Annotated in this window: 50 protein-coding genes and 1 pseudogene; 19 read left to right on the top strand and 32 right to left on the bottom strand. The window is 66.6% G+C overall.

What is annotated here, in order from left to right; translation table 11 throughout:
* Positions 1-937: rod shape-determining protein MreC (gene mreC / locus AC1DR7_RS09275; RefSeq protein WP_478076457.1), on the bottom strand; the 937-nt coding region annotated here is incomplete at its 3' end.
* 129 nt (positions 938-1,066) lie between these two features.
* Positions 1,067-2,113: a rod shape-determining protein gene (locus tag AC1DR7_RS09280; RefSeq protein ID WP_038686189.1), complete on the bottom strand. Its 1,047-nt coding sequence runs from the start codon at positions 2,111-2,113 to the stop codon at positions 1,067-1,069.
* Positions 2,114-2,398: 285 nt separating this feature from the next.
* Here AC1DR7_RS09280 and AC1DR7_RS09285 point away from each other — a divergent pair, with 285 nt between their 5' ends.
* On the top strand, positions 2,399-3,337 hold the full coding sequence (locus AC1DR7_RS09285) for a carbohydrate kinase family protein (RefSeq protein WP_256777462.1): 939 nt from the start codon (positions 2,399-2,401) through the stop codon (positions 3,335-3,337).
* Positions 3,338-3,747: 410 nt separating this feature from the next.
* Here AC1DR7_RS09285 and AC1DR7_RS09290 read toward each other — a convergent pair whose 3' ends face one another.
* The 5 genes from AC1DR7_RS09290 to ubiE form a co-directional block, all read right to left on the bottom strand.
* Positions 3,748-4,386: an HAD family hydrolase gene (locus AC1DR7_RS09290; RefSeq protein WP_478051247.1), complete on the bottom strand. Its 639-nt coding sequence runs from the start codon at positions 4,384-4,386 to the stop codon at positions 3,748-3,750.
* The gene (locus tag AC1DR7_RS09295; RefSeq protein WP_457320668.1) at positions 4,383-5,114 is read right to left on the bottom strand and encodes a hypothetical protein; all 732 of its coding nucleotides are present in this window, start codon (positions 5,112-5,114) and stop codon (positions 4,383-4,385) included. The genes AC1DR7_RS09290 and AC1DR7_RS09295 overlap by 4 nt, the downstream gene beginning before the upstream one ends.
* 516 nt (positions 5,115-5,630) lie before the next feature.
* Positions 5,631-7,559 (bottom strand): M1 family metallopeptidase, encoded by a 1,929-nt coding sequence (locus AC1DR7_RS09300; RefSeq protein ID WP_478051249.1) that lies wholly within the window; start codon positions 7,557-7,559, stop codon positions 5,631-5,633.
* 83 nt (positions 7,560-7,642) lie between these two features.
* Complete coding sequence (locus AC1DR7_RS09305; protein ID WP_457319063.1) at positions 7,643-8,506, bottom strand: GGDEF domain-containing protein; 864 nt, start codon at positions 8,504-8,506, stop codon at positions 7,643-7,645.
* A 68-nt stretch (positions 8,507-8,574) separates the two neighbouring features.
* Positions 8,575-9,336 carry a bifunctional demethylmenaquinone methyltransferase/2-methoxy-6-polyprenyl-1,4-benzoquinol methylase UbiE gene (gene ubiE / locus AC1DR7_RS09310; protein WP_038686180.1) on the bottom strand — a complete coding sequence of 254 codons (762 nt, stop codon included), beginning with the start codon at positions 9,334-9,336 and terminating at the stop codon, positions 8,575-8,577.
* Between the two features lie 109 nt (positions 9,337-9,445).
* On the opposite strand from ubiE, the gene AC1DR7_RS09315 reads away from it, so the two are divergent.
* The 4 genes from AC1DR7_RS09315 to AC1DR7_RS09330 all read left to right on the top strand — a co-directional run bounded on the left by AC1DR7_RS09315 (position 9,446) and on the right by AC1DR7_RS09330 (position 11,320).
* The gene (locus AC1DR7_RS09315) at positions 9,446-9,898 is read left to right on the top strand and encodes a nucleoside deaminase (protein WP_256777457.1); all 453 of its coding nucleotides are present in this window, start codon (positions 9,446-9,448) and stop codon (positions 9,896-9,898) included.
* A 214-nt stretch (positions 9,899-10,112) separates the two neighbouring features.
* Positions 10,113-10,403: a hypothetical protein gene (locus tag AC1DR7_RS09320; protein WP_457319064.1), complete on the top strand. Its 291-nt coding sequence runs from the start codon at positions 10,113-10,115 to the stop codon at positions 10,401-10,403.
* Between the two features lie 62 nt (positions 10,404-10,465).
* Positions 10,466-10,801 (top strand): hypothetical protein, encoded by a 336-nt coding sequence (locus AC1DR7_RS09325; RefSeq protein WP_256777455.1) that lies wholly within the window; start codon positions 10,466-10,468, stop codon positions 10,799-10,801.
* Between the two features lie 99 nt (positions 10,802-10,900).
* Positions 10,901-11,320: a low affinity iron permease family protein gene (locus AC1DR7_RS09330; protein ID WP_478051246.1), complete on the top strand. Its 420-nt coding sequence runs from the start codon at positions 10,901-10,903 to the stop codon at positions 11,318-11,320.
* A 506-nt stretch (positions 11,321-11,826) separates the two neighbouring features.
* Here the strand turns inward: AC1DR7_RS09330 and AC1DR7_RS09335 are convergent.
* The 3 genes from AC1DR7_RS09335 to smeD are packed head-to-tail and all read right to left on the bottom strand — an operon-like array spanning position 11,827 to position 17,596.
* Positions 11,827-13,209: an efflux transporter outer membrane subunit gene (locus AC1DR7_RS09335; RefSeq protein ID WP_457319066.1), complete on the bottom strand. Its 1,383-nt coding sequence runs from the start codon at positions 13,207-13,209 to the stop codon at positions 11,827-11,829.
* Positions 13,202-16,402 (bottom strand): multidrug efflux RND transporter permease subunit SmeE, encoded by a 3,201-nt coding sequence (gene smeE, locus AC1DR7_RS09340; protein WP_457319067.1) that lies wholly within the window; start codon positions 16,400-16,402, stop codon positions 13,202-13,204. The genes AC1DR7_RS09335 and smeE overlap by 8 nt, the downstream gene beginning before the upstream one ends.
* A 12-nt stretch (positions 16,403-16,414) precedes the next feature.
* Positions 16,415-17,596 (bottom strand): multidrug efflux RND transporter periplasmic adaptor subunit SmeD, encoded by a 1,182-nt coding sequence (gene smeD, locus AC1DR7_RS09345; RefSeq protein WP_457319068.1) that lies wholly within the window; start codon positions 17,594-17,596, stop codon positions 16,415-16,417.
* Positions 17,597-17,815: 219 nt separating this feature from the next.
* Between smeD and AC1DR7_RS09350 the strand changes: the two genes are divergently transcribed.
* Positions 17,816-18,496, top strand: a complete 681-nt coding sequence (locus AC1DR7_RS09350; protein WP_478076458.1) for a TetR family transcriptional regulator — start codon at positions 17,816-17,818, stop codon at positions 18,494-18,496.
* Between the two features lie 905 nt (positions 18,497-19,401).
* On the opposite strand, the gene hslU is transcribed toward AC1DR7_RS09350, so the two are convergent.
* The 8 genes from hslU to AC1DR7_RS09390 all read right to left on the bottom strand — a co-directional run bounded on the left by hslU (position 19,402) and on the right by AC1DR7_RS09390 (position 27,035).
* Positions 19,402-20,775, bottom strand: coding sequence for an ATP-dependent protease ATPase subunit HslU (gene hslU, locus AC1DR7_RS09355; protein WP_457320489.1), 1,374 nt, complete (start codon positions 20,773-20,775; stop codon positions 19,402-19,404).
* A gap of 167 nt (positions 20,776-20,942) precedes the next feature.
* Positions 20,943-21,494 carry an ATP-dependent protease subunit HslV gene (gene hslV, locus AC1DR7_RS09360; protein WP_019183676.1) on the bottom strand — a complete coding sequence of 184 codons (552 nt, stop codon included), beginning with the start codon at positions 21,492-21,494 and terminating at the stop codon, positions 20,943-20,945.
* A 91-nt stretch (positions 21,495-21,585) separates the two neighbouring features.
* On the bottom strand, positions 21,586-22,476 hold the full coding sequence (xerC, locus tag AC1DR7_RS09365; protein WP_457320487.1) for a tyrosine recombinase XerC: 891 nt from the start codon (positions 22,474-22,476) through the stop codon (positions 21,586-21,588).
* A gap of 22 nt (positions 22,477-22,498) precedes the next feature.
* Positions 22,499-23,176 carry a DUF484 family protein gene (locus tag AC1DR7_RS09370; RefSeq protein ID WP_457320485.1) on the bottom strand — a complete coding sequence of 226 codons (678 nt, stop codon included), beginning with the start codon at positions 23,174-23,176 and terminating at the stop codon, positions 22,499-22,501.
* A complete protein-coding gene (gene dapF, locus AC1DR7_RS09375) occupies positions 23,173-24,024 on the bottom strand; it encodes a diaminopimelate epimerase (protein WP_478052768.1) in 852 nt (283 codons plus the stop codon). The genes AC1DR7_RS09370 and dapF overlap by 4 nt, the downstream gene beginning before the upstream one ends.
* Positions 24,017-24,253, bottom strand: a complete 237-nt coding sequence (gene lptM / locus AC1DR7_RS09380; RefSeq protein ID WP_256776941.1) for an LPS translocon maturation chaperone LptM — start codon at positions 24,251-24,253, stop codon at positions 24,017-24,019. Before lptM ends, dapF begins: the two co-directional genes overlap by 8 nt.
* 132 nt (positions 24,254-24,385) lie before the next feature.
* Complete coding sequence (locus tag AC1DR7_RS09385; protein ID WP_457320597.1) at positions 24,386-24,811, bottom strand: YbaN family protein; 426 nt, start codon at positions 24,809-24,811, stop codon at positions 24,386-24,388.
* A 106-nt stretch (positions 24,812-24,917) separates the two neighbouring features.
* Positions 24,918-27,035: a S9 family peptidase gene (locus tag AC1DR7_RS09390; protein ID WP_478076459.1), complete on the bottom strand. Its 2,118-nt coding sequence runs from the start codon at positions 27,033-27,035 to the stop codon at positions 24,918-24,920.
* 111 nt (positions 27,036-27,146) lie between these two features.
* On the opposite strand from AC1DR7_RS09390, the gene AC1DR7_RS09395 reads away from it, so the two are divergent.
* Positions 27,147-28,334: a pyridoxal phosphate-dependent aminotransferase gene (locus AC1DR7_RS09395; protein WP_478051163.1), complete on the top strand. Its 1,188-nt coding sequence runs from the start codon at positions 27,147-27,149 to the stop codon at positions 28,332-28,334.
* 723 nt (positions 28,335-29,057) lie between these two features.
* Here AC1DR7_RS09395 and AC1DR7_RS09400 read toward each other — a convergent pair.
* Together AC1DR7_RS09400 and AC1DR7_RS09405 are read right to left on the bottom strand one after the other, a co-directional pair.
* Positions 29,058-31,151 (bottom strand): prolyl oligopeptidase family serine peptidase, encoded by a 2,094-nt coding sequence (locus AC1DR7_RS09400; RefSeq protein WP_457318771.1) that lies wholly within the window; start codon positions 31,149-31,151, stop codon positions 29,058-29,060.
* A gap of 34 nt (positions 31,152-31,185) precedes the next feature.
* Positions 31,186-31,542 (bottom strand): hypothetical protein, encoded by a 357-nt coding sequence (locus AC1DR7_RS09405; RefSeq protein WP_457318772.1) that lies wholly within the window; start codon positions 31,540-31,542, stop codon positions 31,186-31,188.
* 161 nt (positions 31,543-31,703) lie between these two features.
* Here AC1DR7_RS09405 and AC1DR7_RS09410 point away from each other — a divergent pair, with 161 nt between their 5' ends.
* A complete protein-coding gene (locus AC1DR7_RS09410) occupies positions 31,704-32,309 on the top strand; it encodes a lipocalin family protein (RefSeq protein WP_256776935.1) in 606 nt (201 codons plus the stop codon).
* Between the two features lie 9 nt (positions 32,310-32,318).
* On the opposite strand, the gene AC1DR7_RS09415 is transcribed toward AC1DR7_RS09410, so the two are convergent.
* From AC1DR7_RS09415 to AC1DR7_RS09435, 5 genes are all read right to left on the bottom strand, one after another.
* Positions 32,319-32,621, bottom strand: a complete 303-nt coding sequence (locus tag AC1DR7_RS09415; protein ID WP_256776934.1) for a HigA family addiction module antitoxin — start codon at positions 32,619-32,621, stop codon at positions 32,319-32,321.
* A gap of 10 nt (positions 32,622-32,631) precedes the next feature.
* A complete protein-coding gene (locus tag AC1DR7_RS09420) occupies positions 32,632-32,910 on the bottom strand; it encodes a type II toxin-antitoxin system RelE/ParE family toxin (protein WP_457318774.1) in 279 nt (92 codons plus the stop codon).
* An 80-nt stretch (positions 32,911-32,990) separates the two neighbouring features.
* Entirely contained in the window at positions 32,991-33,680 is a 690-nt protein-coding gene (locus AC1DR7_RS09425) for a methionine ABC transporter permease (protein WP_256776933.1), read from the bottom strand.
* Positions 33,677-34,684 carry an ATP-binding cassette domain-containing protein gene (locus tag AC1DR7_RS09430; protein ID WP_256776932.1) on the bottom strand — a complete coding sequence of 336 codons (1,008 nt, stop codon included), beginning with the start codon at positions 34,682-34,684 and terminating at the stop codon, positions 33,677-33,679. The genes AC1DR7_RS09425 and AC1DR7_RS09430 overlap by 4 nt, the downstream gene beginning before the upstream one ends.
* Positions 34,685-34,824: 140 nt before the next feature.
* The gene (locus tag AC1DR7_RS09435; protein WP_457318776.1) at positions 34,825-35,721 is read right to left on the bottom strand and encodes a DMT family transporter; all 897 of its coding nucleotides are present in this window, start codon (positions 35,719-35,721) and stop codon (positions 34,825-34,827) included.
* A gap of 78 nt (positions 35,722-35,799) precedes the next feature.
* On the opposite strand from AC1DR7_RS09435, the gene AC1DR7_RS09440 reads away from it, so the two are divergent.
* Positions 35,800-36,282 (top strand): YajQ family cyclic di-GMP-binding protein, encoded by a 483-nt coding sequence (locus AC1DR7_RS09440; RefSeq protein ID WP_256776930.1) that lies wholly within the window; start codon positions 35,800-35,802, stop codon positions 36,280-36,282.
* A gap of 55 nt (positions 36,283-36,337) precedes the next feature.
* Here the strand turns inward: AC1DR7_RS09440 and AC1DR7_RS09445 are convergent, their stop codons facing one another.
* The 3 genes from AC1DR7_RS09445 to AC1DR7_RS09455 all read right to left on the bottom strand — a co-directional run bounded on the left by AC1DR7_RS09445 (position 36,338) and on the right by AC1DR7_RS09455 (position 40,133).
* Positions 36,338-37,438: a helix-turn-helix domain-containing protein gene (locus AC1DR7_RS09445; RefSeq protein ID WP_478051164.1), complete on the bottom strand. Its 1,101-nt coding sequence runs from the start codon at positions 37,436-37,438 to the stop codon at positions 36,338-36,340.
* A gap of 87 nt (positions 37,439-37,525) precedes the next feature.
* A complete protein-coding gene (locus AC1DR7_RS09450) occupies positions 37,526-38,653 on the bottom strand; it encodes an NAD(P)-dependent alcohol dehydrogenase (RefSeq protein ID WP_457318780.1) in 1,128 nt (375 codons plus the stop codon).
* A 13-nt stretch (positions 38,654-38,666) separates the two neighbouring features.
* Positions 38,667-40,133 (bottom strand): benzaldehyde dehydrogenase, encoded by a 1,467-nt coding sequence (locus tag AC1DR7_RS09455; RefSeq protein ID WP_457318781.1) that lies wholly within the window; start codon positions 40,131-40,133, stop codon positions 38,667-38,669.
* A 254-nt stretch (positions 40,134-40,387) separates the two neighbouring features.
* Here AC1DR7_RS09455 and AC1DR7_RS09460 point away from each other — a divergent pair, with 254 nt between their 5' ends.
* On the top strand, positions 40,388-40,981 hold the full coding sequence (locus AC1DR7_RS09460; RefSeq protein WP_478051166.1) for a DUF1415 domain-containing protein: 594 nt from the start codon (positions 40,388-40,390) through the stop codon (positions 40,979-40,981).
* Positions 40,972-41,772, top strand: coding sequence for an SDR family oxidoreductase (locus AC1DR7_RS09465; protein WP_478052769.1), 801 nt, complete (start codon positions 40,972-40,974; stop codon positions 41,770-41,772). The genes AC1DR7_RS09460 and AC1DR7_RS09465 overlap by 10 nt, the downstream gene beginning before the upstream one ends.
* A gap of 235 nt (positions 41,773-42,007) precedes the next feature.
* Here AC1DR7_RS09465 and AC1DR7_RS09470 read toward each other — a convergent pair whose 3' ends face one another.
* The gene (locus AC1DR7_RS09470; protein WP_457319551.1) at positions 42,008-44,044 is read right to left on the bottom strand and encodes a M3 family metallopeptidase; all 2,037 of its coding nucleotides are present in this window, start codon (positions 44,042-44,044) and stop codon (positions 42,008-42,010) included.
* Positions 44,045-44,217: 173 nt separating this feature from the next.
* On the opposite strand from AC1DR7_RS09470, the gene AC1DR7_RS09475 reads away from it, so the two are divergent.
* Positions 44,218-44,613 (top strand): hypothetical protein, encoded by a 396-nt coding sequence (locus AC1DR7_RS09475; protein WP_457319552.1) that lies wholly within the window; start codon positions 44,218-44,220, stop codon positions 44,611-44,613.
* Positions 44,614-44,682: 69 nt separating this feature from the next.
* Here the strand turns inward: AC1DR7_RS09475 and AC1DR7_RS09480 are convergent, their stop codons facing one another.
* A complete protein-coding gene (locus tag AC1DR7_RS09480; RefSeq protein ID WP_478051828.1) occupies positions 44,683-45,795 on the bottom strand; it encodes a PLP-dependent cysteine synthase family protein in 1,113 nt (370 codons plus the stop codon).
* Positions 45,796-45,907: 112 nt separating this feature from the next.
* Here AC1DR7_RS09480 and gloA point away from each other — a divergent pair, with 112 nt between their 5' ends.
* The 5 genes from gloA to AC1DR7_RS09505 all read left to right on the top strand — a co-directional run bounded on the left by gloA (position 45,908) and on the right by AC1DR7_RS09505 (position 50,834).
* Positions 45,908-46,435 carry a lactoylglutathione lyase gene (gene gloA, locus AC1DR7_RS09485; protein WP_457319554.1) on the top strand — a complete coding sequence of 176 codons (528 nt, stop codon included), beginning with the start codon at positions 45,908-45,910 and terminating at the stop codon, positions 46,433-46,435.
* A gap of 171 nt (positions 46,436-46,606) precedes the next feature.
* On the top strand, positions 46,607-47,035 hold the full coding sequence (locus tag AC1DR7_RS09490) for a VOC family protein (protein WP_457319555.1): 429 nt from the start codon (positions 46,607-46,609) through the stop codon (positions 47,033-47,035).
* Positions 47,036-47,159: 124 nt separating this feature from the next.
* Complete coding sequence (locus AC1DR7_RS09495; RefSeq protein ID WP_457319556.1) at positions 47,160-48,005, top strand: extracellular medium-chain-length polyhydroxyalkanoate depolymerase; 846 nt, start codon at positions 47,160-47,162, stop codon at positions 48,003-48,005.
* Between the two features lie 77 nt (positions 48,006-48,082).
* A complete protein-coding gene (locus AC1DR7_RS09500) occupies positions 48,083-49,381 on the top strand; it encodes a putative DNA modification/repair radical SAM protein (protein ID WP_478051829.1) in 1,299 nt (432 codons plus the stop codon).
* 1 nt (position 49,382) lies between these two features.
* On the top strand, positions 49,383-50,834 hold the full coding sequence (locus AC1DR7_RS09505; RefSeq protein ID WP_478051830.1) for a UdgX family uracil-DNA binding protein: 1,452 nt from the start codon (positions 49,383-49,385) through the stop codon (positions 50,832-50,834).
* A gap of 209 nt (positions 50,835-51,043) precedes the next feature.
* Here AC1DR7_RS09505 and AC1DR7_RS09510 read toward each other — a convergent pair whose 3' ends face one another.
* Both AC1DR7_RS09510 and AC1DR7_RS09515 read right to left on the bottom strand, forming a co-directional pair.
* Positions 51,044-51,475, bottom strand: a complete 432-nt coding sequence (locus AC1DR7_RS09510) for a CBS domain-containing protein (RefSeq protein ID WP_312237140.1) — start codon at positions 51,473-51,475, stop codon at positions 51,044-51,046.
* A gap of 863 nt (positions 51,476-52,338) precedes the next feature.
* Positions 52,339-52,626 (bottom strand): annotated as a pseudogene (locus tag AC1DR7_RS09515) (IS3 family transposase); the annotation flags it as partial.
* 317 nt (positions 52,627-52,943) lie between these two features.
* On the opposite strand from AC1DR7_RS09515, the gene AC1DR7_RS09520 reads away from it, so the two are divergent.
* Positions 52,944-54,200, top strand: a complete 1,257-nt coding sequence (locus AC1DR7_RS09520) for a pyridoxal phosphate-dependent decarboxylase family protein (RefSeq protein WP_478051831.1) — start codon at positions 52,944-52,946, stop codon at positions 54,198-54,200.
* 130 nt (positions 54,201-54,330) lie between these two features.
* On the top strand, positions 54,331-54,762 hold a 432-nt coding region (locus AC1DR7_RS09525; protein WP_478076460.1), incomplete at its 3' end, for a condensation domain-containing protein.

A 54,762-nucleotide genomic window follows, 5' to 3' on the forward strand; every position in this document is an offset into this window, starting at 1 on the left:
ACGCGGGGCCGGCGGTGGCGTCGGTCGGCGCCTGCTGCAGCGGCGTGGTGGCAGGGCCACCGGCTTCGCCTTGAAGCCGCAGGTTCGGCGGAATCCGGATCGCCGCGCCCGGGCGCAGCAGCAACACATCGCGGCCGCGATCCAGCTGCGCGGCTGGCTTCAATTCCCCCACCAGGAACGCGTGGGTGTCATCGGGCCGCAGCGCGGTGATCTTGCCTACCGGGAAGCCGGCCGGGAAACGCCCGCCCAGGCCGGAGGTGACGATCTCATCGCCCACTTCCACCCCCGCGCTGAGCGGAATGTCGCGCAGTTCCAGGGTGTCCCCACGCCCGTACACGATCAGCCGCACGCCGTTGCGCGCCACGGTCACCGGCACCGCGTGGTCCGGGTCGGTCAGCAGCAGCACGGTGGCATTGCTGCCGGTGGTGGCGATCACCTGGCCCATGAGGCCACCGGCATCGATCACCGCCTGGCCCAGGTGCACGCCGTCGCGGCTGCCGGCGGCCAGCACCAGGCGTTGCCGCACCGGGTCCAGGTCGATATCCAGGATCGGGGCCAGTTGCACGTCCAGGCCGCTGCGCTCGGCCACGTTGAGCAGTTCGCGCAGCTGCGCGTTGTCCAGCGCGGCGGTCTGCAGGCGGGTCAGGCGCGCGTTGGCGATCAGCAGCTTGTTGCGCAGCTCGCGGTTTTCATCAACCAGCTGGCCATGGCTGGCCGCGTTGTCCTTGACCTGGGTGCCCAGGCGGCCCGGCAAGCCGGCCAGCGCCCACACCGGCTGCACCAGCACGTTGGCCTGGGTGCGCAGACGCGACAGCCAGCCGGCCTGGTCGTCGAGCACGATCAGGGTGATGGCCAGGGCCAGGTAGGCGAGCAGCCGCAGTGGACTGGCGGCATCGCCCTGACGGGAGGCTACGGGGGGACCGGCGTAGGGCGGCACGACTGGCTTCGACTGGAGGACGACAGGAAGGGGATGCGACAACGCCCCGGCGCTGCGATGCCCGGCGTGGCAGGCACGCAGCGGGCATCACGCCGCAGGGGCGCGTCCATGGAACAAAGCGGGTGCCGCTTACTCCGGCGCAAAGAACTCGTTGCCGTGCATGTCCACCAGCTCCAGCGCACGACCGCCACCACGGGCCACGCAGGTCAGCGGATCGTCGGCCACCTGCACGTGCAGGCCGGTCTCTTCGGAGATCAGGCGGTCCAGGTCGCGCAGCAGCGCGCCACCACCGGTGAGCACGATGCCGCGCTCGGCAACGTCGGCACACAGTTCCGGCGGGGTCTGTTCGAGCGCCAGCTTGACCGCGCTGACGATGCCCGACAGCGGCTCGTGCAGGGCTTCCAGCACCTCGTTGGAGTTGATCTTGATCATCTTCGGCACGCCCTCGGCGAGGTTGCGGCCGGAGATTTCCATCTCGATCACTTCCGCCTGCGGGTAGGCGCAGCCGAGCTCGACCTTGATCCGCTCGGCGGTGGCTTCACCGATCAGCATGCCGTGGTTGCGGCGCACGTAGTTGGTGATCGACTCGTCGAAGCGGTCGCCGCCGATGCGCACCGAGGCCGAATAGACGATGCCGTTGAGCGAGATGACCGCCACTTCGGTGGTGCCGCCGCCGATGTCGATGACCATCGAACCGCGCGCCTCGGTCACCGGCATGCCGGCGCCGATCGCGGCGGCCATGGGCTCTTCGATCAGGAACACATCACGCGCACCGGCCTCCTCGGCCGATTCCTTGATGGCGCGGCGCTCGACCTGGGTCGAGCCGGCCGGCACGCAGACCAGCACGCGCGGGCTCGGGCGCAGGAAGCGCGACTTGTGCACCTTCTTGATGAAGTGCTTGAGCATCGCCTCGGTGTAGGTGAAGTCGGCGATGACGCCGTCCTTCATCGGGCGGATGGTGGTGATGTGGCCCGGGGTACGGCCCAGCATCTGCTTGGCTTCGGCGCCCACGGCAGCCACGGAACGGGTGCCACCAATGGCACGGTCCTGGCGCACGGCGACCACGGACGGCTCATTCAGCACGATCCCCTGCCCACGCACATAGATGAGGGTGTTGGCCGTGCCCAGGTCGATGGACAGGTCATTGGAGAACATGCCGCGCAGTTTCTTGAACATCTGGGTGTTGATCCTGAGGGGTGTCGCGCCCAACGCGGGATGGCGAAAAAATGGGCAGAATTCGAGGCCGACAAGCCTAGCAATCCCCCTGTGTGCGAGCAAGGACAAATCTGGTGCAAAGCCAGCCTTCACGGCCATTCAGCCGAAAATTTCCGACGCCGGACAGTCCCGGTTCTGGCCCAAAGCCGCCTCACCCGTTAACCTTTGCGCCGCAGGGCGCCGCAGGGCGCCGTTTCGTTGCCCGCCTGGCGGGCCTCAAACTCCTTTCCGCATAGGCCTTAATCGATGTCCGCTTTGATCTGTGGTTCTCTTGCCTTCGACACCATCATGGTGTTCCCGGACCAGTTCAAGAATCACATCCTGCCGGACAAGGTGCACATCCTGAACGTGTCGTTCCTGGTGCCGCGCATGCGTCGTGAATTCGGGGGTTGCGCAGGCAACATCGCCTACAACCTGCACCTGCTGGGCGGCGATCCGATCCCGATGGGCACGGTGGGCTCGGACTTCGGCCCGTACCGGGAGTACTTCCAGGGGTTGGGCATCGACCTGGCCCGGGTCAAGGTGATCGACGAGCTGTTCACCCCGCAGGCGTTCATCACCACCGACCACGACAACAACCAGATCACCGCCTTCCACCCGGGCGCGATGATGCGGTCCTACGAGAACCACGTGAAAGACGTGCCGGGCGTGACCCTGGGCCTGGTCGGCCCGGACGGGCGCGAAGGCATGATCCAGAATTCCGAGGAATTCTTCGCCGCCGGCATCCCGTTCATCTTCGACCCCGGCCAGGCCATGCCGCTGTTCAACGGCCCGGAGCTGCGCACCTTCATCGAGCAGGCCGACTACGTGGTGGTCAACGACTACGAGTCCAACCTGCTGCAGGAGCGCACCGGCTGGGACGAAAAGGCGATCGTGAGCCGGGTCAAGGCCTATATCACCACCCGAGGCCCGAAGGGCGCGGTCATCCACACCCCCGAAAAGACCTACGACATCCCGCCGGCGCACGAGCGCCGCGTGGTCGACCCGACCGGCTGTGGCGACGCGTTCCGCGCCGGCCTGATCTACGGCATCGAAAAGGGCTACGACTGGCTGACCATCGGCCGCATGGGCAACCTGATGGGCGCGCTGAAGGTCGAGCATCCGGGCACGCAGAACCAGCGTTTCACCTTTGATGAGTTCAACGAGCAGTTCAAGCAGCAATTCGGTTACGCCCTGAACGTTTGATCGCGGTGCGATCAAACGCTGTCCACGATTCGCCAGGGCGAATCGCGGGCCCCTCATCCCCGCGCCGTTGGCGCGCCCCCTTGAACATCAAGGGGGCTCTTGACCAGACGGTAGATCGGGACGTGTCTGGGTAGAGTCGGGCCATGCCCGGCTGCTTGCGGTTCCGTTGCCACGACGCCGTGAATCGCTCGCCGTCCCCGGCGGTAGGGTCGGCTCCGGATCGACCGCCGACCGCCGACCGTGCTGGCCACTGCTGGAACGCATGACGTTGGATCACGGCGGCTTCTGCCGTTACCGCGGCGCAGATCACTGCGTTGGTCGCGCCGATCGGTGATGACGGCGGTCGATCGGGATCCGACCCGACCGGTATCGCCGACCCGGCACAGCGCCTGCTCCGCCGGGGCCAGCGATCAGGCCGAGGGCCCCTGCCCTGCCCACTCCGCCAGCACGTCGCCACAATCGGCGCGATGCCAACATGCCAGGCCCGGCCACGGGTTGTCCGGCGCATTCACCAGCAGCGTGCGGGTGCCGGCGGCGCGGCCGCATTCCAGGTCGAAACGGTGGTCGCCGACCATCACCACCCGCTGCGGGTCGATCTGCCAGCGTTGCACGAAGTACTGCAGCCCCGCCGGCGACGGCTTGGGCGTGGCCTCGTCGCGGCCGACGATGTCATCGGCGCCGAACACGTCCGCCAGCCCGATCGCCTGCAGCGTCACCTGCGCCAGTTCGCGCGCGTTGCGGGTGAGGATGCCCAGTCGGCAGCCGGCGGCGTGCAGCGCGCGGACCAACGCCACCGCGCCGGGTGCTGCGCGTGCGCCCTCGGCCAGGTCGCGCTCATGGGCAAGCAGCCAGGCGTGTTTGGCATCGGCTTGGTCGGCCGGCAGCGCGGCCAGGTGGGCGAGGATGTCTTCCTCCAGCGGAATCGCCAGCGCACGCTTGATCTGTTCGAAATCGTGCACCGCCACGGTCAGCGTGCCGTCCATGTCGAACACCCAGTGATGCATCGCCGACAGCGGCAGCGCTGCCGGCGTCAGCGCTGCGCCGGTCATTCCCACCACTTCGGCATGCGGTGGGTGTCCACGCCACCGGTCTCGAACGCCGCCGTGCGGGTGCCGCCGGCCTTGACCGGGAATTCAATGCTGATCACCTTGGCCTTGCGCGCCAGCTTCCACAGCGCCTTCTGGTCGGTGATGAACATCGCGATGGCCTCGTCGGTCTTCGGCCGCCAGGCCGCCATCGCGATCGGCTTGCCGCCGTCCACGCTGACCTGCACCTTGCACTGCGGGCAGCGGAAATCACCGGCCTGCAGCACCAGGTAGGCGTGGCGCTTCCACTCCGGATGGTCGCGGAACACCAGTTGCACCGGCTTGGGGCCGCTACCGTCCACGTCCACGCGCGCCTTGCTGAAGATCTGCGCCGAGAACTGCGTTCCCTTGGTGCCGACAGGAATCTGGTTGTACTGCCACAGCCCCTGCATGCGGCGCAGGTCGCGGGCGGCGTCGCCCTTGGCCTGGACCTCGGCGAAGCCCGGCTCGATCCGCGCGGCCACGTCGGTGTCCTTGTACTGATCCAGCAGCGCGCCGCCGTGGATGCGTGCGCGCTCCCAATCCTGCGCGGCCACGGCCATATCGTATTCCTTGGCCACGCCTTCGGCCTTGGCTTCCTGCTGCGCCTTGGCGGCAGCGGCGGCGGCTTCCTGCGCCTTGCGTTCTTCCTCCGGGTTGCTGCAGGCAGCCAGCGCGAAGGCACAGGCGGCGGCCAGGATGAGTCGTTTCATTGCGTACTCCGTGATTGGCAAGGCGCCCGATGGCGTCACCCAACTACTGTATCGCCTGAGGCAGCGAAGAGCAGCCGGGCATGGCCCGGCTCTACCGAATCGCGGGATGCGGCGAAGAGCAGCCGGGCATGGCCCGGCTCTACCGAATCGCGGGATGCGGCGAAGAGCAGCCGGGCATGGCCCGGCTCTACCGAATCGCATGATGCGGCGAAGAGCAGCCGGGCATGGCCCGGCTCTACCGAATCGCGGGATGCGGCGAAGAGCAGCCGGGCATGGCCCGGCTCTACCGGTGCGCTACGCATGCCCGACCGGCATTGCGCCCGGCTTCGCGTGGTACCGGCCCGGTAGTGCCGAGCCATGCTCGGCAGCGGCACTCGCGCGGTACCGGAGCGGTAGTGCCATGCTCGGCAGCGGCACCACGCGGACAATAAAAAAACGGCGGGTTTCCCCGCCGTTTCCAGGCATTGCGTCGCACCGTAGCCGCTGGCCGGGGATGCCCCCGGCCAGCGACGGGCATTATTTCGCGCTTGCCTTGTCCAGCATGTCCTGCACCGAGGCGGTGGTGATCGGGTGGTAACCCGGCTTGGCCTTCTCGAAGGCTGCCTTGGCGAACGCCAGGCCTTCGGGCGTCTTCACCAGTTCGGCGTAGATCGGCAGGATCAGCTTGCGGCGACCGACGCGTTCGATGAAGGCCGCGGCCGGCTCATTCGCTTCGGTGTAACCGCTGCGGATGGCCAGCGGATACCAGCGCATCGCGATTTCGCCATTGGCGGTACCGGTGAAGTGGTAGGCCTTGTCCAGCGCCGCCAGCTTGTCCACCGGCAGGGTCTTGCCCAGGCCGTCGATGAAGTGCACCCATTCCTGGGTGACCCACTCGCCGGTAATCTGCGCGCTGGGCAGCGTGCCACTGCCCTGCCACGCAATGCGCGCGGTATCGACGATGGAGAAGTTGCGCGAGCGGGCCTTGGTGGCGAACGCCGGGATGCCTGGCTCGTCCAGCCACGCCTTCAGCTCGGCGTCGGTGACCGCGCCGGGCTTCTTGTCGAGCAGGTTCTTCTTGAGGTACACCACGAACTGGTCGGTGTTGGCGCTCTGGAAGGCATGGTCATCGAACCAGCCACGCAGGAACGGATCGAACGTTGCACGGCCGAAACGCTGCTCCAGGAACTGCAGGAACCACGCGCCCTTGACGTAGGCAACCTGGCTCAGCGCATCGTCCGGATCACGCTCGGTCAGCGGCGGCAGCGCCAGGGCCTGGTCGGCCGGGCTCATGTCCTTCACTTCGGCGAGCAGATCGTTCTGGTCGATCTCACGCTCCATCTCGGCCATCTCCTGGCCGTACAGCGCCTCGGTGATGCGGCTCTGTACGTAGGTGGTGAAGCCCTCGTTGAGCCAGATGTCCTTCCAGCTGGCGTTCGTCACCAGGTTGCCCGACCAGCTGTGCGCCAGTTCATGGGCGACCAGCGAGACCAGCGACTTGTCACCGACGATCACCGTCGGGGTGGCGAAGGTCAGGCGCGGGTTTTCCATGCCGCCGAACGGGAACGACGGCGGCAGCACCAGCATGTCGTAGCGGCCCCAGCGGTATTCGCCGTAGAGCTTCTCGGCGGCACCGATCATTTTCTCGGTGTCTTCGAACTCCTTGGCGGCCTTGCCGACCATGGTCGGCTCGGCCCACACGCCGGAACGGCCGGAGATCGGCTCGAACACCAGGTCGCCGGCGGCGATGGCCAGCAGGTAGGACGGGATCGGCTGCGGCATCTTGAAGGTGTAATCACCGTCACGCGCGGCCTTGGGATCGTTGTCGGCGCTCATCAGCACCATCACGTCCGGGCGCGAGACCACGTGCGCGCTGTAGGTGAAACGCACGCTCGGGGTGTCCTGCAGCGGCACCCACGAACGGGCGTGGATGGCCTGGGACTGGCTGAACATGAAGGGCAGCTTCTTGCCCTCGGTCATGGACGGCTCCAGCCACTGCAGGCCCGACGCGGTCGGCGCGGTGTGATACGTGATCACGACCTTGGACGGCTGATCCGGGGCCTCGATGCTCAGCTTGCTGCCGAACACCTTGTCGGCCGGGGCCAGCACGAAGGGCAGCGGCGCGGCCTTGCCGTCGGCGGCGATCGCCTCGACCTTCTCCACGGTGAGTTCGCGGGTGTCCAGCACCAACTGCTTGGCCGCCTTGTCCTTCCACTCCAGGGTGTAGGTGGCGGTGCCGCCGATCTGCTTGCTGTCGAAATCCAGCTTCAGGTCCAGCGCCAGGTCCTTGACCACGACCTTGTCCGGCTCGGCGTAGGAACTTTCGTCATGACTGCGGCTGTCGGCTTTCATGGCAGTGCTCGCCGGGGCGGTGGCAGTGGGCGCGGCGGTAGGTGCCGCAGGTTCTTTGGAACAGCCGGCGGCCAACGCCACGGCCAAGGGAATGAACAGGAACGGAGATCGCATGGACATCGGGACCGATCAGGGTGAAACGACCAGTTTACCCCTGTAAGCGCCACCCGGCAGCGCAGCTGCGACGCGTTGCGTATTCAGTCGCCATCGCAGCACAGACGGGCACCGCCTGCGTACTTGGCCCGGTACATCGCCGCGTCGGCGCGCCGGTACAGTTCGCGCAGGTCTTCGCCGGCGCGGTAGCCGGCCCCACCCGCACTGGCCTTGAGCGGAATCTCCTCGCCGACGATGCCATCCATCGCCTGCAGCCAGCGTCGCAGGCGTTCGCAGGCCACCTCGTGGCTGGCGTGCACCGCCAGCACGAACTCATCGCCGCCCCAGCGCCCGATCCAGTCGCCGGGCTGCAGCCACTGCCGCGCCGATTCCACCAGCCGCACCAGCACCTGGTCGCCGACCAGATGGCCGTGGGCATCGTTGATCGGCTTGAGGTTGTCCAGGTCCACCACGAACAGGCTCAGTGGCTGCCGACGTGACTGCGCCTGCCGTGCCGACTCGGCCAGCGCCTGCTCACAGCCACGACGGTTGAGCGCCTGGGTCAGCGGATCCAGCAGCACGCTGCGGCGCAGGTCGCGCAGGCCGGCATCGACCCCATGCAGGTTGCGGTTGATGCTGCGCAGCAGCCGGCCGATCTCGTCGTGGCCCAGGTCGGGCAGATGCGGCAGGCGCTGTTCGTCGTAGTAGGCCTCCAACGCGTCGGCGGCCTGGCGCAGCGGCGCCATCAACCGGTACAGCGCCATCATCGCCATCCCCGTGCCGACCACGGTGGCGGCCAGCACCACCCCGACCACCGTCCACATCGTGTCGCGCTGGTAGTGGCCGGTAAAGGCGAGCCACAGCAGCAACACCAGCAGCGGCACATGCAGGCCGACAAACACCACGCTCATCAGCTTGGCGCTGAACGAGCGTGGGAAGACGCGGGCCAGGCCGCGGTACAGACGCATGGCAGGCCCTCTGTGACAGCCTGCCCGCAGTGTGACCTAGCGTACCCAGCCGGAACCGGAACTGGATCTCAAACCTTGTAGCCGGAGTGAATCGAAACGATGCCGCCGGTCAGGTTCTTGTAATGGCAGCGCGCGAAGCCCGCCTCACCCATCATGGTCTTGAGCTGCTCCTGCGGCGGGTGCTTGCGGATGCTCTCGGCCAGGTACTGGTAGCTGTCGCCGTCACGGGCGAACAGCTGGCCCAGCTTGGGCAGGATCTTGAACGAATGGAAATCGTAGATCGGCTTGAACCAGTCCGCAGTGACCTCGGAGAACTCCAGCACGCGTGCCTGGCCCCCCACCTTGAGCACGCGGTACATCTCGCGCAGGCCGGCGTCCTTGTCGGTGACGTTGCGCAGGCCGAAGGCGATGGTGACCAGGTCGAAGCTGGCGTCCGGGAACGGCAGCGCCTCGGCGTTGCACTGGACGTACTCCAGGCCCTTCACCAGGCCCCGGTTCATCAGCCGGTCGCGGCCGACAGAGAGCATGCCGGCGTTGATATCGCCCAGCACCACCTCGCCCTCGTCACCCACCCGCTCCTTGATCAGCGCGGCGATGTCGCCGGTGCCGCCAGCCAGGTCGAGCACGCGGTCGCCCGGCTTCACCTGCGCGGTGGCCACGTAGTAGCGCTTCCACGCCCGGTGGATACCCAGGCTCATCAGATCGTTCATCAGGTCGTAGCTGCGCGCGACCGAGGTGAACACTTCGCCCACCAGCTTCTGCTTGTCCTTTGCAGCGACGTCGCGGAAGCCGAAGTGGGTGGTGCCAGTCTTGTAGGGGGATTCGCTCATGGGTGGATTATCGCACCGCTGGCAGCGCTGCGGCACCSGGGGGCTGCGACCCGGTGCCGCAGCGGCGGCGGGCCACTATCATGGCGGTCCAGATACGTATGGAATGCCCATGATCACCACCCCCGACTACGCCGCCCTGCTTGAAACCGCCATCGCCGAAGCCCGCCAGGGCCTGGCCGAGGGCGGCATCCCGATCGGCGCGGCCCTGTACCACACCGATGGCCGCCTGCTCGGCTGCGGCCACAACCGCCGCGTACAGGAAGGCGACCCGTCGGTGCACGGGGAGACCGACGCGTTCCGCAAGGCCGGCCGCCAGCGCCGCTACCAGGACACCATCATGGTGACCACGCTGGCGCCCTGCTGGTACTGCAGCGGGCTGGTGCGCCAGTTCAACATCGGCACGGTGGTGGTGGGCGAATCGGTCACCTTCCAGGGCGGCATCGAGTGGCTGCGCGAGAACGGGGTCAAGGTGATCGACATGCAGAGCCAGGCCTGCATCGACCTGCTGGGCGGCTTCATCTCGGCACACCCCGAGGTCTGGAACGAAGACATCGGCGAGTGAGCGAAATGCGCTGCGACGTCGGGTCGCAGCGCGCCCACTCTGAACGCTTCAGTTGCCGACAGGTACGTGAACACGCTGTGCCAGCAGCGTCTTGCGCGCAGGAACGCCCGCAGCAGGCACACCTGCAGCACCCCGTGCTTACGCGGTGCTAACAAACCGGCCGCCGCGACGGCCTATGGTGGGGACACAGGGGCAACAACGTCGAGGAGACGTCATGAACGCCCGAATACGCCCCGCCGCTGCCCTTGATCCCGCGTTGTCCGCGGCCTGGGAGCAGCTGCAACGACACTACGCGGCGCATCAGAATTCCGCGCCCTTCTGGAGCGCCTACCAGGCCATCCAGGACGCGTTGACGCACCGTCATCCCCAGCACCGGATCGATGTGTGCAACCGACTGGCCACCCTGGCCGAGCGCCTGGGCGTGGTGGATCACGCACAGCTGCTGGCCGAGCGCCGGCCTGAACGTGTCAGTGCCGACCGCCACGCAGGCTCCACGCCTTCATAACGTCGCATGCACTGCGCTTTACGCACTCTTGCTGGACTCCCTTCTTGCATATCGAAACAACCATGTCTTCCGCCCAGATTTCCATCCCCGCCGTGATCGACGTCGACGCCGAAGTGGCTTACTGGCGCCAGCGCCATGCCGACGGCAACCTCGGCACGGGCTCGTTCGGCCATTACGTACCGTGGATCAAGTTCGCCTGCGATTCGCTGATCACTCAGCCGCGCGCCACCGATGAGCAGCGCGATGAGATGTTCCAGACCCATTACGCGCTGCAGATCATGCCGCGCCTGAGCGAAGAGCAGGCCCGCGTGTTCGTCGAGCAATGCTGGGAACATGTGTACCTTGCCAGCCGTCACGACGTGGCCTCGCGCCCGCGTCTGGGCGCCGCGCGCGCCTGATTGTTCCTGTGCGCTGGCGGCTGCCGACCCGCCGTCACTGCACGATGCGTACACGGCGCGCGGCCAATGATGAGGCACCTTCGCTACCCGTAGTACCGCATGAAACTGCGCAGTGTGTTCAACCTGGTCGCCAAGAAGGCGTCGTATGCCGCCGGCACGCCGTGGACCTTCCTGGCCGCCGTCACGATCGTGGTGCTGTGGGCGCTCAGCGGCCCGATCTTCAAGTTCAATGACACCTGGCAGCTGGTGATCAACACCGGTACCACCATCATCACCTTCCTGATGGTGTTCCTGATCCAGCACAGCCAGAATGCAGACGCCGCCGCCGTCCAGATCAAGCTGGACGAGCTGATCCGCGCCACTGCCGAGGCCAACAACGAGCTGCTCGACCTGGAAGAACTGGACGAGACGCGGCTCGAAGAAATCCGCAGTGAATACGAGCGCATGGCACGCGAAGCGGGCGATGCGCTGGAACGAGCACGACGCTGCCACGGCGACGGACGCGCCGACGACCGTTGATCCGGGGGTCCATAATGCCGGAACAAAGAGCAGCCGAGCATGGCTCGGCACCTGCCTCCGGCGCCAGTCATCCGAACGGCGATACGTTGCGTCTGCAACGCAGAGCAGCCGAGCATGGCTCGGCTCTACCCGAAGCCAACCGCCGCGACGCACCCGGTAGTGCCGAGCCATGCTCGGCAACCGCGCACCGCGCGGCACCTGCCGCTGGCGCCAGTCATCCGAACGGCGATACGTTGCGTCTGCAACGAAGAGCAGCCGAGCATGGCTCGGCTCTACCCGATGCCAGCCGTCGCGACGCACCCGGTAGTGCCGAGCCATGCTCGGCAACCGCGCACCGCGCGGCACCTGCCGCCGGCGCCAATCACCCGAACCGCGATACGTTGCGTCTGCGGCGAAGAGCAGCCGAGCATGGCTCGGCTCTACCCGATGCCACCGCCGCGCCGCACCGGTAGTGCCGAGCCATGCTCGGCAACCGCGCACCGCGCGGCCCCTGCCGCCGGCGCCGATCACCCGCGCTCGTGCCAACCGCCGCCCAACACCTTGTACAGCGCCACCTGATTGGACTGCTGCGCCAGCTGCGTGCTGACCAGCGACTTGCGCGCGGTGTACGCGGTGCGACGTGCATCGAGCAGGGTCAGGAAGCTGTCCAGGCCGGCATCGTAGCGGGCCTGCGACAACGTCTGCGCCTGCTCGGCGGCAGCCACCAACGCCTGCTGCGAGGCCAACTGCGCATCCAGGCTGTCGTTGAGCACCAGCGCATCGGCGGCCTCGCGGAAGCCGGACTGGATCGCCTTTTCGTACTGGGCCAAGGCGATGTCCCGGTCGGCGGTGGCCACGCCCAGATTGGCGCGCAGCTTGCCGCCCTGGAAGATCGGCAGGTTGAGCTTGGGCATGAAGCTCCACACCCGCGTGCCGCTGTCGAAAAGACTGGACAGCTCCGAGGAGGCCGAACCGATACTGCCGGTGAGACTGATCGACGGGAAGAAGGCCGCGCGCGCCGCGCCGATGTTGGCATTGGCCGAGAGCAGCGTGTGCTCGGCAGCCATCACGTCCGGGCGGCGCAGCAGCACCTCGCCGGGCACGCCGGCCGGCAGCGGACGCAACGCCGCCACCTCGGTCACCTCGGTGGTCGGCAGCAGGGTGTCATCGACCGGCCCACCGGCCAGCAGCACCAGTGCATTGCGGTCCTGCGCGACCTGCCCGGCGAAGCGGGCCACATCGGTGCGCGCGGTTTCCACCAAGGTGCGGGTCTGGCTCAGCTCCAGTGCCGAAGCACCGCCGAGCTGGCGGCGCGCCTCGGTCAGGCGCAGCGAATCTTCATAACTTGCCAGGGTGGCCTGGGCGATGCGCAGCTGTTCGTTGTCCGCGCCCAGGGTGAGCCAGGCATTGGCGACCTCGGCGACCAGGCTCAGCTGCGCGCTGCGTCGATTGGCCGCTTCGGCGAAATACTGCTGCAGGGCGGCCTGGCTGAGATTACGCACCCGGCCGAACAGATCCAGTTCGAACTCGACCACGCCCAGATTCGCGCTGAACTGTTCGCTGACCGGCGCATCGCCGCCGCTGCGGGTCATCTGCCCCTGCACGCCCACCGCCGGCACGCGGTCGGCGCGCTGGATGCGGTACTGCGCGCGTGCCTTTTCGACATTGAGCACGGCCACGCGCAGGTCACGGTTGTTGTCCAGCGACTGGTTGATCACCGACTGCAGGCGCGGATCGACGAAGAAATCGCGCCAGCCGATGTCGGCCACGTCGACCGTGCCGGCAGCAGCCGCGGCGGGCCACTGCGCCGGGATCGCCGGGGCGACCTCGGTGCTGCGCGGCACCAGCGAGGCGCAGCCGGACAGCGCCAGCGTCACGGCCACGGCGAGCAGGGAGGGAAGCTTATTCATGCGGACCACCTTCGGCCTTGTCGCCGTTCTGGGTCAGCGCCACCGGGGCGGTGCTGTCATCGGTTTTCGTCGGCGGCGTGCCGCCACGATTGAACACCCGCTGCACCACCACGAAGAACAGCGGAATGAAGAACACACCCAGCAGCGTGCCCACCACCATGCCGCCCAGCACGCCGGTACCGATGGCCTGCTGTGCACCCGAACCGGCGCCGGAGGCGATCGCCAGCGGCAGCACGCCCAGGCCGAACGCCAGCGAGGTCATGATGATCGGGCGCAGTCGGTCGCGCACGGCGTGCATCGTCGCGTCGATCAGGCTGGCACCCTTCTCCAGGTTTTCCTTGGCGAACTCCACGATCAGGATCGCGTTCTTGCTGGTCAGTCCCACCGTGGTCAGCATCGCCACCTGGAAGTAAATGTCGCGTTCCATGCCACGCATGGTGTTGGCCAGCACCGCGCCGAGGATGCCCAACGGCGCCACCAGCAGCACCGAGGTCGGCACGCTCCAGCTTTCATACAGCGCGGCCAGGCACAGGAACACGATCAGCAGCGACAGCGTGTACAGCAGCGGCGTCTGCGAACCGGCCTGGCGTTCCTGGTAGGACAGCGCGGTCCACTCGATGTCGAAGCCGGCCGGCAGCTGTTTGGCGAGCTTCTCCACTTCGCTCATCGCATCACCCGAGGCCACGCCGGGCGCGGGCTCGCCCTGGATCTCCATCGCCGACACGCCGTTGTAGCGCTCCAGCCGCGGCGAACCGTAGTCCCAACGCTGGCTGGCGAAGGCCGAGAACGGCACCATCTCACCGGCCGTGTTCTTGACCGACCACAGGTTGAAGTCTTCCGGGTTCATCCGGAACGGCGCATCGGACTGCACGTACACGCGCTTGACCCGGCCACGGTCGATGAAGTCATCGATGTAGCTGCTGCCCCAGGCCGCGGCCAGCGTGGTGTTGACCGCCTCCAGCGACAGCCCCAGCGCGCTGGCCTTGCCGACGTCGATGTCGATGCGCAGCTGCGGGGTGTCTTCCTGGCCATTGGGGCGCACGTTGGCCAGCAGCTTGCTCTGCCCGGCCATGCCGAGCAGCTGGTTGCGCGCGTCCAGCAGGGCCTGGTGACCGGCACCGCTGGTGTCCTTCAGGAAGAAGGTGTAGCCCGAACCGATGCCCAGCTCCGGCATCGCCGGCGGCGGGAAGGCGAAGATGAAGGCGTCCTTGATGCCGCCCAGCGCAGCCATCGCACGGCCGGTGATCGGCATCGCGCCCTGGTCCTTGTCGCGCTCCTTCCAGTCCTTGAGCTTGACGAAGGCCATGCCCGCGTTCTGGCCCATGCCGGCGAAGCTGAAACCCTGCACCGAGAAGATCGACTCGATGGCATCGGCCTCGTTTTCCATGAAGTGCTTTTCGAGCTTGTCGATCGACTCCAGCGTGCGTTCCTGGGTGGCGCCGACCGGGGTCTGCACCAGCGCCATCAGGATGCCCTGGTCTTCATTGGGCAGGAACGAGCTGGGCAGGCGCATGAACAGCAGGCCCATCACCAGCGCCAGCGCGGCAAACACGCCCATGAAGCGCCACGGACGCGCCAGGATGCCGCGCACGCCGCGCTGGTACTTCGCACTGGAGGTGTCGAAACCCCGGTTGAAGGCATTGAAGAAACGACCCGACCAACCCGTGTGGGCGACATGGTGCTCGCCCTTCTTCAGCGGCTTGAGCAGGGTCGCGCACAGCGCCGGCGTCAGCACGATGGCAACCAGCACCGACAAGGCCATCGCCGAGACGATCGTGGCCGAGAACTGTCGGTAGATGACGCCGGTGGCGCCGCTCATGAAGGCCATCGGCACGAACACCGCCGACAGCACCAGGCCGATGCCGACCAGCGCGCCGGTGATCTGGCTCATCGATTTGCGCGTGGCCTCCAGCGGCGACAGGCCTTCCTCGGACATGATCCGCTCGACGTTCTCCACCACCACGATGGCGTCATCGACCAGCAGGCCGATCGCCAGCACCATCGCGAACATGGTCAGCATGTTCACCGAGAAACCCAGCGCGGCCAGAATGCCGAAGGTGCCCAGCAGCACCACCGGCACGGCGATGGTGGGGATCAGCGTGGCGCGGAAGTTCTGCAGGAACAGGTACATCACCAGGAACACCAGCACGATGGCTTCGATCAGGGTCTTGATGACGCCCTTGATCGAGACCTGCACGAACGGCGTGGTGTCATACGGCACCACCGCCTTCAGCCCGGCCGGGAAGTTCGGCTGCATTTCATCCAGCGCCGCACGCACACCGGTGGCGGTGGCCAGCGCGTTGGCGCCGGTGGCCAGGGTGATGGCGATGCCCGAGGACGGCTTGCCGTTGTAGCGGGTCACAAAGTCATACGACTCGGCGCCCAGCTCCACCCGGGCCACGTCGGACAGGCGCAGTTCGGCACCATCCTGCGCGCTGCGCACAATGATGTTGCGGAACTGCTCGGGGGTCTGCAGGCGGTCCTGCGCGTTGATGGTGGCGTTGAGCTGCTGGCCCTTGATCGACGGCGCGCCGCCGAGCTGGCCGATGGCGACCTGCGCGTTCTGCGCGGTGATCGCCGCGATCACTTCGGCGGTGGACAGCTTGTAGGTGTGCAGCTTGTTGGGGTCCAGCCAGATGCGCATGGCGTACTTGCCACCGAACACCTGGATGTTGCCCACGCCCGGCACGCGGCTGAGCGGATCGACGATATTGGAGCCGACATAATCGGAAATATCGTTGGCGTCCATGCTGCCGTCTTCGGACACGAAGCCGAGCACCTGCAGGAAGCCGCTGCTGGACTTGGCCACGTTGATGCCCTGACGCTGCACTTCCTGCGGCAGCAGCGGCATGGCCAGCTGCAGCTTGTTCTGCACCTGCACCTGGGCGATGTCCGGGTCGGTGCCGCTCTGGAAGGTCAGGGTGATTGTCGCCTGGCCGTTGGAGGAGCTGTTGGAGGAGAAGTAGATCAGGCCATCCAGGCCCTTCATGTTCTGCTCGATGATCTGCGTCACCGAGTCTTCGACCACCTTGGCCGACGCACCCGGGTAGCTGGCGCTGATCTCGACGGCCGGCGGTGCCACTTCCGGGTACATCGACACCGGCAGCTTGAGCACCGCCAACGCACCGGCGAGCATGATGATGATCGCAATCACCCACGCGAAGATGGGGCGATCAATGAAATAACGTGCCATGGAATTCTCCGGTTACTGCTGGGCGGCGGCGGCCGCCGCCGGCGCGGCGGCCGGCTTGGCCGGGGTCGCGCCCATCTCGGTGGCCTGCACGGGCATGCCCGGCTGGATCTTCTGCAGGCCTTCGACGATGACCTTGTCACCGGCCTTGAGCCCGTCTTCCACCAGCCACTTGTTGCCCAGCGAACGGCTGACCTTGACCGGCCGCACTTCGACCTTGCCGTCCTTGCCCACCACCATGGCGCTGGTATCGCCCTTGGGATCGCGGGCGATGCCCTGCATCGGCACCAGGATCGCGTTGTCGCGCACGCCGCTGCCGACCTGGGCACGCACGTACATGCCCGGCATCAGCACCTGGTCGGGATTGTCGACCTTGACCCGCAGCGCGTAGCTGCCGGTGGTCGGGTCGACGCTGACTTCGGAGAATTCGAGCGTGCCCTTGTGGTCGAACGGCGTGCCATCGTCGAGCAGGATCGTCACCGGCAGGGTCTGGTTGTCCTGCAGGCGGCCACTGGCCAGTTCGCGGCGCAGCTGCAGCAGTTCGCTGGCCGACTGGGTCAGGTCGACATAGATGGGGTTCAACTGCTGCACGGTGGCCAGCGCATCGGCCTGGCCCGCGCTGACCAGCGCGCCCTGGGTGACCGAGGACTTGCCGATGCGGCCGCTGATCGGGGCGGTGATGCGCGCATAACCGAGGGTGACGTTGGCCGCATCGAGCGCGGCGCGGGCGGCACCGACATCGGCTTCGGCGGTCTTCAGCGCGGCGATGGCGTTTTCGTTGTCCTGGGTGCTGACCGCCTCGACCTTGGCCAGCTCACCGATGCGCCTGGCGCTAAGGCGCGCGGCATTGGCGGTGGCTTCGGCGCGGGCAAGCTGGGCGCGGGCGCTGTTGGCCTGGGCGCGGTAGCTGGCGTCATCCAGTTGGTATAGCGCCTGCCCGGCGGTGACCAGGCCGCCTTCGGTGAACAATCGCTTGGCGACGATGCCACTGACCTGGGGGCGTACTTCGGCCACCAGGAAGGCGTTGGTGCGGCCCGGAAGCTCGCGGGTCAGGCCGACCTGCTCAGCCTTCAGCGTGGCGACGGTGACCTGACCGGGGCCGCCCTGGGGGCCCTCCTGGCCTCCACCACCACAGGCGGACACGGTCAAGGCGATCGCGAGGGACAGCGCGAGGAGACGGTATGGGGATCGGGACATGGTGGGGGCTCACGGCAAACGAAAAGGGTCGCCCGAAGCCGGATTCTCGCGATAAAGCGAAGAAAAACAGTCCACAGGACGGCAAAGTGCTGCAAATCCATGGGTTGCGGCCGTTTTTCGGATACGCGCGGTCCACACCGAGGATCAGTGGGATGGAAATATACATACATGCATGTTTGTTTGTAAAGCGGTACAATTCAGGTCGGTTTCATCCAGCAATTGCACAGCGCCATGGCCAGAAAAACCAAAGAAGAGGCGCAGGCCACCCGCGAGGGCATCCTCGACGCGGCCCAGGTCTGTTTCCATGAATACGGGGTCGCGGGCACCAGCCTGGCGATGATCGGGGCGCGCGCGGGCTATACGCGCGGCGCGGTGTACTGGCACTTCAAGAACAAGACCGAGATCCTGACGGCGATGATCGATCGGGAGCGGGTTCCGTTCATCGAGCGATTGCGGCGGACGACGTCGTCCAAGCGCTCCACGCCGGTGCTGGACCTGCGCTCGGCGTTGCTGGTCTCCTTCCAGGAGCTGGCCGACGATGAGCGGCTGCGCAACATGATGGAGATCATGCTGCGCAACGATCTGTCGGTGGAAAGCCAGGCGATGCAGGAATTGCAGCTGGAGGCGTCGCGCGAAGAGCTGGGCATTTTCGCGGCGGCGTTCCAGCGCGCGCGGGAATTGGGCCAGTTGCGCGAGGGGGTGGACGTGGACACGGTGGCGCGGATCGTGAGTACGAGTCTGACCGGGGTGTTGTACAGCGCGATGCTGGAGCCGGAGCTGTTCGAGATCCGCCGCGATGGCGCCGAGACGCTGGATGCGATCCTCAGTGCGTTCGTGAAGCCGGGTGTGTTCACTCCGGGCGCGGCGCCGACGGCGTTGCCTACTGAGGATGAGGCTTAAGGCTTGAGGCTTGAGGCTTGAGGCTTGAGGCTTGAGGCGTGGAGCCGAAGCCGGAGCCGAAGCCAAACGCGGGTTCCGCCTGCGGACTTGCTGGGTGGGGGTGTGTGGGTTCGCGGGACACGCTGCAAGTACGTCCATGTAAGCTCGCGTACGCCATCCATGGCGTACGACGGTCCCGCGAACCCACACACCCCCACCCTCGACAGTTGGCTGGTGGCCTTGGCGGAGCGAAGCGGGAGAAGCGGGAGAAGCGGGAGAAGCGTCGGCTTGTTGGGTTGGCTCTGCCGCGCGGTGAAGCATCAGGCTTCATGCGATGGATTTGAAAGCAATGCAATTGCAGGCCAACCCGTGCGCGCAAAGGCAATGCGGGGTTACTCCTCCACTGCGCGGCAGCGCTGTCTCCCAACCCAACTACGTGCTGGCAAAGGACACGGTGCTTGGCCCTCATCTATACGAAGCGATGTCTCGATAGTGAGGGGTGTTCTTCCACTGCGCAGCAGCGCTGGCCCCCAACCCAAGTACGTGCTGGCAAAAGGCACGGTGCTCGGCCTTCATCTATACGAAGCGATGTCCCGATGTAGTGCGGCAGCATCTGGGCAAAGAGCCAGCGCAAGCGCCTGACGTTTTTCCGTGCCGAGGCCACCAGCCAACTGTCTGGGGCGGGGGGGTGTGAGTTCGCGGGACCGTCGTACGCCATGGATGGCGTACGCGAGCCTCCAGGGATGGATTCACGGCGTGTCCCGCGAACTCACACACCCCCGCCCAGCCACGCCGCAAGCGGCAACCTGCTCTCGCTCGCAGTTGCGGTCGCCCTTCACCCCACCCGTAGACACCCGCAAAAAACACAAAAAAAACGGCGACGCTTTCGCGCCGCCGCATTTGTATCGCTCGATCATCCCAAGCCGTTACAGGATGTAACGACTCAAATCCGGATCCTGCACCAGCTCGCCCAGATGCGCGTCCACGTAAGCCTGATCGATGCTGATGGTCTCGCCGTCGCGGTCGGGGGCCTCGTAACTCAGCGTATCCAGCAGACGCTCCAGCACCGTGTGCAGACGACGGGCACCGATATTCTCCTGGCGCTCGTTGACCTGGAACGCGATCTCGGCCAGACGGTCCACCGCATCCACGGTGAATGTCATCGACACACCCTCGGTCTGCAGCAACGCCTCGTACTGCTTGGTCAGCGCTGCCTTCGGCTCGGTCAGGATGCGCACGAAGTCCTGCTTGCTCAGCGCGCCCAGCTCCACCCGGATCGGGAAACGCCCCTGCAGCTCCGGAATCAGATCGCTCGGCTTGGCCAGATGGAACGCGCCGGAGGCGATGAACAGAATGTGGTCGGTCTTGATCGTGCCGTACTTGGTGGACACGTTGGAGCCTTCCACCAGCGGCAGCAGATCGCGCTGCACGCCCTCGCGCGACACATCGCCACCGCCAACGTTGTCGCCGCGCTTGGCCACCTTGTCGATCTCGTCGATGAACACGATGCCGTGCTGCTCGCAGGCCTCGATCGCCGCGCTGCGGATATCGTCCTCGTTGACCAGCTTGCCGGCCTCTTCCTCGACCAGCAGCGGACGCGCCGCCTTGATCGACAGCGTGCGCTTCTGCGCCTTCGCCCCACCCATGCTCGAGAACATCTGGCGCAGCTGCTGGCCCATTTCCTCCATGCCAGGCGGGGTCATGATGTCCATGCTGACGTTGGCCGAGACTTCCAGTTCGATCTCGCGCTCGTCCAGCTCGCTATTGCGCAGCATCCGGCGGAACTTGATGCGGGTTTCATTGTCCTGCGCCGACGGCTCGTTGCGCGCGGCCTCGGCATCGAAGCCGATTCCGGCGCTGCGACGCGGCAGCAGCGCATCCAGAATGCGGTCTTCGGCACGCTCTTCGGCCTGGGTGCGCACGCGCACCTTGGCCTGCTCGCGGTACAGCTTGACGGCCGTGTCGGCCAGGTCGCGGATGATCTGCTCCACGTCCTTGCCGACGTAGCCCACTTCGGTGAAGCGGGTAGCTTCGACCTTGACGAACGGCGCGTTGGCCAGCGTGGCCAGGCGACGGGCGATCTCGGTCTTGCCCACGCCGGTCGGGCCGATCATCAGGATGTTCTTGGGCATCACTTCATTGCGCAGCTCGGCCGGCAGCTGCATGCGCCGCCAGCGGTTGCGCAACGCGATGGCGACCGCACGCTTGGCGTCGTGCTGGCCGACGATGTGCCGGTCCAGCTCCTGCACGATCTCGCGCGGGGTCATGGTGGCGGAGGAGACTTCAATCTTGTGCGGCATGGGTGTGCTCACGAATGAATGTGGTGTGTCGGGGTTGCCGGCCAGCGGCCGGCACTACGCCATGTAGCGGGTGCAGAGCCCCCTGAGTCAGGGGGCTGCCGCGAAGCGGCGGGGCATGTTGCGCAGCAACGCGTGGGGCGGCAGCGCGAATGCGCTGACGGTACCCGTCAAAGCTCTTCAACCACCACGTTGCGATTGGTGTAGATGCAGATGTCGCCGGCGATGTTGATCGACTCGGTGGCGATCGTGCGGGCGTCCAGTTCGGTGTGCGCCATCAGCGCGCGTGCGGCCGACAGGGCGTAGGAACCGCCGGAACCGATGGCGATGATGCCGTCCTCCGGCTCGATCACATCACCGGTGCCGCTGATGATCAGCGAGGTGTCCTTGTCGGCCACCGCGAGCAGCGCTTCGAGCTTGCCCAGGCGGCGCTCGGTGCGCCAATCCTTGGCCAGCTCCACCGCCGCACGCTGCAGCTGGCCGTGCTTTTCCAGCTTGGCCTCGAACAGTTCGAACAGGGTGAACGCATCGGCCGCGGCACCGGCGAAACCGGCCAGTACCTGGCCCTCGCGACCCAGCCGGCGCACCTTGCGGGCATTGCCCTTCATCACCGTGTGGCCGAGCGTGACCTGGCCGTCGCCGGCGACGGCGACATGCCCGTTGCGGCGCACCGAAATGATGGTGGTGGCATGAAATACGTTGGGGTTCTGACTGGGGTCCATGGAGCCTCCGGGGTGACAAGGACTGAGGTGGGGTCGTTGCCGGAGGCTTCAACCCACCCTGCCCTGCGGCCGGGTGACGCAGCGGATCGATTCAGCTTTCGTTGCCGCTCTTGCGCCGCTTGGCGCGCGGATGGGCCGCATCGTAGACCTTGGCCAGGTGCTGGAAATCCAGGTGGGTGTAGATCTGCGTGGTGGCGATATCGGCATGGCCGAGCAGCTCCTGCACCCCGCGCAGGTCGCCGGAGGATTCCAGGATGTGGCTGGCGAAACTGTGCCGCAGCATATGCGGGTGCACGTGCTTGAACAGACCCTGCCGTTGGGCCAGCCCACGGATGCGGATCTGGATGGCGCGCTGGGTGATCGGACCGCCCTTGCGGCCGGGAAACACCGGCTGTGCCTCGCCACCGCCGCTCTCGCCACGCCAGCCCTCCAGGGCGGTGCGCGCATGCGAACCGAACGGCACGCGACGCTGGCGGTTGCCCTTGCCCAGCACGTTGACCAGCCCGGTGGCGAAATCCAGATCGCGCCAGATCAGCGCGCACAGTTCGCTCAGGCGTAGGCCGGAGGAATAGAACAGCTCCAGCAGCGCGCGATCGCGCAGGCCCAGGGGCGTATCGGTGGGCAGTTCGACCAGCTGCACCGCTTCATCAGCGTCCAGCACCTGCGGCAGCTTGCGTGGTGCCTTGGGCGCCTTCAATCCGGCGGCGGGGCTGACCGTGATGCGACGGTGCTTGAGCAGCCACGCATAGAAACTGCGACAGCCCGACAGGCGGCGCTGCAACGATTTCGGCGCCAGCCCGCGACGATGCTCGGCGGCGATGAACTGGCGCAACTGCTCGCCATCCAGCGCTTCGATCACCGCGCCCTGCTTCTGCGACCACGACTCCAGCGCCTCTAGGTCGCGGCGGTAGGCATCCAGCGTGTGCGCCGACATGCGCCGCTCGACCTCCAGGTAGCCAAGGAACTCGGCGGCAGCGCTCATGGCATCGGGAGGGCGTACGGACTCAGGCCTGCGCGAAGCGCTTCAACGCCACGCCCAGCGACTCGCCCATCATGCGCAGGAACAGCGTGCCCATGCCGGGATAAAACCGATTGGCATCGCGGCTGCCGACCGCGATCAGGCCAACGCCCGGCAGCGGCAGCAATGCGCTGGACTGCACTTCCTCGACGCGCTCCTGGTACAGCAACGTACTCTTTTCATGCTGCAGGCGGCCGCAGATCGGCTCGCCGTCCTTGAGGCAATCGCGGAACGCGCCGAGCGCGGCACTGTCCTCGGCGACCACCTGCAACCACGGTGCCTGCTCCAGCCCCTCCACCGGGTGCAGCATCACCAGCCGGACCAGATCGCCGGCGAAATCCTCTTCCAGCGACGCGGCCATCGCGCGCAGCGTGTCGGCGGCCGTGGTCTGCTTCATCAGCGCCAGGGTCAGCTGGTGGGTGCGCACGGCCAGGCGTTCGTTGACCTGTGCGTTGCCGGCCAGCTCGGCCAGCCGCCGCGACAGTTCGCGGTTCTTGTCGCGCAGCACTTCCAACTGGTAGCTGGCCAGCGACGCGGTAGGACCGTCATCGCGCGGCACCACCAAGGTCAGGGCCAGGTCGGGGAACTGCTTGAGAAACGCCGGATGCCGACGCAGCCATGCGGCGATTTCATGCGCACCGATCTTTTCGACGGTCTCGTTCATGCGTTCCACTCCCCTTCAAAGACGAAGGCTGCCGGGCCGGACATCACCACCTGGGCGTCGTCGGCCGGCCAGCGCAGGCGCAGCGTACCGCCCGGCAGCGACAAGGTGGCATCACGCTCCAGGCGACCGCGCTGCATCATCACCACCGCCGCGGCGCAGGCGCCGCTGCCACAGGCCAGCGTTTCGCCGACGCCGCGTTCGTACACGCGCAGGCGTGCATGGGTGGGATCGAGCACTTGCACGAAGCCGACGTTGACCGACTGCGGGAAGGTAGCGTGCTGCTGCAGCAGCGGGCCGAGCCGTTCGACCGGCGCCGCGTCGACCAGACCGACCTCGATCACCGCGTGCGGATTGCCCATCGACACGGCGCCGAAGCGCACCGTGTCGCCCTGCAGCGGCAGCAGGTATTCGTCGCGGGCGCGGGCGAAACCGAGCAGTGGGATCTGCTGGGGTTCAAAGCGCGGCACGCCCATGGCCACCGCGTACTGGTCATCGGTCAGGCGTTCAATGCTGTGGGTGGCCAGCGGGCTGTCGATGGTGAAATGGTCGCCGCCGGCCGCGCCGTCGCGCACCAGCCAAGCCGCCACGCAGCGCGCGCCGTTGCCGCACTGCTCGGACTGGGAGCCATCGGCATTCCAGATCCGGTAGGACGCCACCGAGCCTTCCGCGCGCGGGGCTTCGATGGTGAGGATCTGGTCGCAGCCGACGCCGGTGTGGCGGTCGGCCAGCCGTGCGGCCAGGGCCGGGGTGGGTTCGGGGGTGCCGTCGCGCAGGTCCAGCACCACGAAGTCATTACCGGCACCGTGCATCTTGCTGAAGCGCAGTGCCGTGGACGCGGCCTTATTCATTCCCGTCTTCGGACTTCAGCGGTGCATCGACCGGATCGGGCACCACCGGCGGCGTGTTGCTGTCATCGGCCGGGGGCGTGGTTTCATCAGTGGCCGGCTCGGCCACTTCTTCCACCGGCACCGGCTTCTGCGGCAGCACCAGCGGGCCCTTGTTGCCGCAGGCGGCAAGGAGAAGCAGCGAGGCCGCTGCCAACGGAATCAGGATTCGGTTGCGATGGGGGATGCTCATGCCCCGAGTATAGCCGCGCCCTCTTTGGCCGAGGGTATCGATTCGATGAACGTGGCCAGGCGGGGTGTCGGCCGATGTCCGGCTACGATGCGTGCCCTGACGGGGTCCTGGGTTGCCGGCCAGCGGCCAGCACTACCGGTCGGTGGGGGGTAGCGGTCGGCTCCAGAGCCAGATTGCCACCACGGTCATGCTGCCGATGGACAGCCATTTCACCCAGGCGATCGGCACGCACCACAGCATGATGCCCGCGCACGCGGTCATGGTCAGGGTGGCCATCCATTTGGCGTAGCGGCTGACCGCACCATGGGCCTGCCAGTTGACGATGGCCGGGCCGAAGCGTGGGTGCTGCAACAGCCAGGTGTGCAGGCGCTCGGAGCCGCGCGAGGCGGCCCAGGCCGAGATCAGGATGAAGACCGTGGTGGGCAACCCCGGCACGAAGATGCCGACGATGCCGGTGCCCAGACTGGCATAGGCCAGCAACCACCACGCCCAGCGGAACCGCACCACCGGCCGCGGGGCCGGTGCATCGGGAACATCGGGGCGCTCAGGCAGGGTCATGCATGCAGCATAGCGAGGCCGGACGGCAACGGCGATGGTCCGCGCCATACGCGCCGCCGACGACGCGGGGCCGTCGGCGGACCGGGTTGCCGGCCAGCCGCCGGGCTTACCGGGTTTGGGTCACCCCGAGCTGGTCGAGCACGAACGCATACGATTCGGCCAGCTCGTGGTAACGCTGGAAACGCCCGGACTTGCCGCCGTGGCCGGCCTCCATGTTCGTGCGGAACACGATCGGATGGGTACCGGTGTTGTCATCGCGCAGCTTGGCCACCCACTTGGCCGGCTCCCAGTACTGCACCTGCGAATCCCACAGGCCGGTGCCGACGAACAGCGCCGGATAGGCCTGCTTCCTGACGTTGTCGTAGGGCGAATAGGTGAGCATGTAGTCGTAGTACTCGCGCTGCTCCGGGTTGCCCCACTCGTCGTATTCGTTGGTGGTCAGCGGGATGCTGGCATCGAGCATGGTGGTGACCACGTCCACGAACGGCACCTGCGCGACCATCACCCGGTAATCCTGCGGGGCCTGGTTGGCCACCGCGCCCATCAGCAGGCCGCCGGCGCTGCCGCCGGAGGCCGCCACGCGGTCCTTGGACGCATAGCCCAGGCGGACCAGTTCGCGGGTGACATCGACGAAGTCGTTGAAGGTGTTCTGCTTCTTGAGCAGCTTGCCCTCCTCGTACCACGCGCGGCCCATTTCCTCGCCACCGCGGATATGCGCGATGGCGTAGACCACGCCGCGGTCGAGCAGGCTGACCACGCTCTGGTTGAAACCGGGGTCCATCGACATGCCGTAGCTGCCATAGGCGTACTGGTACAGCGCGGCGCTGCCGTCCTTCTTGAACCCGTTGCGATACACCAGCGACACCGGCACCTTGACGCCATCACGCGCGGTCACCCAGACCCGCTCGGTGGTGTACTGCGACGGGTCGTAGCCGATCACCGGCTGCTGCTTGAGCTGGCGACGCTCGCCGGTGACGGTGTTGAGTTCGAAGGTGGTGGTCGGGGTGGTGAGCGAGTTGTAGGCGTAGCGCAGCCACGGGCTGTCCGGCTCGGGATTGGCGGCCAGGCCCATCGAGTAGGCCGGTTCGTCGGCCTTGACGTAGTCCTGGCGACCGTCCGGGTACAGCAGGCGGATCCGCTCCAGGCCATTGGAGCGCTCGGCGATCGCGCTGAAGCCGTCGAACAGCTCGAAGCCTTCGACCAGCACCGCATCATCGTGCGCGACCCAGTCGGTCCACTGCTTGCGCGAGGTGGCATTGCTCGGCGCGGTCACGATCTTGAAGTTCTTCGCATCGGCATCGTTGGTACGGATCACCCAGCGACCGTTGAAGTGGTCGGCATCGTATTCGACGTCGCGCGCACGCGCGGCCAACAGCGTGAATGCCTGTGGATCGGCGGCCGGTGCGTAGCGTGTTTCCGAGCTGACCGTGCTGTGCAGTTCGATGGTGAGGTACTTATCGTCGCGGGTGCGGCCCACGCCCATGTAGAAGCTGTCGTCCTTCTCTTCGTAGACCAACACGTCGCTGCTGGTCGGCGTGCCCAGCACGTGCTTCTTCACCCGTACGGTGAGCAGGGTTTCCGGGTCGTTCTCGACGTAGAACAGGGTGCGGTTGTCATCGGCCCAGACCACGTTCGGGGAGACGTTCTCGATGCGGTCCGGCAGCACCTGGCCGGTGCGCAGGTCCTTGAAGCGGATCACGTACTGGCGGCGGCCGACGTCGTCTTCGGCCCAGGCCAGCAGCTGGTTGTCCTGGCTGACATCGGCATCGCCGACATCGAAGTAGTTCTTGCCCTCGGCCATCACGTTGATGTCCAGCAGGATCTCTTCCGGCGCGTCCATGCTGCCCTTGCKCCGCGCCTGGATCGGGTAGTCCTTGCCGGTTTCGAAGCGGGTGTAATACCAGTAGCCGCGATCACGCGCGGGCACGCTGGCATCGTCCTGCTTGATGCGCGCGACGATCTCTTTGTAAAGCGTGTCTTCGAGCGGCTTGAGCGGCGCCATCACCTGGTCGGTGTACGCATTTTCCGCATTCAGGTAGGCCAGCATCTTCGGCGCTTCGCGCTTGTCGTCGCGCAGCCAGTAATAGTCGTCGTTGCGGGTGGCCCCGAACGGCGCCTTGACCGTGTGCGGATGCTTCTCGGCGTCGGGTGGGGTCAGCGCGGGGGCGGCATGCACGGTGGAGGTCATCAGGCTGGCAACCAATAAGCAAAGGGCGGGTTTCACGAGATAAGGCTCCTGGCGGGGGAATGCAATGGCGTCCGTGTTCGCCCAGTCTGGGCGGCCGGTGGGGCAGCGGCAAGCAGGGCGGTCGCCACTGCCCCTAGAATGCGCCAGATGAGCACCTCCACGATCACGGCCGGCTACAGCCGCCGCAGCCAGGAAATCGAGCCCTTCCATGTGATGTCGCTGCTGGCCCGCGCGCAGGCGCTGGAACAGGCCGGYCACGATGTCATCCACCTGGAGATCGGCGAGCCGGACTTCACCACGGCCGCGCCGATCGTCCAGGCCGGCCAGGCCGCGCTGGCCGCCGGCCACACCCGCTACACCGCCGCGCGCGGCCTGCCGGCCCTGCGCCAGGCCATCGCCGGCTTCTACCACGACCGCTACCAGGTGCGGATCGACCCGGAGCGCATCCTGGTCACCCCCGGTGGCTCGGGCGCGCTGCTGCTGGCCAGCAGCCTGCTGGTGGACCCGGGCAGGCACTGGCTGCTGGCCGATCCAGGCTATCCCTGCAACCGGCACTTCCTGCGCCTGGTGGAAGGCGCGGCGCAGCTGGTGCCGGTGGGTCCGAAGACGGCTTACCAGCTGACCCCGGAACTGGTCGAGCACCACTGGAACGCCGACAGCGTCGGCGCGCTGGTGGCCTCGCCGGCCAACCCGACCGGGACGCTGTTGTCGGCGCAGCAGCTGGGCGGGCTGTCGCAGGCGTTGAAGGCCCGCGGCGGGCACCTGGTGGTGGACGAGATCTACCACGGCCTGACGTACGGGATGGACGCGGCGAGCGTGCTGCAGGTGGACGACGAGGCGTTCGTGCTCAACAGTTTTTCCAAGTACTACGGGATGACGGGCTGGCGCCTGGGTTGGCTGGTGGCACCACCGCAGGCGGTGCCGGACCTGGAGAAGCTGGCGCAGAATCTGTACATCAGTGCGTCAAGCATTGCCCAGCACGCGGCGCTGGCCTGTTTCGCGCCGGAGACGATCGCGATTTTCGAGCAACGCCGCGCGGCCTTCCGCGAGCGTCGCGATTACCTGCTGCCGGCACTGCGCGCGCTTGGCTTCCGTATCGAGGTGGAGCCGGAAGGGGCGTTTTACCTGTACTGCGACGTGAGCGCGTTCACCGATGACGCGCAGGCGTTCTGCACGCACTTCCTGGAAACCCAGCACGTGGCGTTTACCCCGGGCCTGGATTTCGGGCACTACCGCGCCAACGAGCACGTGCGGTTGGCCTACACGCAGGAGGTGCCGCGGTTGGAAGAGGCGGTGGCGCGTATCCGGCGTGGGTTGGAGACGTGGGTGCGGTGATGCGGTGGTGTTTTAGAAGCTTTAAAAGCTGCAAAAGCTGAAAAAGCTGAAAAAGCTGAAAAGGCTGAAAAGGCTGAAAAGGCGCAAAAGCCGCAAAGGCGGCGAACGGTCGAGCTGGGCGGGGATGTGTGGATTCGCGGGACACGCCGTAAATCCATCCGTGGAGGCTCGCGTACGCCATCCATGGCGTACGACGGTCCCGCGAATCCACACACCCCCACCCCCAGACAACTGGTCGGTGGCCATGGCACAACGCGAAAGCGCCAGCACAAGGCATCGCCGGCTTCACCGCTCTTCGCTTCCCTGCTTCTTGGTTGCGCACCCGCACACTGTCAAGGGCGGGTACGGGTGGGTGTGCGGGACCGTCGGGCGCCATGGATGGCGCCCGCGAGCTTACATGGATGTACTTGCAGCGTGTCCCGCACACCCACCCGTACCCGCCCAAGCCAGCGAAGGCGCACACCCGCGGCGGTTGAAAATGAAGTTGACGTTGATCCTGCAGTTGCCTTCCGCACTTGAAAGCCCGCCGCAGGCGAAAGAAAAACCCAAAAAAAACGCCACGCATTGCTGCGTGGCGTTGAAACTGGGGTGAGGCCAACACGACGCCCCACCACCCGGAGTCGGACCGAAGATGCGTTCGGCTATTCTCTGCGGCTACCGGGCCGATGGGCCATCCCAGCAGTCGAGCAACGCTCAACGGTACCAGTCGAGCAACGCTCGACTCTACCGCAACTGCTCCCACAGGAAGCTATAGGCCAATGCCGACATATGCGCGGCCTGCGCATTGTTCGCCGCACCGCCGTGACCGCCCTCGATGTTCTCGTAGTAGGTCACATCCTTGCCGGCCGCGATCATCTTGGCCGCCATCTTGCGGGCATGGCCCGGATGCACCCGGTCATCGCGGGTGGAGGTGGTGAACAGCACCGGCGGGTAGGTCTTGTTCGGATCGAACAGGTGGTACGGCGAGAAGGTCTTGATGAAGTCCCAGTCGGCCGTATCCGGATTGCCGTACTCGGCCATCCACGACGCGCCCGCCAGCAGGTGGCTGTAGCGCTTCATGTCCAGCAGCGGCACCTGCACCACCACCGCCCCGAACAGCTCGGGGTACTGGGTGAGCATGTTGCCGGTGAGCAGGCCACCGTTGCTGCCGCCCTGCACGCCCAGGTGTTTGGCCGAGGTGATCTTGCGGCTGACCAGGTCGCGTGCGACCGCGGCCATGTCTTCATAGGCCTTGTGGCGGTTCTGCTTCAGTGCCGCCTGGTGCCAGCGCGGGCCGTACTCGCCGCCGCCACGGATGTTGGCCACCACGTACACACCGCCCTTCTCCAGCCACGCACGGCCCATGCCGCCCGAATACGACGGCGTCAGCGAAATCTCGAAGCCACCGTAGCCGTACAGCAGGGTCGGGTTGGAACCGTCCAGCTTCATTTCCTTGGCATGCACCACGAAGTACGGCACGCGGGTGCCGTCTTTGCTGGTGGCGAAGTGCTGCTCGATCACCTTGCCGTCGGCATTGAAGAACGCCGGCATGGTCTTGAGCACTTCCGGCTGCTTGCCGATCTCGGCCAGCGCCAGGGTGGTCGGGGTCAGGTAGTCGGTGACGGTCATCCATACCGCGTCGCTGTCGTCGGCATCGACCGCACCGACGGCCACGGTGCCGAACGTCGGCGCGCCGGTGAAGTCGCTCTTCTTCCAGCCATTCTCGGTCGGGGTCAGCACGCTCAGGCGGCTCTTGACGTCGTCGAGCACGTTGAGCACCAGGTGATTCTTCGTCCAGCTGGTGCCGGCCAGCGACGTCGTCGCGGTCGGGGCGAACAGCACCTCGAACGCGCGCTTGCCGGCGATGAAATCATCCAGCTTGGTCACCAGCAGGGAACCGGCGGTATAGGTCTTGCCGCCCACGGTCCACGGTTCGCGCAGTTCCAGGGTCAGCCATTGCTTGCGCAGGCCTTTCTCTGCCGAGTTCGGCGCATCGATCCTGGTGAGCGTGCCATCGTTGCCGCACAGGTAGATCTCGTTGTTGTAGAAGGCCAGCGTGCGGCTGACCAGGTTGCGCTCATAGCCGGGGGTGTCGTCGTGCATCGCCGCGATGTACATGTCATCGGGCTTGCCTTCGTAAACCATGCTGGCCGAGGCCATCGGGGTGCCGCGCTTCCACAGCTTGGCCACGCGCGGGTAGCCGGAGGTGGTCATCGTGCCGTCACCGAAATCGGTATAGACGAACACGGTGTCGCGATCGATCCAGTTCAGGCCGCCCTTGGATTCGGGGCGGAAGAAACCGTCCTTGATCCAGGTCTTGTCGGCGAGGTTGAACTCACGGGTGACATCGGCATCGGCGCCGCCGCGCGACAGCGCGATCAGGCAGCGCGAGTAATCCGGGCGCAGGCAGTCGGCACCGTGCCAGACCCAGTTTTCGCCTTCGGCCTTGTTCAGCGCGTCCAGATCGAGCACGGTTTCCCAGGTAGGCGACGCCTTGCGGTATTCGGCCAGCGTGGTGCGGCGCCACAGGCCGCGCTCGTGCTGCTTGTCCTTCCAGAAGTTGTAGTAGTAGTCGCCGATCTTCTGCACGCCGGGGATCTTGGCGTCCGAATCGAGCACCTCGCGGATGCTGGCTTCCATCTGCTTGAACGCCGGGGTCTGGGCCAGGCGGCCTTCGGATTTGGCGTTCTGCTGCTTGACCCAGTCCAGCGACTTGTCGCCGGTGACGTCTTCCAGCCACGCGTAAGGGTCGGCGGGGGTCTCAGCGGCCATGGCGGTACCCACCGTACCGGCCGTGATCAGGCCTGCCATCAGGCAGGCCGAAGCGATGTTGGACATTGAAGCTCCAGGCAGTCATAAGCCCCGGACGCTATCACACGGTCTGGCCGGCGCTCCCGTGTCGAAGGTCAGGGCGCGCGGTACGCGGCGCCACGCGGGTGCGGCGGCGGGCCTGTGGGCCGCGACGGCGCGTGCTGCGGCGGCGTAGCAGAAGCTGCGGCAGCCGGAACCGGTACAGGCTCCACCAGGCCAGCAACGGCATGCCGACCAGCCACAGCGGCAACCAGCCCAGCCAGACACTGCTGCCGCGGGCGGCCGGCCACACCAGGACCAGGGCCAGTCCCGCCAGGGCGAGTTGCCGGACCCAGCGCAGCACCTGCGGATCGGGCGCGCTGGCGGTGCGCGAGGGACCGTGTGAACGTGGTTGACGACGCGAAGACGACAAGGGCATGACACGACTCCGTGCGAAAGTGATGCGTCACCTTGCCGTGCCACCATCTCACTGGCTGCGACCTGTCGCCGCCGCATGGAGGGCCAGTGTGAACGCCACCATTGACGTTCTCCGTCGTCCCACCCACCATGCCCCTGCCAGCCACTGGAGCCTCCTGCCGCATGTCTCTGAACCGCCCGCTTCGCGCTGTCCTGTTGCTGTCGACGCTGTCGCTGCTGTCCGCCTGCGCCTTCCGCCACGAGGCCAAGCCGACCCCGGCACCGGTGGCCAGCGAATCGACAGGCGCTCCGATCGACCTGCAGCGGTTCATGGGCACCTGGTATGTGATCGGCCGTGTTCCCAATCCGGTCGAACGCGGCCACGTGGCCAGCGTCAACGAATTCAGCCTGCGTGGCGACCAGAAGGTGAGCATCACCTACCGCTACCGCAACGGCTTCTCCGAACCGCAGCAGCAGCTGACCGTGCGTGCCTCGGTGGACGAGGACAGCGGCAACCACAACTGGCGTACCTGGTTCTACAAGGTCGTGCCGACCCATACCCGCGTGCTGGAAGTGGCTCCGGACTACTCATGGGCGATGCTCGGCTACCCGGGCCGCGAGATGGCCTGGATCTTCGCGCGCAAGCCGGACATGGACAAGGACCTGTACAAGGAACTGGCCACCCGCCTGCGCGACGAGTACGGGGTCAATACCGACAAGCTCAAGCGCGTGCCGCAGCACCCCGAGCAGGTGGACCGGCTGGGCTATGAGGTCCCGAACGTCCGCTGATGCCGGTGGTCACGCCGCCTGGCGTGGCTGCACCCTGCTCTCGATTTCCCGGCGGGTGGGGAGCGTCTTGAGGTCGTATTCGGCCTGCAGGGCCAACCACGAGGCGGCATCGCCACCAAAGTGACGTGCCAGCCGTACTGCGGTGTCGGCCGTGACGCCGCGGGTTTCGTGCACGATCGCGTGCAGACGCGTAGGCGGCACATCCAGTGCCCGCGCCAGCCCGGTGATGCTCAGCTGCAAGGGCCGCAGGAACTCCTCGCGGAGGATCTCGCCGGGGTGGACGGCCCTGAGTTTGTTGATGGGTCGGCTCATGCGTGGCACCTCAGTGGTAATCGACGATCTCGACGTCATGCGGACCGTTGTCGGTCCAGACAAAACACAACCGCCACTGCGCATTGATGCGGATACTGTGCTGTCCGCGTCGATCGCCGCAAAGCGCTTCGAGCCGATTTCCGGGCGGGCTGCGCAGGAATTGCAGCGTCTGTGCCGCGTCCAGGATCTGCAGCTTGCGCTCCGCCAGTGACTGGAACCCGCGAAACTGGCGAGGACATCGCCCATCAAACAGAGCGAGCGTATGACGGCAGCGGAAGGATTGGATCATTCCGCCCAGCGTATTACGCCAAACGGAATATAACACAGATGGCGGTCACGCAAACCGGCATGACCTGAAGTGCCTGCCAATCACTTCCGGCTGTAGCGCGTCACCAGCCAATCGCCCAGCATCTGCAGGGCCTGCACCAGCACCAGCAGCAGCACCACGGTGACCAGCGCCACGTCGGTGTGCGAGCGCTGGTAGCCATCGCGGAACGCCAGGTCGCCCAGACCGCCCGAGCCGATCGCACCGCCCATCGCGGTGAAGCCGATCAGCGCGATCACGGTAACAGTGGCGCCGGCGATCAGGCCGGGGCGCGCTTCGGGCAGCAATACGCGGGTGACCAGCTGCCAGGTGGTGGCGCCCATCGCCTGGGTGGCTTCGATGACGCCACGGTCGACTTCGCGCAGGGCGGTTTCCACCAGCCGTGCATAGAACGGCGCTGCACCGATCACCAGCGGCACGATCGCCCCGCGCACACCCAGCGAGGTACCCATCATCCACAGCGTGAGCGGAATCAGCACGATCATCAGGATGATGAAGGGCACCGAGCGCAGCAGGTTGACCAACAGCGCCAGCGCGCCGTACAGCACCGGTTTGCGATGCAGCTGCGGCGAGCCGGTAAGGAACAGCAGCACGCCCAGCGGCAGGCCGATGACCAGGGTCAGCGGCAGCGAGCCGCCGAGCATCAGCAGGGTATCCAGCGTGGCCTGGCCGATATCGGCCCACTTGCCCGCATCGAGATGGCGGAAGAAGCCGCCTGCAGCAGCCAGGATCATCGACGCAGCTCCTCGAGGTGGACACCGGCGGCGACGAAACCGGCCTGCGCGGCCTGCACGTCGCCCCCGACCAGCGACACGGTCAGCTGGCCATACGGGGTGTCTTTGATCCGGTCGATGCGGCCGGACAGGATGTTGTAGTCCACGCCGGTGTCGCGCGCGATGCGGCCCAGCAGCGGTTCGTAAGTGTCCGCACCCAGGAAGGTCAGGCGCACGATGCGCCCGGCCACGGCCTGGAAGTCCTTGTGCAGCTCGCCTTCGTCGACCTGTTCGGACTCGTTGACGAAGCGCCGCGTGGTCGGATGTTGCGGGTGCAGGAAAACGTCGGTGACCGGGCCGGTTTCGACCAGGTGGCCGGCATCGAGCACGGCCACGCGGTCGCAGACGCGGCGGATCACGTCCATCTCGTGGGTGATCAGCACGATGGTCAGGCCGAGTTCGCGGTTGATCCTGCCCAGCAGCTTGAGCACCGAGGCGGTGGTCTGCGGGTCCAGCGCGCTGGTGGCCTCATCGCACAGCAGGATCTGCGGACGGGTGGCCAGCGCGCGGGCGATGCCGACGCGCTGCTTCTGGCCGCCCGACAGCTGCGCGGGGTACTTGCCCGCGTGCGCCTCCAGGCCGACGGTGTGCAGCAATTCGTCCACGCGCGCGTCGATTTCCGCGCGCGGGGTACCGGCCAGTTCCAGCGGGAAGGCGACATTGGAGGCCACCGTGCGCGAGGACAGCAGGTTGAAGTGCTGGAAGATCATGCCGATCTTCCGCCTCAGCACGCGCAGGCCGGCCGCGTCGAGCGCGGTGACATCCTCGCCGTTGATCAGCAGGCGCCCACCGGTGGGTTCCTCGAGCCGGTTGATCAGGCGGATCAGGGTCGATTTGCCCGCACCGGAATGGCCGATGATGCCGAACACTTCGCCGGCCTCGATGGTCAGGTCCAGCGGCTGCAGCGCGGCGATCGCGCGGCCGCCGACGGCATAGGATTTGTGCAGGCGCTGGAACTCGATCACTTCGCGGTCAACCGGGCATCGACGGGAGGGGGCGTGCAGCCTACCAGCGCGGGACGGCCCTGGCCCGTGCGGCAGCGCGCAATGATATTCCGTTTGGTTCTAAGGCAGCGTGATCGGGGCCGGGCGGGCCCCGCGCGGGCTCAGGGATGGTCCAGCGGTGTGGGCGGCTGGACCTGGCGGATGCGCTCGCGGTGCAGCAGGTACAGGCCGGAGGCGACGATGATCGCCGCGCCCAGCCAGGTCGCCCCATCCGGCAGCGCGCCCCAGAACAGCAGGTCCCAGCCGATCACCCAGACCAGCCCGGTGTATTCCAGCGGAGCGATCATCGATGCCTCGCCGAGCTGGAAGGCGCGGGTCAGGGCGACCTGGCCCCCTGCCCCGGCCAGACCCATGCCGGCGATCAGCGCGGCGTGGCCGAGCTGCAACGGCTGCCAGTCCGGCAGGGCCAGCAGGCCGGCGCCGATGGCCATGATCACCAGGAACCACACCACCATCGACTGCGGGGTGTCGGTGCGGGTGAGCATGCTGACGGTGATCGCGGCGACCGCGTAGGCGGTGGCGGCCAGCAACACCATCAGCCCGGGGATGGAGATGAAGCCGCCCATGCCCGGACGCAGCACCACCAGCACCCCGACCAGGCCGATGCCGATGGCGATCCAGCGGCGCGGGCCCACGTGCTCGCCCAGCAGCGGCACCGAGAGCGCGGCGATCAGCAGCGGGGCGACGAAGTAGATGGTGTAGGCGGTGGACAGCGGCAGGCTGCGCAGGGCGTAGACGAAGCAGCCGATCATCGCCATGCCGAGCACGCCGCGCAGCAGGTGCAGGGCCCAGCGCCGGGGCACCAGCGAGCGCGGGCCGGCGGTGGCCAGCACCCAGACCAGCACGAATGGCAGCGAGGCGGCGCCGCGCAGGAAAGTGACCTGCAAGGTGGGGTAGCTGGCCGAGAGCTGCTTCATGCCCGCATCCATCAGCGAGAAGCAGGCGACGGCGATGAGCATCCAGGCGACGGCGCGGGTGGGGGATTTCTGCGTGTTCATGGCCCATTATCGCCGCCTTGGCCGGGCCGTCCATGGTGGCTTGATAGAATGTGGGCATTCATCCGCTGGAGTTTGCCCATGCCCTCTTTTGACGTTGTTTCCGAAGTCGACACCCACGAGTTGACCAACGCGGTCGACCAGGCCAACCGCGAGCTGTCCACGCGCTTCGATTTCAAGGGGGTGGAGGCGGAGTTCGTGCTGGAAGACAGCGTGATCACCCAGTCCGCGCCGAGCGATTTCCAGCTGCAGCAGATGACCGACATCCTGCGCCAGCGGCTGACCGCGCGGAAGATCGACGCGGCGTGCCTGGAGTTTGGTGACATCGAATCCAATCTTGCCGGTGCGCGGCAGAAGATCACGGTCAAGCAGGGCATCGAGCAGAAGGTGGCCAAGAAGATCGCGGCGAAGATCAAGGAAGCCAAGCTGAAGGTGGACAGCCAGATCAACGGCGACAAGCTGCGGGTGACGGGCAAGAAGCGCGACGACCTGCAGGATGCGATGGCGCTGCTGAGGAAGGAGACCTTCGAGGTTCCGCTGCAGTTCGACAATTTCCGCGATTGATCGAACGCGGATCCTCCGCTGGCATTGCCGGCAGCTGGCCGGCAACCACGCACATCTATCCGCGCAGGTGCTTGTAGAGCGTTGTGCGCGAAATACCCAGCTGGCGCGCCGCTGCGGTGACGTTGCCCTGGTGCGCGGCCACGGCATCGCGCACGCTTTGCGTGGTCAGCGCGCGCAACGAACGGCTACCGACCTCGCGGACGTATGCATCGCTCCCCACCCCGGCGCGTGCCGCAAGCGGTCCACGCAGGTACTGCACCTGCACGGCGCTGTCTTCGGCAAGGCGTACACGGTACGCAGGGCCCGCCTGCAGCAGGCGGCGGCGCTGGTGCACGCTGGCGCCAGCGAACAGGGCATCGAGGGTCAGCAGGGGCAGCGGGCCGCGTCGGGGCAGGCCGAACAGGCGCCGCGCGACGCGGTTGGCGGCACGGATGTGGCCGTCTTCTTCCACCGCCAGCAGGCCCTGCAACGGAGAATGCAGCCAGCGCGCGTCGTGCTGCACGGCCAACAGGTGGCAGGGCCGGTGTTCGCGCATGAGGCGGTTTTCGGTGGACAGCGCGGCCTGGCGGAAATAGCCGTGCAGCAGTTCAGCATCGCGTTCGCCGGTGCCGGTGATGTCCAATGCGCCCAGGACCTGTCCGTCCAGTCCGTGCAGCGGCACGCTCAGGCAGAACACCGAGGCGAAGCGGTCCAGGTAGTGTTCGTTGCCGCGTACCAGTGCAGGCGCATCGTCGGCGAGGCTGCATGCTGGTGCGGTGGTGCCGATATCGATCTCGCGCAGGCGTCTGCCTATCTGGATCGGGCGCAGCACCGGCACGTCCGCCAGGCCATGCTCGCGCTGGGCCACGACCGTGCCGTCGGCATTGACGCAGAACAGGGTCCACTGGCGTCCGCCGAAGGCGGCCCAGAGGTGGTCGAGGTCCTCGCGGACGCAACGCGCCAGGCGGCGGTCGGCCGGGTCTTCCAGGCGCGGACCGGAGGTCGCCAGCGGCGCGTAATGCGGCGCCTGCCACGGTTGCACGCCGGCCAGCCGTGAGCGCTCCCAGGAACGCTGCACCGACGGCGCCAGCAACGATTCGGCCAGCGCCCCGCCGTCGGCGAAGCGCTGGCGCGCGGCAGCCAGTACCTGCTGCTGTTCCCGTTGCATCACAGCCATCGGTCACCTCCCAGGGGACTGACAGCGTACACCCGGCAACCTGACTGCCTGTGCCGTCGCGGATACCCATGTCCGCGACGGATTGTTTCACTTGCCCAGGGTCAGGATCGGCTTGAGGGTCACCCCGCGGGTGCTGTCTTCAGCCGCCTGGTTGATCTGGTCCAGCGGATAGAACCTGACCAGCTTGTCGAACGGGAAGCGGCCCTGCTGGTACAGCTGCACCAGCTGCGGGATGAACACCTTGGGCACGCTGTCGCCCTCGACGATGCCACGGATGCTGCGCCCGCCGAGCAGCAGGTTGTTGACGTCGAACTCGGCCTTGGTGCCCAGCTTCGGCGCACCGACCACACCGATCACGCCGCGCCCGCCAAGCGCTTCGATGCCCTGTGCCAGCACCTCCGGGCGACCGGTGGATTCCAGCGCGAAGTTGGCACCGCCGCCGGTGATCTCGCGCACGGCGTCAACCACATCCACCTCGCGGCTGTTGATCACGTGGGTGGCGCCCAGTTCCTTGGCCAGCGCCAATCGCGACGGCACCACATCGATGGCGATGATGGTGGTCGCCCCGGCAACGCGGGCGGCCATCACCGCGCTCAGGCCGACGGCACCGGCACCAAAGCTGGCGAAGCTGCTGCCGGCGCTGACCTTGAGCGAGTTGATCACCGCGCCGGCACCGGTCTGGATGCCGCAGCCGAGCGGGCCAAGCAGTTCGATCGGCGCATCCTCGGGCACCTTGATGGCGTTGTTCTCGCGGCTCAGCGCATAGGTGGCGAAGGAAGACTGCGCGAAGAAATGATCGTGCAGCGGGTTGCCGTCCGGATCCTGGATGGCGGTGGAACCATCCAGCGCGCCACCGCCGAAGTTGAGCCCGAAGAAATCCTTGCAGTACGCACCGTGGCCGCCGCTGCAGGGATTGCAGTGGCCACAGGCGCCGTAGGTCAGCACGACGTGGTCGCCGACCTTGAGGTCCTTCACGCCCGGGCCAAGCGCTTCGACGATACCCGCGCCTTCATGGCCAAGCACCGCAGGCAGCGGCACCGGGTAGTACTGGTCGCGCACGATCAGGTCGGTATGGCACAGGCCGGTGGCCACCACGCGCACCAGCACTTCGTCGTCCTGCGGGCCGCGGATGCGGGCCTTTTCGATGGTGAACGGCTGTTCCTTCTCGCGCACCACGGCCACGGTGATGTCGCGCAGTTCGGTTGTTGCGGTCATGTCGGTTTCCTTCTCAGATCGGGTAGGCGGGCGCTTCGCCCTTGACGGTCAGCCACTGCCACTGGGTGAACTCGTCGATGTTCGACGGACCGCCGATGCTGGTGCCGTTGCCGGACGCGCCGACGCCACCGAACGGATTGATCACCTCATCGTTGACGGTCTGGTCGTTGATGTGCAGCAGGCCGGTACGCAGCTGCTCGCCGAGCGTGAGCGCGCGACCGACATTGCTCGACACGATCGCCATCGACAGGCCGTACTCGCTGTCGTTGGCCAGCGCGACGGCATCGTCGTCGGTATCGAACGGCACCACCACCGCGACCGGCGCGAAGATCTCTTCGCGGAAGGCCGGGTTGTCGTGGCCCACATCGCTGAGCACCGTCGGTTCGAAGAACAGGTCCTTGTAGCCACCGCCCGTGGCCAGGGTGGCACCGGCGGCCTGCGCCTGGGCGACGATGCGTGCGGCGTGGTCACGCTGCTGTGCGTTGATCAGCGGACCGATCGCCACATCGCCCGTCGCCGGATCACCGACCTTGAGCGACCTAGCCTTGGCCACCAGTTTCTCCAGGAAGCGCGCATGGATGCTGCGCTGGACCAGCACGCGGCCGGTGGCCATGCAGATCTGACCTTGGTGCAGGTACACGCCCCAGGCGGTGTTGGCGACGGCCAGGTCGAGGTCGGCGTCGTCCAGGATGATCAGCGAATTCTTCCCGCCCAGTTCCAGCGAGACTTTCTTCAGGTGCTTGCCCGCCGCCTCGCCGACCTTGCGCCCGGCACCGGTGGAACCGGTGAACTGGATCATGGCGATGTTGGGATCGCTGGTGAGCGCGGCACCGGCGGCGCCGTCCCCGGGCAGCACGTGCAGCAGGCCGGCCGGCAACCCGGCCAGCTCGAACAGGCGCGCGATGACGAAGCCGCCGCACACGGCGGTCCGCGGATCGGGCTTGAGCACCACCGCATTGCCCAGCGCGAGCGCCGGCGCGACCGCCCGCATGGCCAGGTACAGCGGGAAATTGAACGGTGCGATCACCCCGACCACGCCGAGGGGACGCCGCCGCGCCAGGTTGAGGCGGCCGGGTTCGGAGGGCAGCACTTCGCCGATGCTGCGCGAGGGCAGCGCGGACGCTTCGTGCAGCGCCTTGGTGTTCACCTTCGCTTCGGAGCCGGCCTTGAGCCGGGTGGAGCCGCTTTCGCGGACCAGCCACTGCACGATGTCATCGTTGTACTGCTCGGCCAACTGCGCAGCGCGGCGAAGTACCTGGGCGCGCGTCTCGTACGGGGCGGCGGCCCATTCGCGCTGCGCCTTGGCGGCGGTGGCAGCGGCCGCGGCGATGCCGGCCGGGTCGGTCATGGCGATCTTCCCGAGGGTGTTGCCGGTGGCCGGTTCGATCACGTCCTGGACGCCGGCGCCGGTCTGCCACGTGCCGTCGAACAGTTTGCCGGACCACAGATCCGTGGGAAGGAAGGAGGATGTTTCAGTCATTGTCTGCTCGCCTTTATCGTTCTGGTTCACCCGGACATTCAATACCCGCACGGCGGCGCTGCCTATTGGCCACTGGCCGCATTCGGCACAAGTGCTTGCCGCACAAGGACTTTGCAGCATGCCCACTGTCCAGTTAATGGACAGTAGGCATGCGGTGGGGGGCCGGTCGCCGAGCAGTACCCTGTCCGCGCCGATACGCGCCCGTGCCGTCCTGCGCCTTACAATCGCCTGCCCAGCCCGCGATACCGCCCGCCATGAACGATGACCGCTTCACCGACAGCAGCGCCCCGGACGGCACCGATTTCATCGCCGAAACCCGCACCTGGCTGGAGCAGATCGTCATCGGGCTGAACCTGTGCCCGTTCGCCAAGGCGGTGTACGTCAAGGACCAGGTGCGTTTCGTGCTCAGCGATGCCACCACCCCGGAGGCACTGGTGGAGGAACTGGCCGAGGAACTCGTACTGCTGCGCGACACCCCGGCCGAGCAGATCGACACCACGCTGATCGTGCATCCGCACGTGCTGGGCGACTTCCTGGAGTACAACGATTTCCTCGACAACGCCGATGCCGCGATCGAGGCGCTGGACCTGCAGGGCATCCTGCAGGTGGCCAGTTTCCACCCGCAGTACCAGTTCGCCGGGGCGGCCACCGATGACGTCAGCAACTACACCAACCGTTCGCCCTACCCGACCCTGCACCTGCTACGCGAAGACAGCGTCGAGCGCGCCGTGGCCGCGTTCCCGGACCCGGACGTGATCGTGGAGCGCAACATCGAAACGCTGGACAAGCTGGGCGTGGAAGGCTGGACGCGCCTGCTCGGGCGCAAGGACAACTCACGGTGCCACTGACCCCGGCCATTGCCGAGTGGGCACCGCAGCCGCTGCGCGATCGCGTGGTGATCGTCACCGGCGGTGCGCAGGGCGTGGGCCGCGGCATCGCGCAGGCGGTACTGGGTGCCGGCGGCAGCGTAATGATCGCCGACCTCGATGCCGATGCCGGCAAGGCCTGCCTGAAGGAGTGGGCATTGCCCGAACGCGCGGCCTTCCAGCGCGCGGACGTGGCCAACGAACGCAGCGTGCAGGCGCTGGTGAAGGCGACGCTCAAACGCTTCGGCCGCATCGATGGGCTGGTCAACAACGCCGGCATCGCCAGCGCGCATGGCACGCCGCTGGCGGCAATGACGCTGGCCGAATGGCAGCGCCGGCTGTCCAGCCTGCACGGCGCGTTCCTGTGCAGCAAGCACGCGCTGCCGGCCCTGCGCGAACACGACGGGGCGATCATCAACATCGCCTCGACCCGTGCATGGCAGTCCGAGGCGGACAGCGAGGCCTATGCCGCCGCCAAGGGCGGGCTGGTGGCGTTCACCCATGCGCTGGCGCTGAGCGAAGGCCCGGCCGTGCGGGTCAACAGCATCAGCCCGGGCTGGATCACCACCGATGCCTGGCAGGGGCCGGCGCGCCGCCGCACGCCGACGCTGTCGCGCCGCGACCATGCACAGCACCCGGTCGGGCGGGTGGGCCAGCCGGAAGATATCGGCGCGCTGGCGGTGTTCCTGCTGTCGGACCTGTCCGGCTTCATCACCGGGCAGGACCACGTGGTGGATGGCGGCATGACCCGGAAAATGATCTACGCCGAATGAAACCGGCCCGCACGGCCCGCATGGCCGGTAGAGCCGAGCCATGCTCGGCTGCTCTTCGTCCCGGTGCCTGCCTGTCGTCACGGTGGCTGCCCTTCGTCACGGCGCCTGCTCTTCGCCACGGTGCCTGCCCGTCGTCACGGTCGCTGCCCTTCGTTCCGGGTCTGCAGCGCGTCAGCCGAGCATGGCTCGGCTCTACGCCCCCTTCCTCCGGAATGCGCTGCCGCCGCCGGGCGGTTTACCCCGCCATGCCGTTGTGCCGCAGCAGCGCATCCACGCGGGGCGCGCGCCCACGGAAGGCGGCGAAGTTTTCCGCCGCACTGCGGCTGCCGCCGCGTGACAGCACTTCGTCGCGGAAGCGCCTGCCGGTGTCGGCGGTGTTGCCCGGCGCTTCCTCGAACGCGGCATACGCATCAGCGCTGAGCACCTCGGCCCACTTGTAGCTGTAGTACCCGGCCGCATAGCCGCCGGCGAAGATATGGCTGAACTGATGCGGGAAGCGGTTCCATGCCGGCGGGCGGTTGACCGCCACTTCGTCGCGCACGCGCTCGAGCAGCTGCAGCACGGTGTCCTGCAGCGGATCGAAGCTGCTGTGCAGTTGCATGTCGAACAGCGCGAATTCGAGCTGGCGCACGGTGAACATGCCGCTCTGGAAGTTGCGCGCAGCCAGCATGCGATCGAACAGCGCGCGCGGCAGCGGCTGGCCGCTGTCCACGTGCGCGGTCATGCCCTGCACCCGCTCCCACTCCCAGCAGAAGTTCTCCATGAACTGGCTGGGCAGCTCCACCGCATCCCATTCCACACCGTTGATGCCGGCCACGCCAAGCTCGCCGATGCGGGTCAGCAGTTGATGCAGCCCATGGCCCATTTCATGGAACAGGGTGGTGACTTCGTCGTGGCTGAAGGTGGCCGGCTTGCCCTCGGCGCCCTTGCCGAAGTTGCACACCAGGTACACCAGCGGGGTCTGCACGCCGGCCGCGGTATCGCGACGGTTGCGGCAATCGTCCATCCACGCGCCCCCGCGCTTGCCTTCGCGTGCGTACAGGTCCAGGTAGAACTGCCCCACCAACGCGCCCTGCGCATCGACCAGGCGGAAGAAACGCACGTCCGGATGCCAGACCGGCGCCGTGTCCGGCTGCACCTGCAGCCCGTACAAGCCTTCGATCACGGCGAACAGTCCAGCGAGCACCTTGGGCTCAGTGAAGTACTGCTTCACTTCCTGCTCGGAATAGCTGTAGCGGGCCTGCTTGAGCTGCTCGCTGGCAAACGCCAGGTCCCAGGCCTCCAGCGTCTGCAGGCCCAGTTCGTCGCGCGCGAACGCGTCCAGTTCAGCGCGGTCGCGCTGCGCATGCGGCTTGGCGCGCGCGGCCAGGTCGCGCAGGAAGCCGAGCACCTGCGCGGCGTCTTCGGCCATCTTGGTGGCGATGGAGTACTCGGCGTAGTTGGCAAAGCCCAGCAGCGCGGCCAGTTCGGCACGCAGGGCCAGCACACGGTCGATGTTGGCGCTGTTGTCCCACGCGGCATCGCCGAACTCGGAGGCGCGTAGCGCGTTGGCACGGTACAGCGCCTCGCGCAGCGGGCGGTGCGTGGCATAGGTCAGCACCGGCAGGTAACACGGCATCTGCAGGGTCAACTTCCAGCCGGACAGACCGTCCTTCTCCGCTGCCGCACGTGCCGCGGCGATCACATCGTCGGGGAGCCCGGCCAGCTCGGCCGGATCTTCCACGTGCAGCGACCAGGCATCGGTCGCGTCAAGCACGTTCTGCGAGAACGTCGCCGACAGCGCCGACAGTTCTTCCTTGATCGCACTGAAGCGCGCCTTGCCGGCGTCATCCAGCTCGGCGCCGCCCAGGCGGAAGTCGCGCAGGGCGTTGTCCAGCACCTTGCGTCGGGCGTCATCGTACTGCGCCGCTTCCGGTGCGGCAGCCAGTGCGCGGTACTGCTGGAACAACGCCAGGTTCTGGCCCAGCGCGCTGCCGAAGCGGGTCACCTTGGGCAGGTTGGCGTTGTAGGCCTCGCGCAGCACCGGGGTGTTCACCACGCCCTGCAGGTGGCCAACCTGGCCCCAGGCGCGCCACAGGCGCTCGGTGGCATCGTCCAGCGGCACCACGAAGCTGGCCCAGGTCACCGGGCTGACGGTTTCGGCCGCTGTCACCGCGGCGTCGGCCTCGGCCAACAGCGCGTCGATCGCCGGGGCGATGTGCTCAGGCTGGATCGCGTCGAAGCGCGGCAGGCCGGAAAAATCGAGCAGGGGGTTGGTGGGGGTCACAGGCATCTCCAGACAACGGGGCCGCGGCAGCGGCATTCCCCCACGATATGGCATTGCCCCCGGTCCGGCACAAGCCCTGCAGGCGATGCACCGCCCCGGATCGGCCAGCCGATGTTCACGCGCGACTGACGGGCGCCGACCGAGGCTGGAGCCTCCTACGCTGGCATTGCGGCGCGATCATGGATGAGTTCACCTACGCACAGTCGCATTTCGCGCTGATCGGCACGGCCAGCACCGCCGAACTGGACTGGATCGCCGCGCTCGGGAAGGCCGACGAACAGCCGCGCCATCGCGCCGCCCTGGCGCAGGTGGTCGGCCCGCAGGCCGGGCGGCTGCAGGACGACCAGCTCTGGTATCCGTATGAAGTGATCGAGCGCGGCGCGATCCGCTGCGAACCCGGCCACGAGCGCGAATTCGTCCTGTGCACGCTGCTGGTGATCCTGGCCGTGCAGGCCGGTCAACGCATCGGCGTGGACCTGTCCCTGCAGTTCGATGATCTGTCAGCAACGTATGAAACCCTGCCACCGGTCTTGCGCGACACCGTGCTGGATGCCTACCAGCGCGTGCAGGCGTAGAGCCGACCGTTGGTCGGCTGATTTACGGCGTCACGGCAAGAGCAGCCGACCAACGGTCGGCTCTACAACTCAATACAGTGCCTCAAGCGACGTACAGGGCAACGCCGGCAAGCCCTGCCCGGCCACCGCCGCCGCAATCACCGCATCGGCCTGTTCCACGTCGATGCCCTGGCGCGGATACCACTCCGGGTTGTAGTAGCTGTGCGCGTAGCGCTCGCCGCTGTCGCACAGGATGGTCACGATCGACCCGCTGCGCCCGGCCTGGCGCATCAGCTCGGCGGCCTGCAGCACGCCGATGAAATTGGTGCCGGTGGACCCGCCGACGCGACGCCCCAGCTGGCGGCTCACGTGGCGCATCGCGGCCAGGCTCAGCGCATCGGGCACCTTGACCATCGCATCGACACTGGTCGGAATGAAGCTGGATTCCACCCGCGGCCGGCCGATGCCTTCCACCCGCGAGCCCCCGCTGCAGGTCAGCTCGCGCCACGGCTGGCCGGCCAGCGCCGCGCAGTAGCCGTCATAGAACACCGACACTTCCGGGTCGGCGCACAGGATGCGGGTGTCATGCCGGCGGTAACTGACGTAGCGGCCCAGCGTGGCCGCGGTACCGCCGGTGCCCGGGCTGCACACGATCCACTCTGGCACCGGGTTCGGTTCCTCGGCCATCTGCTTGAAGATGGACTCGGCAATGTTGTTGTTGGCGCGCCAGTCGGTGGCGCGCTCGGCGTAGGTGAACTGGTCCATGAAGTGGCCGCCGGTTTCGCGGGCGAGTCGCTCCGAATCGCCATTGAGATCGCAGGCGCGCTCGACCAGGTGGCAACGGCCGCTATGGAACTCGATCGCGGCGATCTTCTCCGGTGAGGTGGTGGCCGGCATCACCGCGATGAACGGCAGGCCCAGCAGCCGTGCGAAGTACGCCTCAGACACCGCCGTGGAGCCGCTGGAGGCCTCGATCACCGGGCGTCCCTCGCGCAGCCAGCCGTTGGTCAGCGCATACAGGAACAGTGAGCGCGCCAGGCGATGCTTGAGGCTGCCGGTGGGGTGGCTGGATTCGTCCTTGAAGTACAGGTCGATGCCGGCATGCCCGGGCAGATCCATCGGGATCAGGTGGGTATCGGCCGAACGGTTGAAATCGGCTTCGATCTTGCGGATGGCGGCAGCCACCCATTCACGCTGCGACATGGCCAGGACTGTGCAAGGAGACGCAGCATTCTACGTCGCCTTGCAGCCGCCCCGCTAAAATGGGCGCCATGGCCGTGAACCCACGGCCCCCGCTGCCACAGGATGTCCCCCCATGAGCCTTGCTTCCCTGCAGTCCCAGCCCGGCGTCGCCGCGCAGGTTCCGGCCGAAACCACCGGTTTCGTGTTCAACCACACCATGCTGCGCGTGAAGGACAGCGCCGCCTCGCTGGATTTCTACACCCGCGTGCTGGGCTTCCGCCTGATCGACCAGCGCGACTTCGCCGAGGCGCAGTTCAGCCTGTATTTCCTGGCCCTGCTGCCGGAAGGCACGCAGATCCCGGCCGGCGATGACGCGCGCCGCGTGTGGATGGCCGGCATCCCCGGCGTGCTGGAGCTGACCCACAACCACGGCACCGAGAGCCAGGACGGCCCGGTCTACCACGACGGCAACAGCGACCCGCGCGGTTTCGGCCACATCTGCGTGTCCGTGCCGGACATCCAGGTCGCCTGCAAGCGCTTCGATGCCCTCGACGTGCCCTACCAGAAGCGCCTCGAAGACGGCCGCATGAAGCATCTGGCCTTCATCAAGGACCCCGACGGCTACTGGGTGGAGATCATCTCCAACACCCCGGTCGCCTGATCCGGCAGCGGCGCCGTGCCCTTGGAGGGTGCGGTGTCCACGTGGGAACCGCCCCCCGGTCCGCATGCCGGGTGCGCTGTTGTCCGCCCCCCCCCACGCAGTCAGCAACGTGCATGTCGCGCCCTCCGCCCCGGTGTATACCTGTGCACCTGCCCATCCTTTGGAGTGCGCATGGAAACCATGGAACTGCATCGCGGCCGCCTGATCGACCACCTGCAACTGGTGGTCAAGGACCTCCCCGCCAGCCGCCGTTTCTATCAGGCGGTGTTTGACACCATCGGCATTCCCATCGCCGGCGAAGGCGACACCTACTTCTGGGCCGACGAACTGTTTGTTTCCAGCGCCGACAGCGACGCCGCGGCCGGTCGTCTCACCGGGCGCCACCACTTGGCGTTCCAGGCGCGCGACCGCGCCACCGTGGAGGCGTTCCACACGGCCGCGTTGGCCAGTGGCGGCACCGACAACGGCGCGCCCGGCGAGCGTCCGTATCATCCCGGTTACTACGCTGCCTTCGCGCTGGATCCGGATGACAACAACATCGAAGTGGTGTTCCATGGGCCGGCCAGCTACAGCGCCGATTCGGTGAAGGTCACCTTCTAGCCACGCGCTCGCGCCGCATTCACGCGGACGTGCTGGAATACCACTGCAACGGGGCGGCCGGGCAATGCCCGGCCCGCGATCTGGAACGCCGCGCCCACCGACGTGGCCTGGCAGGGAGCTCGGCATGCATCAGTTTCGTCTTCGTCCTTGGGCCCTGCTGCTCTGCCTGCTGGCATTGCCATGGGGCAACGCGCTGGCGCAATCGCGCTGCACCGAACGCGCACGCACGCTGCTACGGCCGGCGGAGGTCAGCTGTACCCATCAGACCGCCTGGATCGATTCGGGTGTGGTGGGACAACGCCGGGTCACCTACCAGCTGCCGGTCGGCACACCACCGCCGCAGGGCTGGCCGGTGGTGCTGCTGTACCAGGGGTCGTTCTTCCCGCTGGAAGACTTCCACTATGCCGACACCGACCCGTTTGGCGGTTTCCACGAAGGCAAGCTGATCCAGCGCCTGCTCGACCACGGCTACGCGGTGGTCGCGCCCGCCGCACCGGCCGATCTGTTCTGGCAGACCAACCTGCCCGGGCTGTCCAGCACCTATGAGCTGGGCACCGACTACGACTTCCTCGGCAACGTGTTCGATGCGATCGCCGCCGGCACGTTCGGCCCGCTCGATCCGCTGCGGCGCTACGCCACCGGCATTTCCAGCGGCGGCTACAACACCAGCCGCATGGCGGTGTCCTTCCCCGGCGAGTTCCGCGCGCTGGCCGTGCAGTCCGGTTCGTATGCGACCTGCGGTGGGCCGATGTGCACCGTGCCCGAGGTGCTGCCGGCCGACCATCCGCCGACGCTGTTCCTGCACGGTTTCATCGATCCGGTGGTGCCGTGGTGGACGATGAACGCGTATTACGGCCGCCTGCAGGCGCAGGGGATCGAGACCGCGCTGTACACCGAAGCGCTGGGTGCCCATGCCTGGTTCACCAGCTCGCCCGCCCGCATCGTGGCCTGGTTCGACGCACATCCCTGATGCCGCCGAAGATGAACTCTTCATCTTCCATACGGGCGATCTCACAGGATGAGACCGCCCTGCCCTAGCGTTTGCGCATGGAGACCATACACAAACTGGCGATCCTGGCCGATGCCGCCAAGTACGACGCGTCCTGTGCCTCCAGCGGCGCGGGGCGGCGCGATTCGCGCGCGTCCGGCGGCATCGGCAGCACCGACGGCCCCGGCATCTGCCACAGCTACACCCCCGATGGCCGTTGCGTGTCGCTGCTGAAGATCCTGCTGACCAATTTCTGCATCTACGACTGCGCGTACTGCGTCAACCGGGTATCCAGCAACGTGCAGCGCGCGCGGTTCAGCGTGGACGAGGTCGTCGCGCTGACCATGGACTTCTACAAGCGCAACTACATCGAAGGGTTGTTCCTTTCCAGCGGCATCATCCGCAACGCGGACTACACCATGGAGCGCATGGTCGAGGTCGCGCGCGTGCTGCGCGAGGAGCATCGCTTCGCCGGCTACATCCACCTCAAGACCATTCCCGAAGCGTCGCCGGAACTGCTGGCCGCAGCGGGTCGGTACGCCGACCGGCTGTCGATCAACATCGAGCTGCCGACCGAGGCGGGCCTGGCCAGCTTCGCACCGGAGAAATCGTTGCCCTCCATCCGCGGTGCCATGGGTGAGCTGCGCTGGCGGATCGAAGAGGCCAAGGAGGCCAGGAAGGGCGATGCAGCCGCAGCTGCCACGACCACGCCTGCGCCGCGTGTATCGCGTGCGCGGCCGCGCCCACCCAAATTCGCACCCGCCGGCCAGAGCACGCAGATGATCGTCGGCGCCGATGGTGCCAGCGACCAGCAGATCCTCACCGCGGCTGACAACCTCTACGGCAACTACCGCATGCGCCGCGTCTACTACTCGGCCTTCAGCCCCATCCCCGATGCGAGCCGGATCCTGCCGCTGCAGGCCCCGCCACTGGCGCGCGAGCATCGGCTGTACCAGGCCGACTGGCTGCTGCGCTTCTACGGCTATGGCGTGGAGGAGATCACCGATACCACCCAGGGCGGCATGCTCGACCTGGATATCGATCCGAAGATGGCCTGGGCGATCCGTCACCCGGAACGCTTCCCGGTCGACCTCAACATCGCGCCGAAGGAGCTGCTGCTGCGCGTACCCGGGCTGGGCGTGCGCAACGTCAAGCGCGTGTTGATGGCGCGTCGACACGTGCGCTTGCGCGTGGCCGACGTGGCGCGGCTGCGCGCACCGATGAGCAAGCTGCTGCCGTTCGTGCAGCTGGCTGACCACCATCCGCGCAAACAGCTGGACGACCCCGCCACGCTGCGTGCACGGCTGGCGCCGCCACCGCGCCAGGCCTCGCTGTTCCCTGACCTTGCCACGCACTGAGATGGCACGCTGGAGCGTACGCATCGACCCGGCGTGGTCGTTGGAGGCGTGGCGAGACGCCGCGCGCCTGGCCCTGCACCGTGGCATCGCGCCGGCCGAGCTGGACTGGCTGCAGGGGCAGGAGTCCTCGTTGCTGGACGCGCCCGCGTTGCCGCCGATGCGCGATGCCGACACCGCCGCAGCCGACACGCCCACCTACGTATCCAGGGCCTTCGTCGAGCTTGCCGCCACCTGCCTGTGCCACCGCGATCCACAGCGCATGGCATTGTTGTATCGGATGCTGTGGCGCATCGCGTCGGGCGAACGTGGGCTGCTGTCCATTCCCACCGACCCGGACGTGCAACGCGCGATGGCACTGGCCCAGGCGGTGCGCCGCGACACCCACAAGATGAAGGCGTTCGTGCGCTTCCGCGAAGTGCCCGGCGAGCAGGACGCCTTCATCGCGTGGTTCGAGCCGGACCACCACATCGTGGACCGCGTTGCACCGTTCTTCGCGCGTCGCTTCACCGGCATGCGCTGGGCGATCCTGACCCCGGCGCGCAGCGTCAGCTGGGATGGGCAGGCGCTGTCATTCGGCCCGGGCGGCAGGCAGGACGACGCGCCTGCCGAAGATGCGCGGGAAGAACTCTGGCGCACGTACTACGCCAACATCTTCAATCCGGCGCGGCTCAACACGCGGATGATGCAGCAGGAGATGCCGGTCAGATACTGGAAGCATCTTCCCGAGGCAAGCCTGCTGCCAACGCTGGTGCGTGATGCCGGCGACCGTGTGCAGGACATGCACGACCGTGGCGCGCAGGCGCCGCAGCGCCGCATCCCCGAACGCAGCATTGCGCTGCGTGCGCCGGCCACCGCCAATGGCGACGACCTGGATGCGCTGCGCACGGCGGCGGCGGGCTGCCGCCGCTGCCCGCTCTGGGAGCCGGCCACCCAGACCGTGTTCGGCGAGGGCCCGCGCGATGCGCAGGTGATGCTCGTAGGCGAACAGCCCGGCGACGCGGAGGACCTCAGCGGCCATCCGTTCGTCGGCCCGGCCGGCCAGCTGCTGGACCGCGCGTTGCGCGAGCTGGGCATCGATCGCAGCACGCTGTACCTGACCAATGCGGTCAAGCACTTCCGCTTCGAGCGGCGCGGCAAGCGGCGCATCCACAGCAAGCCACAGGTAACCCATATCAACGCCTGCCGCCCGTGGCTGCTGAATGAGATCGAGCAGGTACGCCCGGCGGTGATCGTCTGCCTGGGCGCCAGCGCCGCCTCGGCGGTGTTCGGGGCAGGGTTCAACCTGATGGAGAACCGTGGGCGCTGGCACGCACTGGACGACGGCACCCGGGCGTTCGCCACGGTGCATCCGGCATGGGTGCTGCGGCAGCCCGAAGGCGACGCGCGTGCGGCGGCATACCAGCTGTTTGTCGATGATCTTCGCCAGCTGACCGGTCCGCAGCGCGCGCGTTGATGGCCGACATGCAACGTGCCGGCCTGGTCGGGAAAATCTACCGGTTCAGCGCTGAAACGCCAGATAGCCCACAAGGGCGACGCAGTCCCCCGCATGCGGATCTGGGCCGAGCACCGCCAGGTTGAACAGGATCGACGCGGCAATGACCCTACCGGTGCCGACCTATTGTCGGTGCCGGCAGCGCCACGCCACGAGGTCGATCTGGTCGGTCAATGCGCCGCCATGTAGATGTCCTGCAGCACCGCCTTTTCCAGTTCCAGCTCGGTCAGCAGGTTCTTGACGATGTCGCCCAGGCTGAGAATGCCAACCAATTTGGCGTTCTCGGTCACCATCAGATGGCGGTGGCGCGAGTAGGTCATCAGCGCCATGGCCTGCTTGAGGGTCGCCTCCGGCGCGATGCCTTCCAGGCCAGCCGACGGCAAGCTGGAAATGACGCGCCTGCCGGCCTGCGGGCCGTCTTCGGCCAGACTGCGCACGATGTCTTTCTCGGAAATGATCCTTACCGGCGCATCATCCTTCATCACCACCAGGGCAGCGATCTTGTGCGCGCTCATCTTGTGCGCGGCTGCACCGATCGTGTCCTCCACGTCGATGGTGACGATGGCTTCTTTCTTGGATTGCAGAACTTCGCGGACGTTCATTCTTGTTTCCTGTTGCAGGTTACTGAAGTCGAGAGGTGCGCCTGGTTGCGGCGAGGCAGGCGGCACGGCGTGCGCCCGGTCCTCGGTCACTCGATTCTACGGCCGCACCTTGGCCCAGGAGTTTGCAGATCTGGGACAGTTCGTCGTCGAAAACGGCTGACGACCCCGAGAATGGCACCGCGGCTAAAACCGTCGCTGAACGCCGCCGCCGGGCACGACTAAAGTTCCGCGGCCCCCTGCCGGGTGGCGCGCCCCAATGGGGGCGACGCGGTGACCGCCTGCCCGGTAGAGCGACCCCATGGGTGGCTGCGCTTCCACCGGGGAATCACGCAGCCACCCATGGGGTGGCTCTACCGGGCGCGGCATGAAAAAAGGGGTAGCCCGGCTGGGCCACCCCTTCGTATCCGTCTGCTTGGTCGACTGGAATAGTTGGTCCAACCGCCACCCTTGAAGGATAAAGGTCCTCGATCTGACACACTGCACGTCCATGCCGTAAGTTGGTCCAGCTCGACCATCTACCAGCGACTCTGGCGTGCAAGGCGATGGAATGGTTAGTCCAACAGGCAGTCCTTTACCGGTACCGGACTCGAGCCAATCATCCTCAGACCGAGACTCTGTGTTGATCCAGGGCTTCCAAACCTTCCTTTTTTGCCCCAGCGAGACGCTCGACAACTGGTCCCCGAGATCGCCACCTTCTTTGGCGAAGTTGCTCCGCATTAGCTCGGAAGGGAGCTGCTTGGTCGGCGATCACTCGCCCTTCGTCACGATCTACTGGGATATCCAGAGCACTTCAGTCCGCGTGTCCGTCCGGGCGGGGGTCGCCACGGGCTACTCCCCCTTCCGTCAAGGGGGCTGGGTTCTACCCCAGATATCACGGACGGTTGTAAGAGAAGGGCTGCAACATTCTGATCTTGCCTGGTCACTCTTCGTCGCACCCTTGGATTATGGCGTTGCTCGATGTAGCCAAACACATCCGCTCGTGCTGCACCCAACGTCAGGTAGCTGGTTCTATAGATCCGCTCACGCTCGAACCGCGCCAAAAAGCCTACGCAGGCAGCTTTGTCGCCGCAATGACCCGCCGCACTCATTAAACAGATCAAGCTGCTGCCCGACAGATGGCCCCAGCAGTCACCGCTCCTGAGCAGACTGCCGCTGGCGTGGCCCCACCCGCCGCATGTCCATACTGGCTTCCAGAATCGCAGATGCCGGATCGGCAACTTCGCGTCCATTCATCTGTCCAAGACAGGTTTCTTCTACCCAAGCAACGCGCGCGCGTTCAACAGTCACCGGTGAATGCAGGAGCACACAATTCCCCGCAACACCCGCACAAAAATGCCTCCCTAAGTGGCATTGCCTTATCATTCGGCAGCGTATATCTTCGGATCCTTGGGTTGTCACAGGCGTTCAACCCTTGACATCGATATTCGGACCCCAGTGACTTAAGTGCCACAAGGAGAAGGTTGGACCGATGGTACGTTATGCTTTGCCCGATACCGGGCTCGACGTCGCGCAGGTGCGCGAGCGCTTGACGCATGTACAGCAAGGCGACTGGGATGTAAGGGACGGCCGATTGCCGTTGCACTGCTACTTCGCCAGCCGAACAGTAGATGAGATTTCACGGACCGCGTTCGCTCAGTTCGCTGATTCCAATGCGCTTGCCCCCGCAGCGTTTCCAAGCTGCCAGCGTATGGAAAACGACGTAGTCGGGATGGTGCTGGGCCTGCTCAACGCCCCTTCTGGAGCTTCCGGGAGCATTACATCGGGCGGAACCGAGAGCATTATCCTTGCCCTGAAAGCCGCGCGTGACGAAGCGGCTGCGCGCAGCAGCTCTGGGCAGCCGAATATCGTCATTCCGGAATCCGCGCATCCCGCCTTCGATAAAGGTGCGCAGCTTCTCGGAATAACCGTGACGCGCACCCCAGTTGGAGCAGATCTACGCAGCGACGTATCCGCAATGGAATCGGCCATCACGCCCGACACCATTCTCATCGCCGGCTCGGCTCCTTCATTGCCATTTGGACTCATTGATAGGATCGACGAACTAAGCGAACTCGCACAGCGGCGGCGTGTATGGCTACATGTCGATGCCTGCGTGGGTGGTTTGCTTTCACCCTTTGTACGTGAACTTGGATACGACCTGCCTGCCTTCGATTTCGACCTGCCTGGTGTACGTTCGCTTTCTGCAGATCTGCACAAATTTGGCTATTCGGCCAAAGGCGCTTCGTTGATTCTATATCGGAGCTTGGACGACCAGCGCTTCCAGTTCAATCATTTCGCCCATTGGCCCAAGGGCGAGTACTTCACCCCAACACTAAGCGGCACGCGCTCCGGCGGGCCGATCGCATCGGCCTGGGCCGTCATGCACCATTTGGGCAGGCAGGGCTACCTTGGTATCACCGCAGCACTGATGGATCTGCGTGATCGCCACCTGCAAAGACTGGCCTCAATCAGGGGCCTGGCCGTCATCGCACCCCCACACCTCACCATCATCGCTACAGCCTCGGACGAACTTGATGCCTTTGACATCGCCAGGAGGATGAGCGACCGCGGGTGGTACATGAGTCTGGTCGCGCGGCCACGGGCTATTCATCAGACCGTCAACCTGGTTCACGCTGCCCGGCTTGACGAGTACTTCCGCGATCTCCGGCTGGCAGTCGAGGAAGTACGCGCCCAACCGCCGGCTCAACGACATTCTGCCAAGGACCAGCTGGTGTTGACATATTGAGCGCCCGCAGGGAACGCCAGCACGCGATGTACGCACGCATGAAACACGGATGCCTGGAAGGGCCAGCAAGCAGGGATGAGCTTGGATGAATACTAGGGATGGGTTGCTGCGCGGGCTCAGCAAGCAGCGGATGGAACAGCTGCTCGCCTTGGCCAGGACCAAAACGCCGGCACCAAGTGTGCTTCTCTCAGCTCCCATCGAGAGTATTCCGCGCAACGGCGATCTGCCCGCGTCTTTTGCCCAGCGCCGATTATGGCTCATCAACCAGCTGGATCGCGGCGCCACCCACTACAACATGCGCGTTGCGCTTCAACTGCGGGGACCGCTGAATGTCACCGAGCTCACGTCCGCGCTCGACGCGCTGTTCGAGCGACATGAATCACTGCGCTCTGTGTTCGTGGAGCGGCAGGGTGAGCCGCGCGTGCACTTGCTTGCCACCTCGCAGGGTCTGCCGCTGATCTTTGACGACCTGCGCACACAGAGCGATCCCGATGCGGCGCTGGCGATGATCCAGCACACCGAAGCCACAACGCCATTCGATCTGGCGGAAGGTCCGCTGATC

It is taken from the genome of Stenotrophomonas sp. P5_A9 (assembly GCF_056400525.1).

Excerpts from the sequence above, each read along its gene's own strand:
- AC1DR7_RS09370 (WP_457320485.1), bottom strand. The coding sequence starts at position 23,176 with ATGAACGAGACCGTCGAAAAGATCGGTGCGCATGAAATCGCCGCATGG.
- AC1DR7_RS09480 (WP_478051828.1), bottom strand. The coding sequence starts at position 45,795 with ATGTCGCAGCGTGAATGGGTGGCTGCCGCCATCCGCAAGATCGAAGCC.
- AC1DR7_RS09460 (WP_478051166.1), top strand. The coding sequence starts at position 40,388 with ATGAACGATGACCGCTTCACCGACAGCAGCGCCCCGGACGGCACCGAT.
- AC1DR7_RS09500 (WP_478051829.1), top strand. The coding sequence starts at position 48,083 with ATGGAGACCATACACAAACTGGCGATCCTGGCCGATGCCGCCAAGTAC.
- AC1DR7_RS09335 (WP_457319066.1), bottom strand. The coding sequence starts at position 13,209 with ATGAATAAGCTTCCCTCCCTGCTCGCCGTGGCCGTGACGCTGGCGCTG.
- AC1DR7_RS09285 (WP_256777462.1), top strand. The coding sequence starts at position 2,399 with ATGTCCGCTTTGATCTGTGGTTCTCTTGCCTTCGACACCATCATGGTG.
- AC1DR7_RS09325 (WP_256777455.1), top strand. The coding sequence starts at position 10,466 with ATGTCTTCCGCCCAGATTTCCATCCCCGCCGTGATCGACGTCGACGCC.
- AC1DR7_RS09450 (WP_457318780.1), bottom strand. The coding sequence starts at position 38,653 with ATGACCGCAACAACCGAACTGCGCGACATCACCGTGGCCGTGGTGCGC.
- AC1DR7_RS09400 (WP_457318771.1), bottom strand. The coding sequence starts at position 31,151 with ATGTCCAACATCGCTTCGGCCTGCCTGATGGCAGGCCTGATCACGGCC.
- gloA (WP_457319554.1), top strand. The coding sequence starts at position 45,908 with ATGAGCCTTGCTTCCCTGCAGTCCCAGCCCGGCGTCGCCGCGCAGGTT.
- AC1DR7_RS09290 (WP_478051247.1), bottom strand. The coding sequence starts at position 4,386 with ATGACCGGCGCAGCGCTGACGCCGGCAGCGCTGCCGCTGTCGGCGATG.
- AC1DR7_RS09410 (WP_256776935.1), top strand. The coding sequence starts at position 31,704 with ATGTCTCTGAACCGCCCGCTTCGCGCTGTCCTGTTGCTGTCGACGCTG.
- AC1DR7_RS09455 (WP_457318781.1), bottom strand. The coding sequence starts at position 40,133 with ATGACTGAAACATCCTCCTTCCTTCCCACGGATCTGTGGTCCGGCAAA.
- AC1DR7_RS09305 (WP_457319063.1), bottom strand. The coding sequence starts at position 8,506 with ATGCGTCTGTACCGCGGCCTGGCCCGCGTCTTCCCACGCTCGTTCAGC.
- AC1DR7_RS09505 (WP_478051830.1), top strand. The coding sequence starts at position 49,383 with ATGGCACGCTGGAGCGTACGCATCGACCCGGCGTGGTCGTTGGAGGCG.
- AC1DR7_RS09405 (WP_457318772.1), bottom strand. The coding sequence starts at position 31,542 with ATGCCCTTGTCGTCTTCGCGTCGTCAACCACGTTCACACGGTCCCTCG.
- smeE (WP_457319067.1), bottom strand. The coding sequence starts at position 16,402 with ATGGCACGTTATTTCATTGATCGCCCCATCTTCGCGTGGGTGATTGCG.
- AC1DR7_RS09435 (WP_457318776.1), bottom strand. The coding sequence starts at position 35,721 with ATGAACACGCAGAAATCCCCCACCCGCGCCGTCGCCTGGATGCTCATC.
- AC1DR7_RS09475 (WP_457319552.1), top strand. The coding sequence starts at position 44,218 with ATGGATGAGTTCACCTACGCACAGTCGCATTTCGCGCTGATCGGCACG.
- AC1DR7_RS09420 (WP_457318774.1), bottom strand. The coding sequence starts at position 32,910 with ATGATCCAATCCTTCCGCTGCCGTCATACGCTCGCTCTGTTTGATGGG.
- hslV (WP_019183676.1), bottom strand. The coding sequence starts at position 21,494 with ATGGACCCCAGTCAGAACCCCAACGTATTTCATGCCACCACCATCATT.
- AC1DR7_RS09425 (WP_256776933.1), bottom strand. The coding sequence starts at position 33,680 with ATGATCCTGGCTGCTGCAGGCGGCTTCTTCCGCCATCTCGATGCGGGC.
- AC1DR7_RS09320 (WP_457319064.1), top strand. The coding sequence starts at position 10,113 with ATGAACGCCCGAATACGCCCCGCCGCTGCCCTTGATCCCGCGTTGTCC.
- AC1DR7_RS09520 (WP_478051831.1), top strand. The coding sequence starts at position 52,944 with ATGGTACGTTATGCTTTGCCCGATACCGGGCTCGACGTCGCGCAGGTG.
- AC1DR7_RS09330 (WP_478051246.1), top strand. The coding sequence starts at position 10,901 with ATGAAACTGCGCAGTGTGTTCAACCTGGTCGCCAAGAAGGCGTCGTAT.
- AC1DR7_RS09385 (WP_457320597.1), bottom strand. The coding sequence starts at position 24,811 with ATGACCCTGCCTGAGCGCCCCGATGTTCCCGATGCACCGGCCCCGCGG.
- smeD (WP_457319068.1), bottom strand. The coding sequence starts at position 17,596 with ATGTCCCGATCCCCATACCGTCTCCTCGCGCTGTCCCTCGCGATCGCC.
- AC1DR7_RS09300 (WP_478051249.1), bottom strand. The coding sequence starts at position 7,559 with ATGCGATCTCCGTTCCTGTTCATTCCCTTGGCCGTGGCGTTGGCCGCC.
- AC1DR7_RS09510 (WP_312237140.1), bottom strand. The coding sequence starts at position 51,475 with ATGAACGTCCGCGAAGTTCTGCAATCCAAGAAAGAAGCCATCGTCACC.
- xerC (WP_457320487.1), bottom strand. The coding sequence starts at position 22,476 with ATGAGCGCTGCCGCCGAGTTCCTTGGCTACCTGGAGGTCGAGCGGCGC.
- AC1DR7_RS09415 (WP_256776934.1), bottom strand. The coding sequence starts at position 32,621 with ATGAGCCGACCCATCAACAAACTCAGGGCCGTCCACCCCGGCGAGATC.
- dapF (WP_478052768.1), bottom strand. The coding sequence starts at position 24,024 with ATGAATAAGGCCGCGTCCACGGCACTGCGCTTCAGCAAGATGCACGGT.
- AC1DR7_RS09440 (WP_256776930.1), top strand. The coding sequence starts at position 35,800 with ATGCCCTCTTTTGACGTTGTTTCCGAAGTCGACACCCACGAGTTGACC.
- AC1DR7_RS09315 (WP_256777457.1), top strand. The coding sequence starts at position 9,446 with ATGATCACCACCCCCGACTACGCCGCCCTGCTTGAAACCGCCATCGCC.
- AC1DR7_RS09495 (WP_457319556.1), top strand. The coding sequence starts at position 47,160 with ATGCATCAGTTTCGTCTTCGTCCTTGGGCCCTGCTGCTCTGCCTGCTG.
- AC1DR7_RS09490 (WP_457319555.1), top strand. The coding sequence starts at position 46,607 with ATGGAAACCATGGAACTGCATCGCGGCCGCCTGATCGACCACCTGCAA.
- ubiE (WP_038686180.1), bottom strand. The coding sequence starts at position 9,336 with ATGAGCGAATCCCCCTACAAGACTGGCACCACCCACTTCGGCTTCCGC.
- lptM (WP_256776941.1), bottom strand. The coding sequence starts at position 24,253 with ATGAGCATCCCCCATCGCAACCGAATCCTGATTCCGTTGGCAGCGGCC.
- AC1DR7_RS09280 (WP_038686189.1), bottom strand. The coding sequence starts at position 2,113 with ATGTTCAAGAAACTGCGCGGCATGTTCTCCAATGACCTGTCCATCGAC.
- AC1DR7_RS09445 (WP_478051164.1), bottom strand. The coding sequence starts at position 37,438 with ATGGCTGTGATGCAACGGGAACAGCAGCAGGTACTGGCTGCCGCGCGC.
- AC1DR7_RS09470 (WP_457319551.1), bottom strand. The coding sequence starts at position 44,044 with ATGCCTGTGACCCCCACCAACCCCCTGCTCGATTTTTCCGGCCTGCCG.
- hslU (WP_457320489.1), bottom strand. The coding sequence starts at position 20,775 with ATGCCGCACAAGATTGAAGTCTCCTCCGCCACCATGACCCCGCGCGAG.
- AC1DR7_RS09295 (WP_457320668.1), bottom strand. The coding sequence starts at position 5,114 with ATGAAACGACTCATCCTGGCCGCCGCCTGTGCCTTCGCGCTGGCTGCC.